The following is a 55,643-nucleotide window of genomic DNA, read 5'->3' as shown; positions in this document are numbered from 1 at the left end:
AGGCCTCGAACAGCTCCTCCGTCACGGCCGGCGACAGGCCCTCGAAGGGCTCGTCGAGGAGGAGGAGCCGCGTGTCGCCCGAGAGGGCGCGGGCCACCGCCACCATCTGCTGCTCGCCCCCGGACAGACGGGCCGCGTCGACGGTCCAGCGCTCCTTCAGACGCGGGAAGAACTCGAGGACCTTCGCCTCGTCCCAGTGGATACCGGCGCCGGTGAGCCGCCGCAGGCGGCCGAGGCCCAGATTCTCCGCGACGGTCATGCCGGCGAACAGCGCCCGCCCCTGCGGCACGTAGCCGATCCCGAGCCGGGCGATCCGGTCGGGCGACAGGCCGGCGATGTCCTGGCCGGCGAGCACGATCCGGCCGGCGGCCGGCGGCGCGGTGCCGATCAGCGTCTTGAGCAGCGTCGACTTGCCGGCGCCGTTCCGGCCGAGCAAGGCCAAGACCTCGCCCCGGCGCACCGCGAGGTTCACGCCGTTGAGGATGTGCGACTTGCCGTAGAAGGTGTCGACGCCCTCCATGGCGAGCAGCGTCTCGGCCTCGGCGGCGCTGGCGCGCGGCTTCGCGGCGATCGCCGCCGTGCCCGATCCGAGGTAGACCGCCTGCACCCGCGCGTCGTCGCGGGCATCCGCGACCGAGCCGTCGACCAGCACGGCGCCGTCGGCCATGACGGTGACGCGGTCGGCGAGGCGGAAGACGCGGTCGATGTCGTGCTCGACGAGGAGCACCGGGATGTCGGCCGACAGCGCCTTGATCAAGTCGCCGACCCGCTCGCGCTCGGCGGCCGCGAGGCCCGCGAGCGGCTCGTCGAGGAGCAGGACGCGGGGCCGCGTGGCCAGGGCGAGACCCATGTCGAGCAGTCGCTGACCGCCGTAGGACAGGCTGCCGGCCTCGGCCCGTTCGATGCCGGACAGGCCGGTCCAGCGCAGAAGCTCGGCGGTGTCGTCGGCGATCTCGCGGACGGCCAGCGCGTCCCGCCACGGACTGAAATGCGCCGCGTGCCGGGCCTGCACCGCGAGGCGGACGTTCTCCTCCACGGAGAGGCCCGGGAACAGGTTGGTGATCTGGAACGAGCGGCCGATCCCGGCCCGGGTGATGGCGTGCGGCTCCAGCCCGGCGATCTCGCGCCCGTCGAGGCGGATGCTGCCGCCGCTCGGCCGGAACATCCCGGACAGCAGGTTGAAGGCGGTGGTCTTGCCGGCGCCGTTCGGTCCGATCAGGGCGTGGAGCGTCCGGTCGGCGACCGCCAAGGACACGCCGCGCACAGCCTTCACGGGCCCGAAACTTTTCCGGATCTCGTCGGCGACCAGCACCGGGCCGTCGCCGCGCCCCTCCGCGATGAAGCGGGCCGGGACGCGGCCCGAGGCGCCGGCGCGGCGGGCCGACATGGCCGCGCCCTCGGTCGGGACGCGCCGGAACGGCTTGAGCAGCCGCGCCGCGATGCCGACGAGCCCGTCCGGCGAGAACACGATGAAGGCGACGAACAGCAGGCCGAAATACAGGAGCCAGTCGGCGGTGTAGATCGACAGGAACTCGCGGAACAGGATGTAGAACAGCGCGCCGAGCGCCGGCCCGAGGAACGAGCGCATCCCGCCGATCACCACCATGGCGAGCAGCTCGCCCGAGAAGGCGATGGAGATCGGGTCGGCCGACGTGAAGCGGTGGCTGTAGGCCGAGAGCGCGCCGGCGAGACCGGTGATCGTCGCCGAGATCACGAAGGCGGCGAGCTTGTAGCGGTTGGTGGCGTAGCCGAGGAAACCGGCGCGCTGCTCGTTCTCGCGGATCGCCACCAGCACGGTGCCCATCGGCGAGCGACGGAAGCGCCACAGGGCGATCAGAACCGCGAAGGCGATGCCGGACACGGCGGCGTAGTAGGCGCCCGGCTCCTGCAGCGAAGCCCAGCGGTGCAGGTTGCCGATGCCGTTCTCGCCGCCGGTCAGGTCTGTCCAGCGGAACGCGATGGCGTAGAGCATCGCCGTGAAGGCGAGGGTCAGGAGCGAGAAGTAGACGCCTCGCCGCCGCAGGATCAGGCCGCCGGCCATGAGCGCGGCGACGCCGGTGATCGCCAGGGCGCCGAGGAGCGGCAGCGCCATGTCGCCGGGGAACAGCCGCGTCTGGAGGATCGCCACCGCGTAGGCGCCGATCCCGAACCACGCCCCGTGGCCGAAGGAGGTGAGCCCGGTCCAGCCGACCAAGATGTTGAGGCCGAGCACCGCGAGGGCGAAGATCACCACGTCGGTGGCGGTGATCAGCGTCAGGCCGATCGCGTCCAGGGCGAAGGGCAGGACGATCAGGGCGGCGAGCGCCGCCCAGAGCTGGCGGCTCTCGCGCAGGATCAGGCCGCGCTGCGGCAGGGCGAGCGGCAGCGGCTCGGCGGTACCGGACATGGGACGCTCTCCGCTCACTCGAACCGGGCGATGTGCTCGCCGAACAGGCCGCGCGGGCGCAGCAGCAGGACGAGCACCATGAGGGCGTAGACGGCGGCCTCGGTGGCCGGCGGGTAGGCGTAGGCGGTGAGGCCCCGGACCACGCCGACGATCAGCGCGGCGAGCACCACACCCCAGAACGAGCCGAGCCCGCCGATCACCACCACCACGAAGGCGAAGGTCAGGATCTCGGCGCCCATGGCGGGCTGCACGCCCGTGACCGGCGCCATCATGGTTCCGGCCAGCGCCGCGAGCCCGACCGCGATCGTCACCACGGCGGTCATGTAGGGCCGGAGCGAGATGCCCAGCGCGGCGACCATGTCGGGGTTCTGCACGCCGGCCCGGACCACGCGACCGAAGCTCGTCCGCGTCAGGAGCAGCCACAGGCCGGCGACGCAGGCGAGAGCGACCACGAGGATCGACAGCCGGTAGCGCGAGTAGATCAGGTCGCCGATGAAGACCTGCCCGCGCAGCCAGAGCGGGATCCCGAACGGCACCGGCGCCGCCCCGAAGGCCATGCGCAGGGCCTGCTCGGCCACCATGGCGAGCCCGAAGGTGAGGAGCAGGCCGAGCGTCGGGTCGCCGCGGTAGAAGCGCCTGAGCAGGAACCGCTCGATCAGCAGGCCGAGCACGGCCACCGCGAGCGGGGAGGCGATGAGGGCGCCGCCGAATCCGATGGTCGGCGTCAGCAGCACGGTCATGTAGGCGCCGATCGCGTAGAAGGCGCCGTGAGCGAGGTTCACGATCCCGCCGAGGCTGAAGATCAGCGACAGGCCGAGCGCGATCAGCAGGTACTGCACGCCGATCAGCAGGCCGTTGAGCACCTGCTCCAGGATGAAGACGAGCTGCATGGCCGCCTCACGCCGGGAAGGTGCAGGCGTTCTCGTCGCGGGTCGTGGCGAGCACTTCCAGGCTCTCGCCGGGACCGGGCAGCGGCCCGGTCGATGTGAAGATGTCGTAGGGAGTCTTGACTTGGTCCGCCGGCAGGGCGGTGATCGCGAACATCTCCTGCATCAGCTCGTGGTCCCAGGGGCGGAAATAGCCCTCGCGAACCTTGGCGATGTCGAACTTCGCGCCCGATTCGAGGTGCTCCACAACCTTGATCGACTCGGTCGATTTCAACTCGTTCATCGACTGCGCGACGATCTTCATCGCCGTGTAGTCGCCCCAACCCTGGTTCTCCGGCGGCTTCTTGTACTTGGCCTTGAAGGCGGCCACGAATTTCTTGGCCGAGGGCGAGTCGATCTGGTGGTGCCAGATCACCGGCCAGGTGCCGAGGAAGTTGCCGGGCCCGGCGCCCCAGGCCAGCGCCGTGTCGAAGCCGAATCCGGCGACCGGGAACGGCAGGCCGAACTCGCTGTACTGCTTCAGGAAGTTGGTGATCTGCGCGCCCGCGAGGTTGCAGATCACGAGGTCCGGCTTCGCCTGGCGGAGCTTCAGCAGGAACGGCGAGAAGTCGGTGAGTTCGGTCGGGATCAGATCCTCGCCGACGAGGGTGGCGTCGTTGGCGGCGAAGTACTTCTTCGCCTGCTTCAGGAGATCGTGTCCGAAGGCGTAGTCCGCCGTGAGCGCGTAGACCTTGCGGCCCTTGATCAGGCCCCGGTCGAGCAGCGCCCGGCCGCAGGCCCGCACCATCATGGTGTTCTGCGCTTCGACGTGGAACATGAAGCGCTTGCAGTCGGAGCCGCGCAGCGCGTCCGAGTTGGCGCCGGTGTTGATGAACAGGATCTTCTCCCGCTGCGCGACCTGGCTGATGGCCAGCGCGGAGGCCGAGTTGATCTCGCCGACGAGGCACGCCACGCGGTCGCGCTGGACCATGCGCTCGGCCTTGGCCGACGCGGTCTGCGGGTTGACGCTGTCCTCCGACAGGAGCTCGACCTTGCGGCCCGCGATGCCGCCGGCCGCGTTGATCTCCTCGACCGCGAGTTGCGCCGCCTGCACGGCGAACTCGCCGAGCGGCCCGAGGAAGCCCGTCCGCGGCGTCAGGTGGCCGATCCGGATCACCTCCGACTGTCCCTGGGAGAGCGCCGGGCTCGCGAGCGCCGGCGCGAGGAGCGCTGCGCCGCCGGCGCGCAGGAGGCTGCGGCGAGAAAGGGAATCCCCGTACCGGTCCGTCATCGTTCCGCTCCCGTGCGTGTCCTCCAGCCGGGCTGTTGTGGCGGGCTCTGGCGGCCCTCACCCGAACTGTGATCACAGATCACTAGCGCGATAGTGCCAGATCCGTCTAGTGTCGGCACATGAATTCCACTTTGGCCCTCGCCGAACTGCCCCTGCTCGAGCGGCGGACCCTGTCCGACACCGTCTACGAGGCCCTGTCCGACCTTCTCGCCTCGGGGCGTCTTGCACCGGGCGACCGACTGTCACTCCGGCAGAGCGCGGCGGCTCTCGGCGTCTCGGTGATGCCGGTGCGCGAGGCGGTGAGCCGGCTCGCGGCGGACGGCGTTCTGGAGGTGGCGCCGAATCGGGTGATCCGCGTGCCGGTGATGGGCGCGGCCGCGTTCCGGGCCCTGGTCGAGACCCGCATCGCGGTCGAGGGCATCGCCGTAGCGCGGGCGGCCGAGCGGCGGACCGGGTCCGAGCTGGCGGCGATCCGGAGCGCCGAGGCGGCCTTCCGGACCGAGGCCGAGGCGGCGGAGCCCGACAGGGCGCGCGCCGTCCAGCTCAACCGCGACCTGCATTTCGCCATCTACGGCGCCTGCGGGCTGGGACCCCTGCAGGAGATCATCGCCCGGCTCTGGCTGAAGGCCGGCCCGGTGATCAACCTGGATCTGCGCGCCCACCCGGAGCGCCTGCTCCAGGGCTTCGCCCTCCGGCGGCACGCCGAGGCGGTGGCGGCCATCGAGGTCCGGGACGGCGCGGCGGCCGCGGCCGCGATCGCCGCCGACATCCGGGAAGCGGCGGAGTTCATCTTGACCCGCGGCGGGTTGCGGGACGTTCACGGAGAGGATTGATCATGGATCTGGGGATTGCCGGCCTGCGCGTCCTGGTGACCGCGGGCGCTGCCGGGATCGGTCGCGAGATCGTCGACGCCTTCGTGGACGAAGGCGCGCGCGTCTTCGCCTGCGACGTCGACGCGGAGGCCCTGGCGGCGCTGCCGGAGACGATCGGGCGCAGCCGCACCGACGTCGCCGACCGCGACGCGGTCGCCGCGATGATGGACCAGGCGGTCGAGTTCCTCGGCGGCCTCGACGTGCTCGTCAACAATGCCGGGATCGCCGGCCCGACCGGCCGTGTCGAGGAGATCGCCCCCGAGGAGTGGGACCGCTGCGTCACGGTCTGCCTGACCAGCCAGTTCAACTGCGCGCGCCTGGCGGTGCCGCACCTTCGCCAGAGCGCCAACGCCTCGATCGTCAATCTGTCCTCGGCCGCCGGCAAGTTCGGCTTCGCTCTGCGCAGCCCCTACGCGGCCGCCAAGTGGGGGGTGATCGGCTTCACGAAGTCCCTGGCGATCGAGCTCGGCGGCGCTGGTATCCGGGTGAACGCGATCCTGCCGGGTCTCGTCGCCGGGGATCGCCAGCGCCGGGTGCTCGAATCGAAGGCCCAGCAGCAGGGGACAAGCTTCGCCGACATGGAGGCGCGGGCGTTCTCGTTCGTGTCGGTGAAGGAGTACGTCACGGCGCGCCAGCTCGCCGACCAGATCCTGCTGCTCTGCTCGCCGCGCGGCCGGACGATCTCGGGGCAGGCGATCTCCATCGACGGTGACACCCGGATGCTGTCCTGAAATCGTTCCAGCGCCGAAGATGCTGCGGGCGATCAATCCTCAGAGTATTGCAAGAGCGAGCCGAGGGCGCCGCGACCGGAGTCGCGATGCCCGCGGCGGCAGCGGAAGACGGAAGCCGGACCGCCAGCGCCGGCCTCAGGATGCGAGGAAGCGACCATGAGCGACAAACGCCGGATCACGCCCGCCGACCTGCGCTCGAAGGCCTGGTTCGACAACCCGCACAACCCGGGCATGACCGCCCTCTACCTCGAGCGCTACCTCAATTACGGGCTGACGCCGGAGGAGCTGCGCTCGGGCAAGCCGCTGATCGGCATCGCCCAGACGGGATCCGACCTGTCGCCCTGTAACCGCCACCACATCGAGCTCGCCAAGCGGGTGCGCGAGGGGATCACGGCGGCCGGCGGCGTCGCCTTCGAGTTTCCCTGCCACCCGATCCAGGAGACGGGGAAGCGGCCGACCGCGTCGCTCGACCGGAACCTCGCCTACCTGTCCCTGGTCGAGGTGCTGTACGGCTACCCGCTGGACGGCGTCGTGCTGCTCACCGGTTGCGACAAGACCATGCCGGCCTGTCTGATGGCGGCGGCGACGGTCAACATCCCGGCGATCTCGCTGAATGTCGGGCCGATGCTCAACGGCTACTTCCACAAGGAGCTGACCGGCTCGGGCACGATCGTGTGGAAGGCGCGCGAGCGGCACGCGGCAGGCGACATCGACTTCCAGCAGTTCATGGACATCGTCGGGTCGTCGGCGCCGTCGACGGGCCATTGCAACACGATGGGCACGGCCTCGACGATGAACGCCCTCGCCGAGGCACTCGGTTTCGCCCTTCCCGGCTCGGCGGCGATCCCGGCGCCCTACCGCGAGCGTGGCCAAGCCGCCTACGCCACCGGGCAGCGGATCGTCGAGATGGTCTGGGAAGACCTGAAGCCCTCCGACATCCTCACCCGCGAGGCCTTCGAGAACGCCATCGTGGCCAACGCCGCGATCGGCGGCTCGACCAACGCGCCGATCCACATCAACGCCATCGCCAAGCATATCGGCGTGCCTTTGAGCTGCGACGACTGGGAACGGGTCGGGTTCGAGATCCCGCTGCTCGTGGACATGCAGCCTGCCGGCCGCTGGCTCGGCGAGGAGTATTTCCGCGCGGGCGGCCTGCCGGCGGTCTTCGCCGAGCTGATCGAGGCCGGGAAGGTCCACGAGGACGCGCTGACCTGCAACGGCCGGACCGTCGGCGAGAACTACCGCGGGCGGCACAGCTGGAACCGCGACGTGATCCGCGCCTACGGCGAGCCGCTGATGGAGCGCGCGGGCTTCCTGAACCTCAAGGGGAGCCTGTTCGACTCGGCGATCATGAAGACCTGCGTCATCTCCGAGGAGTTCGCCGCCCGCTACCTGCGCAATCCGAATGACCCGATGGCCTTCGAGGGGCGCGTGGTCGTGTTCGACGGGCCGGAGGACTACCACACCCGGATCGACGATCCGGCCCTCGACATCGACGAGAACACCATCCTGATCATGCGCGGGGCCGGTCCGATCGGCTATCCCGGCGCCGCCGAGGTGGTGAACATGCAGCCGCCCGGCGCCCTGATCCGGCGCGGCGTCACCTCCCTGCCCTGCATCGGCGACGGCCGGCAATCCGGCACCTCCGGCACGCCCGCCATCCTGAACGCCTCACCCGAGGCGGCCGCGGGGGGCGGGCTGGCGCTGTTGCAGAGCGGCGACCGAATCCGCGTCGACCTCAACCGCCGGAGCGCCGACATCCTGCTCCCGGCCGAGGAACTCGACCGCCGGCGGGCGGATCTGGCGGCGCGCGGCGGCTATCCCTATCCGGCGACCCAGACGCCCTGGCAGGAGATCTACCGCGATCAGGTCGATCAGCTCGACCAGGGCATGGTGCTGAAGGGCGCGGTGAAGTTCCAGAAGGTCGCGCAGACCTCCGGCGTGCCGCGGGACAACCACTGAGGCCCTCACCGGATCTCGCGCGGTTGGCCGGATGCGGATGCGGCGCACGGCGCGTCCTCGCCGGGTCGAGACGCGCCGCGCGCCGGGCGAGGATCGCCGCGGGCCTTCGGGGCATGCCGCTGCACAGGGCGCCGTCAGCCGGGTCGACAGCGCGACGCCGCGGCCGCTTTGCTCAGCCGTGAATTTTGAATACATTTCCCCGCGGGTGGGCGCGTCCCATCTCGGGAGGGATCGATCGTGACGGAAGCGAGGGCGGATGCCCCGGCGCCGCGTGCAGCGGCGCGCCTCGAGGCCGGTTTGCCGCGCCGGCTGGCGGAGCAACTCCAGGGTGAGGCGCGCTTCGACGCGTTCACGCGCGGGCGCTACAGCACCGACGCCTCGATCTACCAGATCATGCCCGCCGGCGTGGTGCTGCCGCGCTCCGCCGCGGACATCGCCGCGACCCTGCGCGTCGCCGCCGAGCACGGCGCCCCGGTGATCCTGAGGGGCGGCGGCACCTCGCAGAACGGCCAGCCGATCGGGTCCGGCCTCGTGGTCGACTGCTCGCGGTACTTCAACGGCGTCCTGGCCTACGACGCGGAGGCCGGCACGATCACGGTCGAGCCGGGCATGGTGCTGGAGCGCCTGAACACCCGGGTGAAGGCCGACGGCTGGTTCTTCCCGGTCGAGCCCTCGACGGCGACCCGCTGCACCATCGGCGGCATGGCGGGCAACAATTCCTGCGGGGCCCGCTCCCTGCGCTACGGCAAGATGAGCGACAACGTCCTCGCGATCGAGGCGCTGCTCCACGACGGCGAGGCCTTCGGCTTCGGCCTGACCGGCAACGCCCATTCCGGCGTGACCGGGTCGGATCGGGCCGCGGCGCTGGCCGGTCGGGTGCGCGGCCTCGCCGAGGATCACCGCGCCGAGATCGAGGCCCGCTACCCGAAGGTTCAACGTCGCGTCGGCGGCTACAACCTCGACGCGCTGATCGAGGCGCAACCGAACCTCGCGCACCTGCTCGTCGGGTCCGAGGGCACGCTGGCCGCGACCACCGCGGTGACGCTGAAGCTCTCGCGCCTGCCGACGCACCGGGTGATGGGCGTGTGCCACTTCCCGTCGTTCCGGGCCGCCATGGAGACGACGCGGCACATCGTCGGGCTGGACCCGGTGGCGGTCGAACTCGTCGACAACAACGTCCTCGTGCTCGGCGCGGACATCCCGCTGTTCCGCACGACGCTCGCCGACATCACCAAGGGCAAGCCGAACTGCCTGCTGCTCACCGAGTTCGCCGGGGACGACCTCGCGTCGCTCCGGCGCGACCTGAAGCGCCTCGACGCCTGCATGGCCGATCACGGCTTCCCGGACGCCGTCGTGGAGGTGGTCGAGCCCGCCCGGCAGAGATTGGTCTGGGAGGTCCGCGAGGCCTGCCTCAACATCATGATGTCGATGAAGGGCGACGCCAAGCCGGTCTCCTTCATCGAGGATTGCGCCGTCCCGCTGGAGCACCTCGCCGACTACACGGACGCGGTGACGGAGGTGTTCACCAAGCACGGCACACGCGGCACGTGGTACGCCCACGCCTCGGTCGGGTGCCTGCATGTCCGCCCGATCCTCGACATGAAGGAGGCCGGCGATGTCCGGCGGATGCGGGCGATCGCGGAGGAGACGTCCGAGCTGGTGCGCCGCTACAAGGGCTCGTATTCCGGCGAGCACGGCGACGGGATCTCCCGCTCGGAATTCGTGGAGCCGCTCTTCGGCGCGACCCTCACCCGCGCCTTCGAGACGGTGAAGGACGCGTTCGACCCGGATAACCGGCTCAACCCCGGCAAGATCGTGCGGGCGCCGAAGTTCGACGATCGCGGCCTGTTCCGGTTCAAGCCGGACTACGCGGTCTCGGCGCCGACGACGACTGCCCTCGACTGGTCGGACTGGGGCGGCTTCGGCTCCGCGGTGGAGATGTGCAACAACAACGGCACCTGCCGGAAGCTCGCCGGCGGCGCCATGTGCCCCTCCTACCGGGTGACGAAGGAGGAGCAGCACCTGACCCGCGGCCGGGCCAATTCCCTGCGGCTCGCCATCTCGGGCCAGCTCGGCGAGGACGCCTTCACCAGCCCGGAGATGAAGCGCACCCTCGATCTCTGCGTCTCCTGCAAGGCCTGCCGCCGCGAGTGCCCGACCGGCGTCGACATGGCCAAGATGAAGATCGAGTTCCTGCACCATTACCACGCACGCCACGGGCTGCCCCTGCGGGAGCGCCTCATCGCGACGATGCCGCTCTATGCCGGGGCCGCAGCGCGGCTGGCGCCGCTGCTCAATCTGCGGGACCGATATCCGGCCCTCGCCGCCCTCTCGGAGCGGTTCGCCGGGCTCTCGGCCAAGCGCTCGCTGCCGCGCTGGCGGCGGCCGTGGGGCGAGGAGGGCGAGCCTGCCCACGCGCAGGACGTCGTGGGCGACTTCCGCGACGTGATCCTGTTCGGCGACACCTTCAACCGGGCGTTCGAGCGGGAGAATCTCGAGGCGGCCGAGCGCGTCCTGCGGGCTGCCGGCTACCGGCTGCACCGGGTCTACCCGTCCCGCGGGCGGCGCCCCCTCTGCTGCGGCCGGACTTGGCTCTCCGCCGGCCAGACCGACCGGGCCCGTCAGGAGGCGCGCCGCACCCTCGACGCGCTGCTGCCGTTCCTCCGTGCGGGTGCGCGGGTCGTCGGCCTGGAGCCGTCCTGCCTGCTCACCTTCCGGGACGAGTTCGCGGCGCTTCTGCCCGGCGACGAGGCCGCGCTGCTGGCCAAGCAGTCCTTCCTGTTCGAGGAACTGCTGGCATCCGACCTGACGGCCGGCCGCATCGCGCTGCCGTTCGCCGACCAGCGTGGCCGGGTCGCGCACCTGCACGGCCACTGCCATCAGAAATCCTTCGGCATCATGGGCTCGGTCGAGACCATGCTTCGGGCGGTGCCGGGACTCGACCTGCGGATCATCGAGTCGAGCTGCTGCGGGATGGCGGGCGCCTTCGGCTACCGGCCGGAATCGATCGAGACGTCCTTCGCCATGGCGGAGCTGTCGCTGTTCCCGGCGCTGCGCGCCGCCGGGCCCGACGATCTCGTCGTGGCCGACGGGACGAGTTGCCGCCACCAGATCCACGACGGACTGGGCCTCCGGGCGGAACATGTGGCTCGCGTGCTGGATCGAGCCCTCGTACCTCGACACTCCATTGCCGGGCACCTACACATACACGACAGGTCGCACTGATCTGTGTGTGTCGGGGGACCATGAATAAAATCGAGCCCGGGATCGGCATCAGCCGCCGCTACCTCCACGACGAGGTCGCCGAGCGCATGCGCGAGCTGATCCGGTCCGGCGAGATGGAGCCGAAGGCGCGGATCAACGAGAGCGAGCTGACCGAGCGCTTCGGGATCTCGCGGACGCCGCTGCGCGAGGCGATCAAGATCCTGGCGACGGAAGGTCTGCTGGAGCTGCTCCCGAACCGCGGGGCCCGCGTCGCCAGCATCTCGGATGCCGAACTCGAGGAGATGATGGAGGTGATCGCCGGCCTCGAAGCCACGGCCGGGGATCTGGCCTGCCGAACGATCACCGACGCCGACATCGACGCCCTGGTGGTCGATCACGCGGCGATGGTCGAGGCCTGGCAGGCGGGGGACGAGGCCGGCTATTTCAGCCACAATCGCCGGATCCACGAGGGGATCATGGCGGCGAGCCGCAACACGATCCTCGCCAACATCTACGAGAGCCTGTCCGGCCGGATCCAGCGCTCGCGCTACTCCGCCCATCAGACGCCCGAACAATGGGCGCGGGCCGTCTCCGAGCACGAGCGGATGATCGAACTGCTGCGTGCCCGCGACGGCGCCGCGCTGGCCGTGCTCATGCGCGAGCACATCCGCGGGAAGAAATCGGTGATCGCCGCCAATTACGGGGCGGCCGAGACCGCCTGAACGTCTCGGTCGCCGGAGACCGCACCCGCGATCAGCCGGGCATCCCGGTCATCTCGAACCAGAACGACGCGCCCGGCGTGCGCGAATCGTTCGCGTAGAGGAACGGGATGTCGGGGCCGGCGCCGCGGGCGGCGAAGACCGTCCTGACCCGGGCGCTCATCTCGGCATCCTGACAGATATACATCACCGGCGCGGTCACCCGGAACGGCGGCGCGCCGCACAGGAGCATCGCCGCCAGCAGATATTGCTCGTTGTACAGCCTGCAGTTCCATGCCGCGGGGTAGTCGTCCGGGATGAAGATGTCGTGGATCTGCACGATGACACCCGGCGCGAGGCGCGGCATCACCTCGAAGAAGAACACCGTCACGTCCGAATTGGCGAAGGAGCGGTGCGACCCGTCGAAGAACAGGATGTCGCCGGCTTTCAGCTCCTCGAAGACCTTCAGGTCGCACGATTCGAGCGGGCTGCGCACGGTCCAGTCGCACAGGGCGTCGATCTCGCGCCGCGGCATCGGATCGATCGAGGTGATCCGCGTCGGCAACTTCAGCGTGTCGATCGTGTGCCGGGCGAAGCAGGTCGAGCAGCCGGACCCGATCTCGTAGAACCGCTCGGGGCGCTTCCAGGCCAGCATCGTCATCAGCGCGGCGCCGTCGAGGGCGGTGAACCACGTGTTGTTCCAGTGGGGCGACGCCCTGCCGGCCGACGGGGCGTCGTGCGGGACGCTGTGCAGCAGGTCGGCCCAAACCTCGAGCTCCGTCAGGAACCGGTCGTAGGCCGCCCGGGACCGGCCGAGCACTGCCTTGAGCTGGCCGTGCGGCGCCCGGCCCGGCGTCCAGCGCGCGGACGGAACGACGGGGTAGTAATCGTGGACCGTGTGGCTCCAGCGGAACGCCTCCCGGCTCGCCCGGAAGATGTCCACGCCCGCCCGGCGGCCCGCGCTCCTGACGACGTCCTTCAGCATGCTCTGTCCCCGGTTGCGGGCGAACAATGCCGGTTATGCAACTTACGGTCGAGTCGCGCGGAACACCTACGCAGTCCGACCTGCCCGTAGGGTTAGGGCACCATGAACGGATCGTCCCGGGCCAGGCCCGGATCCGGCCGGACCGTCGGTATCGGCACCGTCGCGGCGCCTGCCTTCAGGCGGCGCTCTGCGCCCGCAAGCCCGCCACCAGATCGGTGAACCGGTCACCCTGGACGATCACGTGGCTACGCAGCGCGTCCGCGGCGCCGGCCTCGTCGCCCGCGATGATCGCGGCGACGATCGCCTCGTGCTCGGCCAGCGATTGCGGCAGGCGCTGGCGCACGCGCAGCTGCAGCCGGCGATAGGGGGCCAAGCGGCGATGGAGCGACAGCGCCTGCTCCGCCAGGAAGGCGTTCCGGCTCGCCCGGTAGACCACCGTGTGGAACACGTAGTTCTCGGCGTAGTAGGCCTCGGTGTCCTCGGTCGCCAGGGCGGCGCGGCAGCCCTCCAGCGCGGCGCGGAGCGCGGCGGCGTCCTCCGGCACGAGGCGACGCGCCGCGAGGCGGCCGCACGCCGCCTCGATCTCCGCCATGGTCTCGAACATGGCGAGCAGCAGGTGCGGCTCGGGCGCGCTGACGATCGCCCCGCGCCGGGGCTTCGTCTGCACCAGCCCGGTGACCGCGAGCTGCAGCAGCGCCTCGCGGATCGGCGTGCGCGAGACCCCGAAGCGGGCCGCGAGCTGATTCTCGTCGAGCCGCGATCCCAGCGCGAGCTCGCCGGAGACGATCTCATCCTCGATCCGCTGCCGCAGCCGCTGCGCGTGGCTCATGCTGCCGTTCCCTCCCCCGATGAACGGGTCGCACGCCGCTCCGCCCTTGAGGCCGGCGGATGTTCGGCGCGCGCGAACATTATGCTGGAGCATTGACAAAATATACAAGCCGGTTTCCCATGCATACAACGAGGCGCCGCACTATTGCAGCGCACAAAACAACGCCGCGTTGTTTGCGGTGCGGGAGAGCTCCATGACGCCTACTCGTCGCTCGCTGATCGCGGCCACGCTCGCGGCACCGGCCATCCTGCGGTTCGGCCTCAACAGCGCCCAGGCGGCCACGACGCTGAAGCTGTCCCACCAGTTTCCCGGCGGCACCATCGACGAGGGCGATTTCCGCGACCGCATGTGCCGGAAGTTCGCCAAGATGGTCGGCGAGCGTTCGAAGGGCGCCCTGGACGTCCAGGTCTACCCGGGCTCCTCGCTGATGAAGACGAACGCCCAGTTCGGCGCCATGCGCAAGGGCGCGCTCGACATGTCGCTCTACCCGAGCCCCTACGCGGGCGGCGAGATCCCGGAGCTCAATATCGGCCTGATGCCCGCCCTGGTGACGTCCTACGCCCAGGCCGTGGCGTGGAAGGCGGCCCCGGTCGGGCGCAAGCTCACCGAGATCCTGGACGCGAAGGGGATCATCCTGGTCTCCTGGGTCTGGCAGGCCGGCGGCGTCGCGAGCCGGGAGCGCGCCCTCGTGTCGCCGGCCGACGCCAAGGGCATGAAGGTCCGCGGCGGTTCGCGCGAGATGGACATGATGATGAAGGAGGCCGGCGCGGCCACCCTCTCGATCCCGTCGAACGAGTCCTACGCGGCGATGCAGACCGGCGCCTGCGACGCGGTGATCACCTCCTCCACCAGCCTGATCTCCTTCCGCCTGGAGGAGCTGTCCAAGGCCCTGACCTCGGGGCGCGAGCGCTCCTACTGGTTCATGCTCGAGCCGATCATGATGTCGAAGATCGTGTTCTCGGGCCTGCCGAAGGAGCAGCAGGACCTGATCATGGCGGTCGGCACGGAGCTCGAGGCCTTCGGCCAGTCCGGCGCGAAGGAGGACGACACCCGGGTCGAGGAGATCTTCGCCAAGGCCGGCGCCAAGGTCGTCCAGGTCGACGAGAAGTCCCTCGGCCAGTGGCGGGATCTCGCCCGCAGCACCGCCTGGAAGGATTACGCCGCCAAGAACGCGAACTGCGCGGAACTGCTGAAGCTCGCGGAGCAGGTCGCGTGAGCCACGGCTTCGACGCGGCCACGGCCGCACCGGAGGCGCGCGGGGCCGAGGAACCGCGCCTTCCGGGCCTCCTCGGCGCCTTCGACCGGGGCATGCGCCTCCTCAACAGGGTGATCCTGGCCGTGGGCGGCCTCTGCCTGGTAGCGGCCTGCCTCGTCCTCACTCACAGCGTCGTCGTCCGCTACCTCCTGAAGGAGCCGACGGAGTGGCAGGACGAGATGGCGGTGTTCCTGATCATCGGGGCCACCTTCCTGTCGGCGGCCGGCGTGCAGGCCAAGCGCGGGCACGTGGCGATCGAGGCCCTGACCGGCCTCCTCCCGCCCGCTGCGAACCGGGTCCGGCTCCTGCTGGCCGACGTCGTCAGCCTCGCCTTCTGCCTGTTCTTCGCGTGGAAGAGCTGGTCGCTCGATCACGAAGCCTGGGTCGACGGTCAGGTCTCGCAGTCGACTTGGGGTCCTTCCCTCTGGATCCCCTACACGCTCATGTCGGTCGGCATGAGCCTGCTGTGCCTGCAGTTCGTCCTGCAGATCGCCGAGGCCCTCGCCTACGGGCCGCGGGCCGCCGGCTGGGCGCAGCCCAAGATCGGGCTCGGGGCCGACGTCAATCGCGACATGCACGGGGCGGCCGCAGTCGCGCCGCGAGGACCGGATCCGCTGGGTCAGACCGTTTCCGCGAAGGTTGAACGATGAGCACGGCCGCGATCGGCTTCCTGTACGCGGGCGCGACCCTCGGGGCGATGCTCTCGGGCATCCCCATCGCCTTCGCGCTGGGCTTCGTGGCGCTCGCCTTCATGGTGGCGTTCATGCCCGGCGCCTCCCTCGATACGGTGGCGCAGAACGTCTACGAGGAGATGGCCTCGATCACCCTGCTGTCGATCCCGCTCTTCATCCTGAAGGGCGCGGCCATCGGACGGTCCAAGGCCGGCCAGGACCTCTACACGGCCATGCATGCCTGGATGCACCGCATCCCGGGCGGCCTGGGCATCGCCAACGTCTTCGCCTGCGCGCTGTTCGCCGCCATGGCGGGCTCCAGCCCGGCCACCTGCTCGGCGATCGGCTCGGCCGGCATCCCGGAGATGCGCAAGCGCGGCTACTCGCCGGGCTTCGCGGCCGGCATCATCGCGGCGGGCGGCACGCTCGGCATCCTCCTGCCGCCCTCGATCACCATGATCCTGTACGCGGTGGCGGCCGAGCAGTCGCTCGGGCGGCTGTTCCTCGCGGGCATCGGGCCGGGGCTGCTCCTGGTCAGCCTGTTCGCCGCGTGGTCGATGGTGCGCTTCCGCTCGGAATACGCCGCCGCGAAGGAGGCCCTGGAGCACGGCGGGCCGGCCTCGCCGATCCTGGCGGACGAGCAGTACAGCATGGCGCAGCGCTTCTCGACGCTGCCGCGTGTCCTGCCCTTCGTGGTCCTGCTCACCGGCGTGATGGTGGCGCTCTACGGCGGCTACGCCACGCCGTCCGAGACCGCGGGCCTCGGCGGGCTGATGGCCCTGGCGCTGATCGCCGCGATCTACGGGGTCTGGCGCTTCCGCGACGTCACGCCGATCCTGACGGCGACGCTGCGGGAATCGACCATGCTGATGCTGATCATCGGCATGTCGCTGCTCTACGCCTACGTGATGAGCTACCTGCACATCTCGCAATCGGCCGCCGCCGCGATCGTCGCGATGCAGCTCTCGCCGTGGGTGCTTCTGGTGACCATCCTGGCGCTGGTGATCGCGCTGGGGTTCTTCCTGCCGCCGGTCTCGATCATCCTGATGACGGCGCCGATCATCCTGCCGCCGCTCAAGGCCGCCGGGTTCGACCTCGTCTGGTTCGGCGTCGTGATGACCATTACCATGGAGATGGGCCTGATCCACCCGCCGGTGGGCCTCAACATCTTCGTCATCAAGAACATCGCCCCGGACATCCCGCTCTCGGACATCATCTGGGGCACCCTGCCCTTCGTGATCCTGATGGCGGTGGCGATCCTGATCCTGTGCCTCGTGCCGGGCATCGCGATGTGGCTGCCGGACCAGCTGCTCACGACGACGCGGTAGGTCGGTTCACCCGGTACACCGGATCCTGACCGGCCGCCGAGGGACCACCGCGCGGCCTCAAAGCTCGGCTTTTAAGGCACTGTTAACCATAGCAAGACCAATCCTGTCGGCAGACTACTTCTCTTAGAGATGCTTGGCGCCGATGCCCCGCTACTTCATCGACCTGCACGACGGCGCGCAGCCGATCCACGATGAGGTCGGGTTCGACCTGGCAGCGGCGGCCCGCGCCGGCGCGCTGGCCGGCGCGCCCGGAGCCGCCTATGGCGGAGCGCGCCGCCCCGATCCCGAATCTCGGACCGAACCATGAGCCTCGCCTCCGTGCGCGCCTTCTTCGCCGAGAAGGCGCCCGACATCGCGGTGATCGTGCTGGAGACCAGCACCGCGACCGTGGCCGAGGCGGCGGAGGGCCACGGCGTCGTCCCGGCCCAGATCGCCAAGACGCTCTCCATCCGGGTCGGCGATCGGGTCGCCCTGGTGGTGACGCGCGGCGACGCGCGGCTCGACAATCGGAAGGCCAAGGCCGCCTTCGGCGGCAAGGTGCGGATGCTCGACCTCGGCGAGGTGGAGGCGCTCACCGGCCATCCGGTGGGCGGCGTCTGCCCCTTCGGGCTGTCGACACCGCTGCCCGTCTACTGTGACGTGTCGCTGCGGGCGTTCGACGAGGTGGTGCCGGCGGCCGGCAGCACCCACAGCTCGGTGCGGATCGCGCCAACGCGGATGGCCGAGCTGACCGGCGCCGCCTGGGTCGATGTCTGCGCGCTGCCGGGCTGAGCGGCGCGGTGAGCGCCGTTCCCGCTCCGCACGAGGCGCGGGAGAGGGGCAAGGCGCCACTGCCGCGACACCGAAGACGCCTTCCCTTCGGACCGTCGCAACACCCTCCGGTGCGGTTCTAGCGCCCGGTCCAGTTGGGCGGGCGCTTGCCGAGGAAGGCTTCCATGCCCTCGCGGAAGTCCTGGCTCATGTAGCACATGAGGATCAGGTCATCGCCGGGATGCGGCGCGCCCTCGGCGCCGGCCTCCTCCTCGGCGAGGCGCCGCAGCCCCTCCTTGGTCGCCTGCATGGTCAGCGGCGCGTGGTTGGCGAGCAGCTGCGCCAGGGTGTCGACCCGCTCGGTGAGCGCGGCGCGATCGTCCACCATCTCGCCGATCAGCCCGATGGCGAGCGCCTCCTCGGCCCCGACGAGCCGGGCGGTGAAGATGATGTCCTTGACCCGCGCCGGGCCGATCAGGCCGGAGAGCCGCTTGAGGTTGCCCTGGCTCAGGCAGTTGCCGAGGGTGCGGGCGATCGGGAAGCCGAAGCGCGCGTCGCGCGTGGCGATGCGCAGGTCGCAGGCCGCCGCGATGGCCGCGCCGCCGCCCGTGCAGGCCCCGGCGATCGCCGCGATGGTCGGCACGCGCAGCCGCTCCAGCGAGCCCAGCACCCGGTCCATGAAGCGCTCGTAGCCCAGCGCGTCCTCGGCCGTGCTGAAGTCGCGGAACTGGGCGATGTCGGTCCCGGCCGCGAAGGCCTTGTCGCCCGCGCCGGTGATGATCAGCGCCTTGACCGCCGGGTTCCCGGCGATCGCCTCGCAGCAGGTGATCAGCCCCTGATACATCGCGAAGGTGAGCGCGTTGCGCGCCTGCGGACGGTTGAGGACGATGCGGGCGATGCCGGCCTCGTCGGTGGTGAACAGCAGCTCGTCGGTCGCGGGCTTGGCGGTCATGCGCGGCGTCTCCGGGTGGCGGCGTCAGGCCGCGGTCTCGCGGACCACGCCCCGCGCGATCAGCGCGTCGATCTCGGCGGGCGCGTAGCCGGCCTCTGCCAGGATCGCCCGGGAATGCTCGCCGAGCAACGGGGCCGGGCCGTGGACGCGCCCCGGCGTCTCGGAGAACTTCACCGGCAGGCCGAGGGTCTTCATGCGCCCGACCCGCGGGTGATCGACCTCCACCACCATCTCGCGGGCGAGCGCCTGCGGGTCGCGGTGCATCGCGTTCACGTCGAGGACCGGCCCGGCCGGGACGCCGCCGGCCTCGAGCCGGGCGAGCCACGCGGCCGAGCTGTGGGCCCGGAAGACCGGCGCGAGGGTCGCGGCGAGTTCGTGACGGTTGGCCATCCGGTCGCGGTTCAGCGCGAAGCGCGGGTCCTCGGCGAGGTCATCGGCGCCGATGGCCTTGAGCAGGCGCAGCCAGTTGGTCTGGTTGGCCGCGCCGATCGTGATCCAGCCGTCGGCGGTCTCGAAGGCCTCGTAGGGGGCGTTGAGCGGGTGGGCCGAGCCCATCGGGCCGGGCGCGATCCCGGTCGCCATGGCGATGGCCGACTGCCAGTAGGTGTGGGTGATGCCGGCCTCGAACAGCGACGTGTCGACCGCTTGGCCCCGGCCGGTCCGGAGCCGGTTCGCGTAGGCCGCGAGGACGCCCATGGCGGCCAGGATGCCGGCGGTGATGTCGGTCACCGGCGGCCCGCACTTCATGGGCGGACGCCCGGGCCCCTCCCCGGTGACCGACATGAGGCCGCTCATGCCCTGCGCCACGAGGTCGAACCCGGCCCGGTCGGCGTAGGGACCGGTGCGGCCGAAGCCGGAGAGCGAGCAGTAGACCAGTTCGGGGAACTCGACCTTCAGGGTCTCGTAGCCGATCCCGAGGCGCTCCATGGTGCCGCCGCGGTAGTTCTCGATCAGCGCGTCCGCGCCCGTGAGCAGGCGGCGCAGGACCGCGACCCCGTCCGGATCCTTGAGGTCGAGGCTGATGCCGCGCTTTCCGCGGTTCATCATCATGTAGGCGGCGCTCTCGCCCTCGAGGGCGGGCGGGACGGTGCGACGGGTGTCGTCGCCCTCCATCTTCTCGACCTTGATCACCTCCGCGCCCATGTCGGCGAGCATCAGCCCGCAGACCGGCCCGGCCATGATGTGGGCGAGCTCGATCACCCGCATACCGGCGAGCGGACCGGAGCGCTTCATGGTCTCCGCCATCGCGCGCTACTCCCCGGCCGGCACGGCGGCCGCGGGGCCGACCGACGGCGTGGCGGGATCCACGAACTCCCGCTCGGGGTGCATGGTGAACGCCAGCACGGCGCCGAGCAGGCATAGGCCGATCGAGCCGACGAAGGGCAGCGTCCAGCTCCCGGTCATGTCGACGATGACGCCGAAGACGATCGGCGACACGATCGCCGCCACGGCCGAGCCGGTGTTCATCAGCCCGCTGGCGGTGCCGGCGTATTTCGGTGCGATGTCCATCGGCACGGACCAGATCGGACCGATCACCAGCTCGGCGAAGAAGAAGCCGGAGGACAGGAGCAGCGCCACGAGGGTCAGGTCCCGCGTCATGAACACGCCGGCGAGGCTGGCGGCGGCGCCGAGGAAGCCGATCACGATCACCGACAGCCGGGCGAGCTTCACGTTGCCGGTGCGGTGCAGGATCGAGTCGCTGAGCAGGCCGCCGACCGTGTCGCCGACGACGCCGGCGAAGAACACGCCCGAGGCGAACAGGGCCGAGTTCTTCAGGTCGAGGCTGTAGTTCTCCTTGAAGAAACTCGGGAGCCAGCCGAGGAACAGCCACAGGGTCCAGCCGTAGCAGAAATACGTGATCGAGACCGGCAGCATGCGGCGGGTCAGGGCGCCCCACGGCACGCTCTGCTTCGCGCCGACCTTCCGGGGCGGCGGCAGCGTCTCGAGCTCCGCCGCGGTGATCGCCGGATGCTCGGACGGGTCGTCGCGGAAGTACAGCCACCAGATCGCGACCCAGACGAAGCTCACCGCGCCGAGGATCACGAAGCTGGTCCGCCAGCCGAAATGGTAGATCAGGAAGGCGACGATCGGCGGCGCCACCGCGTTGCCGAGCCGCGCGAAGGCGTGGGTGATGCCCTGCGCGAAGCCGCGCCGGCCGGGCGCCGTCCAGTTCTGCATCGCGCGGGTGGCGGTCGGGAAGGTCGCGCCCTCACCGAAGCCGAGCAGGACGCGCGCCAGGAACAGGCTGACGAGCCCGCCGACCATGCCGGTCAGGATGGTCGCCGCGGCCCAGATCACCCCGCAGGCGAGCAGCGTGCGCCGGGCGCCGAACTTGTCGCCGACCGATCCGCCGATGACCTGGAAGATGGCGTAGGGGTAGGCGAAGGCCGACAGGATCAGACCGAAATCGGTCTTCGACATGCCGAAATCGCGCATGATCTCCGCGCCGGCCGTGGCGATGTTCACCCGGTCCAGGTAGGTGATGAAGTACATCACGCACAGCAGGCCGAGCACGCCGTTCGTGGCGCTGAAGCGCTTCGACATCGACCGTTCCTCCCATGGGGCGCCGCCGCTCGCGGGCGCCGGGCGCCTCGGCATCGCGGCCGGGCGCTCTCTCGTAATGCATTATTCAAACGCGTCACGAGGCGGAAGGCAACCGCCGACCTGCATCCGGCACGCGAATTTGTCTTTTGCAGTGCAACCGAAAACGGGGGCCGCCAGGGCCCCCGCTCGCGTCCGCCGTCGCGGGATGGCGGCCCGGCGCCGGTCAGGCCGTCGCGGGCCGGAGCTGTCCCGGCTCGGCCTCGGTCGCGGTACCGAGCGCCTTGCCGCGCGGCCCGACCCAGGTCCCGACCCACTTGCGCTGCCACAGGGCGAGGCAGCCGAGAACGATCGCCGTGAAGACGGCGTAGCCGACGAAGCCCAGCGAGAACGAGCCGGTATACTGCTTGGACAGGCCCATGACGTTCGGCAGGATCGCGCCGCCCAGCGCCCCGATCTCGCCGATCATCGAGCCGGCCACGGCCGTGTTGGTCGGCCAGCGCAGCGGCACCAGCTGGAACAGCGCGCCGTTGCCGGCGCCGAGCGCGGCGAAGCACAGCATGAACAGGAGCGTCGTCAGCGCCAGGGACGGCGTCGCGGTCAGCGACAGCAGGGTCGCGATCGCCGCGAGCAGCACCACCGACAGGACCGCGATGCCGCCCATCCGGTCGGCGAAGTAGCCGCCGACGATCCGGATGCCCGATCCCATGAAGGCCGCCAGCATGGTCAGGCGCCCGGCCTCGACCTTCGTCACCGCGAACTGCTCGTAGAAGAAGGTCGGCAGGAAGTTCGACAGTCCAATGAAGCCGCCGAAGGTGATGACGTAGATCAGCGAGAACGCCCAGCCGTCCTTCGTGAACAGGCAGGAGACGTGCTCCTTGAAGGACTGGTGCTCGCAATCCGGCGGCTCCTTGGCGAGCACGATCATGATCGCCAGGGGCAGCAGCATGACGATGCCCGCGAAGGCGTAGGTGGTCTGCCAGCCGTAGGCCTGGGCCAGCGGCGGGGCGAACAGCACGGCCAGCACGGTGCCGGAATTGCCGGCGCCCGCGATGCCCATCGCCAGACCCTTGTGCTCCGGCGGGAACCAGCCCGAGCCGAGGGACAGGGCGACGCCGAAGGAGGCGCCGGCGATGCCGAGCAGGACGCCCATGGCGAGCACGTCGTTGTAGGAGGAGACGAACAGGTAGCCGTAGGCCATCGCCAGCATGATCACGCTCATCTCGGTGATCGCGGCGTTCTTGCGGCCGATATACTGGGCCAGGACGCCGAGCGGGAAGCGCATCAGCGCTCCGGCGAGGATCGGCAGCGAGATCATGAAGCCGGTCTGGGCCGGCGAGAGCTTGAAGGTCTCGGTGATGAACGGGCCCATGGCTCCGTTCAAAACCCAGATGGCGAAGCAGAAATCGAAGTAGAGGAATGCCGCGAACAGCGTCGGGGGGTGACCCGACTTCATCACCGTTTTGAAGCTGGCCATAGCTGGTGCTCGTCGTAAGTGGGCGAACCGTCACGCGGTCGCTCATGCCGGGGATCCGGACTCACACCGTCCGCTGTTTGGAGCGCCGTTGCTCCGCGGCCGCAGCAGGCGCGGCTGCGTGGGCAATGCAGCAAGCGTGCCATATCGCACCCGGCACCCGATGCCGGGATCGCTCGCCACCGGTCATGCCGCGGCCAGGCCGCGCGCCACCGAGTCGCTGCCGCTCGGCGAGGCAGGTCTGCCGACGAAACGGGCGGAGTCCGAAACCCTCACGGTTCGGTGAGCAGCGCGGTCGAGTTCGTTGCTGCACGAGGGCAACACAGGCGCGGAGAAACGACCCCGAAGACCCTGTAAGTTGCCCGTCATCGACGTCGGCAACTTGGCGGTAAAGCGCGACCTTTGCTAAGCCCCGGGATGAGCTGTGCCGCGACTTCGTGCCGGCCCGCTCGCTTGCGCGTCGCGGCAAGCCCCGGCGACGCCTCCCGAGGAATTCGAACCATGTCCGCCCCGCTCCGTCGCCTTCTCCTGGCCGGCTTCACGGTCCTCGCCCTCGCCTCAACCGCGCATGCCCAGGGCCGCGGCCCGGTGGGCGAGTCCGGGATCGACGGGTTCGGCGACGACGGCCAGCTCTACCAGGACCAGAACGGCGCGCTCTACGTCCGTCGCGGCGGCCGCTATCTGCCCTATACCGGCCGCACCGACTTCGTGCGCCCCGCCCCGCCGCGCCCCGCCGCACAGGCCCCGATCGCACCGCCGCTGCCGGCGACTGCCCTGGAGACGGACGATCCGACGGTTCCGGCCCGCCCGGGCAGCGCGGCTCCGGCCGAGGGCCTGTCGCCCCTGGAGGCCGCCAAGGCCAAGGCCGTCCTCCGCGCGCCGGACAACGAGCCGATCGACTACGCCAAGGTCTACGGCCCGATCGCGGACGACGTGTTCCCGGTCCAGGCGTTCAATTACAAGAAGATGAATCCCGCGTTCCTCCGGCAGGAGATCGCCTATCACGGTCCCTACGAGCCCGGGACCATCATCGTCGACCCGCGGGCCCACCAGCTCACGCTGGTCGAGGCGAACGGCCGGGCCCGGCGCTACGGCGTCGGCGTCGGCAAGCAGGGCTTCTCGTGGTCGGGCACCGCGACGGTGAACTCGAAGCAGGCGTGGCCGGACTGGTACCCGCCGAAGGAGATGATCGCCCGCAGCCCGAAGCTCGCCAGCGAGGTCGACAAACTGCAGAGCGGCCTCGGCGTCGCCGGCGGCCTGCGCAATCCGCTCGGCGCCCGGGCCATGTACCTCTGGCAGGGCAACAAGGACACGCTGTTCCGCATCCACGGGACGCTGGAGCCCTTCTCGATCGGCAAGAGCGTGTCGTCGGGGTGCATCCGGATGATCAATCAGGACGCGATCGACCTGTTCAGCCGCGTCAACGTCGGCACGAAGGTGGTGGTGCTGAACTGAGGCCGGGCCGAGCCCGAGAACCGAGCGCCGCCGGTCGAGGACCGGCGGCCTGACGGCTCAGGTCAGCCCGCGCCGGTGCTCCCCGAGGATCCGCCGCACCGTCCCGGCCTCGGACCGGTACACCAGGGTCTCGGTCTGGATCCTGTCCGGACGGAAGCGCACGCCGCGCAGCAGTGCCCCGTCGGTGATGCCGGTGGCGGCCACGATGACGTCGCCGCTCGCGAGGTCGGTCAGGTCGTACTTCCGGTCCACGTTCTCGATGCCCATCTCGGCGGCCCGGCGGCGCCGGTCCGGGGTGTCGAGGATCAGGCGTCCCTGCATCTGGCCGCCGATGCAGCGCATCGCGGCGGCCGCCAGCACGCCCTCCGGCGCCGCGCCGGTCCCGAGATACAGGTCGATGCCGGTCTCCTCGGGACTCGCCGTGAAGATGATCCCGGCGATGTCGCCGTCCGAGATCAGGCGCACCGCCGCGCCGGCCGCCCGCACCTCGGCCACGAGCGCCGCGTGGCGCGGCCGGTCGAGGATCAGTGCGGTGATCTGCTTCGGGTCGACGCCCTTCGCCCGGGCCAGCGCCACGATGTTGTCGGTCGGGCTGGCGTCGAGATCGACGAGACCGGGCGGGTAGCCGGGCCCGATGGCGATCTTCTGCATGTAGACGTCGGGCGCGGCGAGGAGCGAGCCGCGCTCGGCCATCGCCATCACGGCGATGGCGCCGGGCATGTCCTTGGCGCAGAGGGTCGTCCCCTCGAGCGGATCGACCGCGATGTCGACCTCGGGCCCTTCACCGAGACCGAGCTGCTCGCCGATGAAGAGCATCGGCGCCTGATCGCGCTCACCCTCCCCGATTACCACGGTGCCGCGGATCGGCAGGGCGTTGAGTTCGTCGCGCATCGCGTCGACCGCCGCCTGGTCGGCCGCCTTCTCGTCGCCCTGCCCGCGCAATCGCGCGGCGGCGATGGCGGCGCGCTCCGTCACGCGGGCCAGTTCGAGGGCGAGCGTGCGCGGGACGCCGCGCGATGCCGACTTGGGGGCCTCAGCCATGGTTTCCTGCCTCTGGCCGGGTCCGATCTTGGGGTCGGATCCCGGATGGATACCGTCGGATGACGGCCGCGCAGCGTATACGCCGGTTCGCTAAGGCCCACTATCCTGCATCAAGCGGTGGGGCGTCACGCTACCGTATGCACTGTTATTCACGCTCGATCCGGATCAGCTGCGGCGGCTCCGCCAGCAGCCCGTCGGCGCCGATGGCATCGAGCGCGTCGCGGATGTTGCCCTCGGTCGCCGCGTAGGTGATCAGCACCAGCGGCACGGGCCGGCCCGAGCGGCCGCGCGGATCGGCCTCCGGCCCCTCGACGCGCCGCTGCAGGATGCTCTCCAGGGAGATGGATCGTTCGGCCATCCGCTGCGCGACGCCGGCCGCGACGCCCGGGCGGTCATGGACGGTGAGGCGGATGTAGTAGCCGCCCTCGTGACGCTGCATCTCCACGCGCTCGCTGGCGCGCATCGCCGCGGCGGGGATGCCGAAGGTCGGGCGGATCACGCCGCGCGCCACGTCGGCGATGTCGGCCACCACCGCGGAGGCCGTGGCCTCGCCGCCGGCGCCGGGCCCGATCAGCGTGAGCTCGCCCACCGCGTCCGCGTCGATCGTCACAGCGTTCGTCACACCCATGACCTGCGCGATCGCCGAGGATTTCGGCACCATGGTCGGGTGGACCCGCTGCTCGATGCCGGCCTCGGTCGCCTGCGCGACGCCGAGCAGCTTGATCCGGTAGCCGAGCTCGTCCGCCATGCGCAGATCGAGGGGCTGCACCCGGGAGATGCCCTCCACCGACACGCCGTCCGCGTCGACCGCGGTCCCGAAGGCGAGGCTCGTCAGGATGGCGAGCTTGTGCGCGGTGTCGAACCCCTCGACGTCGAAGGTCGGGTCCGCCTCGGCGTAGCCCAGCGCCTGCGCGTCCTTCAGGCACGCCTCGAAGGTCAGCCCTTCCCGCTCCATGCGGCTGAGGATGTAGTTGCAGGTGCCGTTGAGGATCCCGTAGACGCGGGAGACCGCGTTGCCCGGCAGGCCCTCGCGGAGGGTCTTGATCACCGGGATGCCGCCGGCCACCGCCGCCTCGAAGGCGAGTGCCACGCCCTTCGCCTCGGCCTGCGCGGCCAGGGCGGCCCCGTGGCGGGCCAGAAGCGCCTTGTTGGCGGTCACCACCGGCCTGCCCGCTGCGAGCGCCGCCTCGACTACCGCCTTGGCCGGTCCCTCGGCGCCGCCGATCAGCTCGACCACGCAGTCGACGGTTTCCGACCGGGCGAGCGCCACCGGATCGTCGAACCACGCGATGTCGGACAGGTCGAGGCCGCGGTCCCGGCCGCGGTCGCGCGAGGAGACCGCGGTGACGCGGATATCGAGGCCCGCCGCCGCGAAGGCGGCGCGGCGGCGCTCGACCATCCGGACCACGGACGCACCGACGGTCCCGAGTCCGGCGATCCCGAGGCGAAAGCTCACTGTCATGACCCCTTCCGTGCCCGGACGACCGCGATGGGCCGGGCGCCCGATGCGGCGCACTTCTGCAAGAATTCCGCCCGGCCCGCAAGGAATTGGCCCTGGACCGCGGCGCGTCTCACCCGGCCGTCTCCCGGTGGCGGATCGCCGTCGCCACGAGGGCGTAGAGGACGGCGGCGTTCAGCACGTGCCAGAGCGGGTGCGTGCCGGTCGGCAGCAGCGCGCAGGCGGCGCGGTCGCCGGTCCGCGCGGCGAGCGAGACCAGGAAGAGCAGGCCGGTGCCGGCGAGCCGCCGCCCGGTCCCGACGAAGCGCTCCTCCGGCCGGCGCGCCGCCGCCCAGGCGACGCCGAACAGCGCCAGGAGGGCGGGCAGGTAGTCGACCGAGCCGTTGGTGAGATGCCCGACATCGAGGTCGGTCAGCCCCTCGAGCAGGGGCGTGAGCGCGAAGCCGAGGAGGGCGAAGCCCCCGGTCGCCGCCGCGACCCGGACCGGCGCCAAGCGCAGGAACCGCGAGAGGGCCAGGGCGAGGTAGGCGTAGATGAACAGCGCGATCGGGACGACGTCCGCGAGCATCGCCCAGTAGACCGCCAGGGTGTGGAACAGGAACGAGCCGACGCCCACCGCGGCGATCAGGGCCGCCAGCCCGAGGCAGGTCCGGTCCGGCGGATCCGCCACGGCGGCGCGGCGCGCCGCGGCGGAAGCGGCCAGCAGGAAGGCCGCGTTCGACAGCGCGTTCGCGGGCTCGGCCCAGAAGTCCGGCCCGCCCCGCTCGCAGTAAGCCGATACCGGCTCGAACCAGTTCATCCGCCGACCCTACTGCCCCGTCCTTGCGCCGGGATGGCCTTGTCAGCGCGACGCGAAGCGCGGATGACGGCCGGGCGGCGACCGGAAGCGAGGCGATGCGGATCACCACCTGGAACGTCAACTCGATCAAGCAGCGGCTCCCGCACCTGCTCGGCTTCCTGGAGGAGGCGCGGCCCGACGTGGTCTGCCTGCAGGAGCTCAAGTGCCAGGACGAGTCCTTCCCGCGCGCCGACATCGAGGCGGCGGGCTACGCGGTCGAGACGCTGGGCCAGAAGGCCTATAACGGCGTGGCACTGCTGGTCCGCGCGCCGCTCGCCATGTCGGAGATCCGGCGCGGGCTGCCGGGCGACGCGGACGACGAGCAGGCCCGCTACATCGAGGCGCTGATCGCCGGCGCGGACACACGCCCGGTGCGCGTGGCGTCGATCTACCTGCCGAACGGCAACCCGGTGGACAGCCCGAAATACCCGTACAAGCTCGCCTTCATGGAGCGGCTGCGGCTCCACGCCCGCGCGCTGCTGGACGACGAGATCGCGGTGGTCCTGGCGGGCGACTACAACGTCATCCCGGAGGCGGCCGACGCGGCCGATCCGGAGGCGTGGCGCTCGGACGCCCTGTTCCTCGGGGCGACCCGGGCGGCGTTCCGGGCGATCCTCGCCGAGGGCTACACCGACGCCCTGCGCGCCTGCGACCCGCGCGACGGGCTCTACACCTTCTGGGACTATCAAGCGGGGTGCTGGCAGCGGAATGCCGGCATCCGCATCGACCACCTGCTGCTCTCGCCCCAGGCCGGCGACCGCCTGGTCTCGGCCTCGGTCCAGAAGCACCTGCGCGGGCTCGACAAGCCGTCGGACCACGTGCCGGTCACGGCCGAACTGGCGGCGGACTGAAATCCTGCCCTATGTTAGCGGGCCGGCGCCTCTTTCGACGCCGCCCCCGACAGGTATGGAGCCCCGCTTGATCGTCTACGGTACCGGCTACTCGCCCTACGTCCGCAAGGTCCTGGTCTCCCTCGCCGAGAAGGGCGTTGCCTACGAGCACAGGCCGGTGATGTTCCACGCGCCCGACGCGGATTTTCAGGCGTCGAGCCCGCTCGGGAAGATCCCGGCCCTCGAGGATGACGGGTTCCGCCTCGCCGATTCTTCGGCGATCTTCTGGTATCTGGAGCGCAAATACCCGACGCCGGCCCTCGTCCCGGCCGATGCGAAAGGTCTTGGTCGCGCCGTCTGGTTCGACAAGTTCGGCGACACGGAGCTGTTCGCCAAGCTGATCGTGCCGTTCGTCGAGCGCATCCTGAAGCCCAACATGATGAAGCGGCCGACCGACGAGGCCGCGGTCACCGCGGCGCTGGAGACAGATCTGCCGCCGCTCTTCGACTATCTGGAGAGCGAGATCGCGGGCCCGTATCTGGTCGGCGAGGCCTTCAGCGTCGCCGACATCGCCATCGCGACGGGATTCTACAACTTCCATCTGGCGAAGGCGCGGGTCGACGCGGATCGCTGGCCGAAACTCGCGGCCTATATCGACGCGACGCTGGCGCGGCCGTCCTTCCAGGCCGCCCTGGACGCCAGGAAGGGCTGAGGCCGCGCGACGATCCGCAGGCGGGCCTTCAGCGCCGCTTGCGGATCGAGCCCACGGTCTGGAGCTGCGTCTGCGCCTCGGCGCGGTCGTCCTCGCTGGCGGCCGCCCAGTTCTTTTCGTAGAGCGCGACGATCCAGTCGTCCTTGCGGCTCTCGGCGCCTTCCCGGGCGAGGGAGAGCCACATCAGGCCCCGGACGCGCTGGATCGGGATTCCGCCCAGGCCGTTGACCAGCATGTCGCCGAGCAGCGCCTGCGCCGGGTGGTGGCCCTTCTCGGCGGCGAGGTTGAACCAGCGCGCGGCCTGCCGCGGGTCGGCCTCGACGCCGGTGCCGTCGAGGTAGAGCCGGGCGAGATTGTACTGCGCGTTGGGGTCCCCGTAATAGGACGCCGCGTAGTTGAACATGTCGTAGGCGCGCTCGGGATTCGGGCGCACGTAGGTGCCCTTGATCCCCTCCAGGAAGTAGGTGCCCAGAGCCGTGAAGGCGCTGCCCAGGACCGCCGAGTTCTGCGGATCGGGCCCGTCGTCGGTGCTGGCATCGGCGATCCGCGAGAAGAACTCGAACGCCTTCAGGTCGTCGTGCGGGACGCCGTCGCCGTCGGCGTACATCCGGCCGAGCTTCCACAGCGCCAGGGCGTGGCCCTGGCCGGCCGCGTACTCGAGGGCGCGCGCGGCGCCCTGCTTGTCGCCGGCATTGTACTCGCGCATGCCGGCGCGCAGGGCGTCCTTGGCCGAGCGGTAGCTCTTGTCGGCGACCGGGACCTGCACGGGCGTGCGGACATTGGCGTCGAGGGCGCGCGAGGGCGCGGCCGGCAGCGCGAGCAGGGCCAGCGCCCACNCCCTGCTTGGCGCCGGCATTGTACTCGCGCATGCCGGCGCGCAGGGCGTCCTTGGCCGAGCGGTAGCTCTTGTCGGCGACCGGGACCTGCACGGGCGTGCGGACATTGGCGTCGAGGGCGCGCGAGGGCGCGGCCGGCAGCGCGAGCAGGGCCAGCGCCCACGCCGCGACCGCGAGCCCGCCGGCGGACCGGAACCGACCGGGATCGGCCCCGGCCGGCTTCCTGCGCCGGCTGAGGTCAGTCCTAGACGTCCGCATAGCTCTGCGTCTCCTTGGCACCTCCCGGATGGGTGACGGCGCCGTACAGGGCCGGGCCGACGCCCTGCGCGTATTTCCAGAGGTAGCCGGAGGTCGCGGTGTTCGGCCGCGCGGTCCAGGCCTTGCGCCGCTCGGCCAGCTCCGCGTCCGACAGGGCGACGCTGAGCGTGCCCTGGATCGCGTCGAGGGTGATCACGTCGCCGTCGCGCAGCAGCCCGATCGGGCCGCCGACGGCGGCCTCGGGTCCGACATGGCCGACGCAGAAGCCCCGGGTCGCGCCGGAGAAGCGCCCGTCGGTGATCAGCGCGACCTTGTCGCCCATGCCCTGACCGTAGAGGGCCGCGGTGGTCGAGAGCATCTCGCGCATGCCGGGGCCGCCGCGCGGGCCCTCGTAGCGGATGACCAGAACCTCACCTTCCTTGTAGCTGCGGGCCTGGACCGCCGCGAAGCAGGCCTCCTCGCCGTCGAACACGCGGGCCGGGCCGGTGAAAACCTGCTTCTCGGCCGGGATGCCGGCGACCTTCACGATCGCGCCCTCGGGGGCGAGGTTGCCCTTCAGGCCGACGACGCCGCCGGTCGGGGTGATCGGCTTGTTGGCCGGGAAGACCACGTCCTGGTCCGGATTCCAGGTCACCCGGTCCATGTTCTCCGCGATGGTGCGGCCGGTGACCGTCAGGCAGTCGCCGTGCATGAAGCCGTGATCGAGGAGCGTCTTCATCAGCAGGGGGATGCCGCCGACCTCGAACATGTCCTTGGCGACGTAGCGCCCGCCGGGCTTCAGGTCGGCGATGTAGGGCGTGCGCCGGAAGATCTCGGCCACGTCGAACAGCGTGAACTCGATGCCGCACTCGTGCGCGATCGCCGGCAAGTGCAGCGCCGCGTTGGTGGAGCCGCCCGAGGCCGCCACCACCGTGGCGGCGTTCTCCAGCGCCTTGCGGGTGACGATGTCGCGCGGGCGGATGCGCTTCTCCAGGAGCTCCATCACCTTCTCGCCGGCGGTGGCGCAGAACTTGTCGCGGATCTCGTAGGGGGCCGGGGCGCCGGCCGAGTACGGCAGCGCCAGGCCGATCGCCTCGGAGACGGTCGCCATGGTGTTGGCGGTGAACTGCGCGCCGCAGGCGCCGGCCGACGGGCAGGCGACCTGCTCCAGCTCGTCGAGATCCTCGAGGCTCATGTCGCCGACGGCGACCTTGCCGACCGCCTCGAACAGGTCCTGGACGGTGACCGGCTTGCCGCGGAACGAGCCGGGCAGGATCGAGCCGCCGTAGATGAAGATCGAGGGCACGTTCAGCCGGACCATCGCCATCATCATGCCGGGCAGCGACTTGTCGCAGCCCGCGAGGCCGACGAGGGCGTCGTAGGCGTGGCCGCGCATGGTCAGCTCGACCGAGTCGGCGATGACCTCGCGCGACGGCAGCGACGCCCGCATGCCGCCATGGCCCATGGCGATGCCGTCGGTGACCGTGATCGTGCAGAACTCGCGCGGCGTCCCGTTGGCGGCGGCGACGCCCTTCTTCACCGCCTGTGCCTGGCGCATCAGCGAGATGTTGCAGGGCGCGGCCTCGTTCCAGCACGAAGCGACACCGACCAGCGGCTGGTGGATCTGCTCGCGGGTCAGGCCCATGGCGTAGAGGTAGGAGCGGTGCGGGGCGCGGTCGGGCCCCTCCGTGACGTGGCGGCTCGGCAGCTTCGACTTGTCGTTCAAACGCGTCACCATGACTTCAGACCAAGCCTTCGCAGCCGACCCCGAGGGTGCGTTGAACCGCGGCGCGTCGCCGTTCGCGAGGCGCCGGGAGATCCGTCCGCGTGCTCGGGAAGTCCTCGTTTCCGAACGGTAAACCGTTGTCGAATTTGCCGTTTACCGCGGATGTTGAGGTGGGCCCGGACTATGGCGGGATCGCGGCGTTTACGGGCAGGTCTCGGGGCGGAGCGGGGATCGTTTTACGGTGTTGCGACCCCGCCACAGCCACGCTTGCGGCCATTTCGGCGGCGACGACAAGATGAAGGACAATGGCGCGCCGCTACCGAGGCGTTCCTGCGCGACGCAACTTGTCTTCGGGCAAGCCGACGATCTCCCGGCCGCGATCCGGGCGGGACGCGGCAATCCGGCACCCGGAAAGTCGCTGTATCACTATCCCTGCGCGGGACCCGCGTCGGCAATACGCCGACCGACGGGCGGAACGACATGTCGCGCCGCCGCCGCGGCGGGCCCGGCGCACCACTCTGCTTGCGCGCCGAGCTGTCCTCGATCGCGCGGAACGGCGGTGCCGGCGCGCGTCCGTGGCGGCGTCTCGGGCCTGATCGGACGGAGCCCGCCTGCCGCTCTTCTCGGCCGACGCGCCGCTCTCCGCCGACGGAGGCCGGAAATGGGGCGGCCTGCACCGGCACCCGCCCCGCCGCCGCGCGGCCGGGATCACGCGATCACAGGATGCCGTGATCCCGGCCGATTCCGTGCTCAGGCCGCTCCCGCGTGCGGCGCCGGGATCTCGGTCGAGATGGCATCCACCGTGCGCGGCATCGGGCTCCCCGATCCGTCCGCCCGCTGGATCCGCACCTGCTGATTGACCGGCTGCATGTTGCCGAACGGCGTCGAGAACGCGATCTCCGCGGCGTCGCGTCCGACGCCGATCCGCACCAGCCCGTCGAGGTCGGCTTGCCGTGTGGCGTCGAACAGCCACCAGCGGCCGTCGAGATAGGCTTCGAACACGGCGTGGAAGTCGCTCGGAACGAGCCCGTGGGCGTAGCAGCTCACGAACCGGGCCGGGATGCCGAGAGCCCGGCAGAAGGCGGCGCCGAGATGCGCGAAATCGCGACATACGCCGGCGCGCTTGAGCAGCGACTCATGCGCGGTGGTCTCGCCGTCGCTGGAGCCCGGCTGATAGGCGATGTGGTCGTGGATCCAGTTGCAGATCTGGTTCACGCGGCCATAGCCCTTGGGCAGCGCGCCGAACTCGGCCAGAGCGAACGGCGTCAGCCGGTCCGAGGACACGAACCGGCTCGGCAGCAGGAAGGGCAGGATGTCGAGGGGCAATTGCCCGATCGGCGTCTCGTTGATCGTCGCGGGATCGGCCCGATGCACCGTGAGATCGACCTCGGCATTGTACTCCAGCGCGAACTGGCCGGTCGGCACGTTGACCGCGAGATAGCGGTTCTGGTGGTCGGGCGTGGTGTAGAGGTCGCGCTTGAGGTTCGGCGTCAGGACCAGGCTCTCGGTCAGGATCTCGACGCTCTTCAGCTTCGCCACCTCCAGATTGAAGATGAAGGTGGTGTCCGACAGGATATTGTAGGACAGGCTGCAACCGAGGATGTAGCGCATCGGATCTCCTTGCCGGATGACGGCCTATCCGCCGCCCAAGCAAGGGGCGCGCCCGATCGTGGGTTCCGGATCAGGCGCGCCGCGGCAGCATCAGCACCGTGAGCGAGCGCACGCCCTGCGCGCCGTGGATCAGCACGCCCTCGATGTCGGCGGTCGCCGACGGTCCGGTGTGCAGAACCGCGTAGGCCGAGCGGCCGAATTCCGGCCGGCGATAGGCGGCCTGCACGTTGGGCACGATATCGGCGGGATCGAGCAGAACGACGAGGTGCTGCGCGAGATAGGCGACCGCGTTGACGATCAGCTGATCTTCCGTGAACAGCACCGATCCCGTCTCGGCGATGCCGAACACGGCGCGCACCACCGCCACGTCCACGTCCTCGACCTCCTGCGGGGCGCGGACGCTCCGAAGGTCCCGGTTGCCGGTCAGTTCCGGTACCGCGGAGGCAATCACCTTGGCCGCATCGAGTCGCTCGCGGACCCCCGCGAAGACATCACCGGCGCCGGGCTCCGCCACCCGGCCGCCCATCCGCTTCAGCCGCTCGCCGAACTCGGCCACATGGTCGTCGCCGATGAGGGGCGTGAACAGCGGCACCTCCGGCAGCGGGAAATCGCCGGCCGGCCGATTCCTGCGGATGCCGTCCAGGATCGCGTCGCGGGCGCTCATCGACGCGTGTCCTTCATGCGGTTCTGCTTGTACCAGGCGTGGAAGGTCTGGCGCGGTGCATCGGGCATCTCGCGCTTCTTCCCCCAGGTGTTGAGCGGATTGTAGACGGCGAAACGCGGCAGGACCTTCAGGGCGGAATCCGCCGCGCCGATCGCGGCCCGGTAGGCGGCCGGGCGCGACAGGACCGCGCCGGCGGCCTTCATCATGCCCTGCTTGAGCGCCGGGATCTGGTGCTCCTCAACCAGCACCTTGCGCCACGCGAAAATCTGCTCGTGGATGTTGATCTTCACCGGGCAGACGTTGGTGCACGAGCCGTTCATCGTCGAGGAGAACGGCAGCGTCGAGTATTTGCGCTTGTTGAAGGTCGGATCGATGATCAGCCCGATCGGCCCCGAATAGGTCGCCCCGTAGGAGAGGCCGCCCGAGCGCCGGTAGACCGGGCAGGTGTTCATGCAGGCGCCGCAGCGGATGCATTTCAGGGAGGTCCAGAACTCCTCCATGCCGAGGCGCTCGGAGCGGCCGTTGTCGACCAGCACCATGTGCATCTCGGTGCCCGCCCGCGGCGCGCGGAAATGCGAGGTGTACTGGGTGATCGGCGAGCCGAGCGCCGAGCGCGACAGCAGGCGGATGAAGACGCCGAGATGCTCGACCTTCGGGATGATCTTCTCGATGCCGATGGAGTGGATCTGCAGCGGCGGCACGTTGCCGGAGAGGTCGGCATTGCCCTCGTTGGTGCAGGTGACGACCGAGCCGGTCTCCGCGATCGCGAAGTTGCAGCCGGTCATGCCGGCATCGGCCTTCAGGATATAGGGGCGGGTCGTCTCCCGCTGGCTCTCGGCGAGATAGTGGGCGTCGTCGTTGTCCGGGTCCGTCCCGAGCGTCTTGGCGAAGACCTCGGCCACGTCCATCCGGGTTTTGTGGACCGCCGGCGCGACGACGTGGCTCGGCTCCTCGTTGTCGAGCTGCTGGATCCGCTCGCCGAGGTCGGTCTCGATCACCTCGATCCCGTTCGCCGCCATGTGGTGGCGGAAGCCGCACTCCTCGGTGAGCATCGACTTCGACTTCACCAGCGTCTTGGCGCCGTGGCTCCGCAGGATCTCCAGGACGATCCGGTTGTGATCGGCCCCGTCCTTGGCCCAGTGGACATGGACGCCGTTGGCTTTCGCGGCTGCCTCGAACTGCTCGAGATAGCGGTCGAGATGGCTCAGCGTGTGCGTCTTGATCTGCGAGGCGAGCTCGCGGAGCTCCTCCCATTCGGGAATGCCGTGGGCCGAGACGTCGCGCTTCTTGCGCAGGTCCCACAGCCGCTCATCGTGGGCAGCCTGGTGCAGCGGCGCGGCGAGGAAGCGCTCGGCGGCCTCGGACTGATTGATCGGCCGGTCGCCCCGGATCTTCGCGCCGCGCGGCTGCGGCTCCCGGGTCTGCGGCGCGCGGATCGGCTTCGAGGCGGCTTCCGCGTGCTGGAGTCGCCGGCCGTCCGGCGCCCGCTCGCTCTCGTCGTGGCCGGCCCGCACCTCGGGGTGGATGACGCCCTCGCGCTCGCGGGGGTTGAGGTCCTCGGCGCTCATGCGGCGGCTCCGTTCAGCACCTGCGCGATGTGGATGTACTTGAGCGGCAATCCCAGACGCTCGGCGCAGCCCTTCTGATGCATCAGGCAAGAGGAATCCGCCGAGACGACGTATTCGGCCCCGGCCCGGTTCTGATCGGCGACCTTGTCGTAGCCCATCTTGGCCGAGACGGCGGGCTCGAACACCGAGAAGGTGCCGCCGAAGCCGCAGCACTCGTCCGGCCGGGCGAGATCGACGAGCTCGACGCCCTTCACGAGGCGCAGCAGGTCGAGGGGCTTCGAGTAGTAGGGCTTCACCAGCTCGCTCGGCCGCGCGTGGTGGATGCCCCGCAGGGCGTTGCAGTTGGTGTGATAGGCGACCTTGTGGGGGAAGTTCGCCCAGGGCAGGTCCTCGACCTTCAGAACGTCGTGCAGGAACTCCACCAGCTCGTAGGTGCTGGCGCGGACGTGGCGGACCTCGTCGGTCTGCGGGATCGCCGTCAGGTGCTCGCGCACTTGATGAACGCAGGATCCCGACGGGGCGACGACGTAGTCGAAGCCGGAGAAGTTCTTGACGAACAGCGCCTCGGTCGCCGCGGCCTCGGCGTGGCAGCCGGTGTTGGTCATGGGCTGTCCGCAGCAGGTCTGGTCGAACGGGTACTCGACCGTGCAGCCCAGGCGCTCGAGGAGCTCCAGGGTGGCGATCCCGACCTCGGGCTCGAAGGCGTCGACGTAGCACGGCACGAACAGGCCGACCCGCATGGTCCGGCAACTCCCTGGATGGCCCGGCCCGGCGGCCTGGAACGGTTCAAGACTGACCGAGGGTCTACCGGAAGGGGCGGTCCTTGGCGAGGTTGCCCGCTGCGGCACCGTGCCCGCTGTAACCGGTGAGTTTTCCTGGGAAGCGATGCCGCGCGCTTGATTTCCGACGCCTCAGAGTCGAAGGACGTCTGGAAGCGTTCCGAAGAGATCATCACCATGGAAGAACTGCTCGCCCGCGTCACCACCCGCACCGGGCTCGACGCCGCGACCGCTCAGACCGCCATCGGGCACATCCTGGCCTTCCTGCAGAAGGAGGGGCCCGCGGCCGAGGTCGGCCAGCTGCTGGCGGCCCTGCCGGGCTCCGAGGCGCTGATCGCCGAGTCGAACGCCGGCGAGAGCGGCGGCGGCGGCCTGATGGGCATGCTCGGCGGCATGATGGGCGGCGGCGGTGTCATGGCGCTCGGCCAGAAGCTGATGGCCGCCGGCGTGCCGATGGGTCAGATGCAGCCCCTCGGCCAGGAGCTGTTCGCCTTCGGCCGCGAGAAGGTCGGCGAGGACGCGATGGGTCCGATCATCGGCTCGATCCCGGGGCTCAACCAGTTCGTCTGACCGCGGGCCGGTGTGCGCGGCCGCACTGCATTCGGGTGACGCCTGGACGAAAGTAAAAAAGAGGTTGCGGAGCGAAAGCTTGACGGAACCTGTCCACGCGATCCCCGTTATTGGGGATGTGGCCCGGATCGACGCCTTCGGCAGTGTCCGGCACCGCACTCAAGCAGGCCGGCCATGCCCGTCTTCGAAGCCAAGAATCTGGACAGCGAGTTCGAAGGGCAGTCCCTGCTGGCTGCCATCCTGCACCCGACCCGCGCGGCGCAGACCCGGGCCCTGCGGCACGGGCGCCGGCGGGCGGAGCGCGCCGCGGCCCTCGCCGATCCGATGACGATCGAGCCGCGCTTCCCGATCGCGCCGGGCGAGCTGGCGCCGACCGGGATCACGGGCCGCTGAGACGCGCCGCTCTCGCCTACCAGGCCTGCGCCGTGACGAGACCCTGACGGGTCACCACCACCCATTCACGCCCGTGGCGCTCGACGCCCTCGACGCGGCCGACGCCCGGGATGACGTCGCCCGGAGCGACCTCGACGAGGCGGCGCCGGCGGTTCTCCAGGATCGCGGTGCCCTCGTAGACATCCCGCAGGGCCCAGCCCTCGATCACCGGCGGCTTGTCGGCCGCGGCCGGCTTCGGCTTGGGCTCGCTGACCTTGGCGTCCGCGACCTTGACCTCGGGCTTCGCCTCGACGGCGCGGGCGGGCTCCCCGATGCTCCCGGTCTGGGTCGGCTCCGCCTTGGCGGCGGCCGGAGCCGCGGCCGCGCGGCGGTCGAGCTGCGCCGCGAGGCCGCTGAGGCGGGTGTTGTGGTCGCGCTCCGCCTGATCGAGCCGCTCGCCGAGGGCCGTGATCTTTCCGTTCAGAGCCTTGTCGACCTGCGCCAGGCGCTCGCCGAGGGCGGTGCTGCGGCTCGCCGCCTCCTTCCGCGCCACGTCGGTGGAGGCGCGCAGCTCGGCGAGCACGCGGTGGAGCTGCGCGATGTCGGCCGCGAGGCGCACGGTCTCGGTGCGGCCGGCATCGAGCGTCGTCTCGAGGGCCGCGAGCGCGTCGGGCCGGACCGAGTTGGGGCGGGTGAGCGCCATCACGCCCCCGCCCAGGAGGACGCCGAGCGCCAGGGTCGCCCCCGGGACCGCGAACCGCTTCGGATCGAGGCGCGACAGCGCGGCCAGCGAGAACGTCCGGCCGGCGGGCGAGGCCGCGGTCTCGGCCGCGGCGGCCGCGGCGTCGGTCCTGCCGGTCACCGCGGCCTTGAGCAGGTCGGCCGGCGAGATGCCCTGGGACATGCTCTGGGAAACGCCCTGCTTGGCTTCGATCTTCGTCATCGCCCCGAACTCCGCACGCCGCGTCGCGCTGCAAGCGTTCGTTAAGGACGTTTGTTTACGAAACCCTTACCGTACGCCCGTCGCTCAGGCCGCGAGCCCCCGCTTCTTCAGGAGCGGCTCGATGCTCGGCATCCGCCCGCGGAAGGCCGTGTAGGCCTCGCGCGGGTCGCGCAGGTTGCCGGCCCCGTACACGAAGGTCCGCAGCCGCTTCGCCGTCTCCGGATCGAAGATGTCGCCGGCCTCGCGGAACGCGTCGAAGGCGTCCGCGTCCAGCACCTCAGACCAGAGGTAGCTGTAGTAACCGGCGGCGTAGCCGTCCCCCGAGAAGATGTGGGCGAAGTGCGGCGTCCGGTGCCGCATGCCGATCTCGGCCGGCATGCTGATCCGCCGCAGCGCCTCGGCCTCGAAAGCGGGCACGTCGAGGCCGCCCTCGCCCTCCGCCGAGAGGTGCAGCGTCATGTCGACGATTGCCGAGGACGTGTACTCCACCGTGGCGAAACCCTGGTTGAAGGTCCGCGCGGCGAGCAGCTTCTTGAGCAGGGCGTCGGGCATCGGCTCGCCGGTGCGGTGGTGGCGCGCGTGGGCGCGCAGCACCTCCGGCTGCTCGAGCCAGTGCTCGTAGAGCTGCGAGGGCAGCTCTACGAAGTCCCGCGACACGGCCGTCCCGGACAGGAGCGGGTAGGTCACGTCCGAGAGCAGGCCGTGCAGGGCGTGGCCGAACTCGTGAAACAGCGTGCGCGCGTCGTCGAAGGACAGCAGCGTGGCCTCGCCGTCGGGCGCCTTGGCGAAGTTCATGACGTTGACGATGATCGGCGTGACCGTCCCGTTCAGGCGCTCCTGCGAGCGGAACGCGCTCATCCAGGCACCGGACCGCTTCGAGGCGCGGGCGAAGTAGTCGCCCAGGAACAGGCCGACCTCGGACCCGTCGGGATTGCCGACCCGCCAGACCCGGACGTCGGGATGGTAGCGCGGCACGTCGGCGAGTTCCGTGAAGGTCAGGCCGAACAGACGCGAGGCCGTGTCGAACGCCGCCTGGATCATCCGCTCCAGGGGCAGGTAAGCCTTGATCTCGCTCTCGTCGAGGTCATGCTCGGCGCGCCGCACCTTCTCGGCGTAGTGCCGCCAATCGTGCGCCTGGAGGGCGAAATTGTGCCCCTCAGCCTGGATCGTGGCCTGGAGGCGGTCGCGCTCCTCGGCCGCCCGCGCCCGGGCCGGGGTCCACACGTCCCGCAGCAGGCCGGTCGCCGCGTCAGGGCTCGCCGCCATCGTGTCGTCGAGGGCGAAATGCGCGAAGCTCTCGAAGCCGAGGAGCCGCGCCCGCTCGGCGCGCAGGCGAATGATCTCCGCGATGATCGCGCGGTTGTCGGTCGCGCCGCCGTTCTCGCCGCGCCGCGTCCAGGCCGCGTAGGCGCGCTCGCGCAGGTCGCGCCGGGTCGAGCAGACCAGGAACGGCTCGATCAGCGAGCGGGACAGGGTGATGATGTGCCCGTCGAGGCCGCGCTCCTTCGCGGCGCTCTCGGCCGCGGCCCGCAGGAACGGCGGCAGCCCGGCCAGGTCCTCCTCGCCCTGCAGCGGCAGGACGAAGCTGCTCTCGTCGGCCAGGAGATTCTGGCTGAACGTCGTCCCGAGTTCCGACATGCGCGCGGCGATCTCGGCGATCCGGGCCTTGTCGGCGGACCCGAGATCGGCCCCCGACCGCCGGAAGCGGATCCGATACCGGTCGAGGACCCGGCGCTCCTCCGCATCCAGTCTCTCGGCGTCGATCGCCGAGATCCGGGCCCAGAGCTCGGGGTTGAGGTAGATGGCGCTGCCGTGACGCGCGAGCTTCGGGCCGATCTCCCGCTCGATGGCCTGCAGCTCCGGATTCGTGTGGCTGCCGGTCAAGTTGTAGAACACGCCGGCGACGCGCTCGAGGGCGAGGCCGGCCCGCTCCATCGCCGCGACGGTGTTGTCGAAGGTGGCCGGCGCGGTCTGGTCCGCGATGGCGCGGATCTCGGAATCGTGCACGGCGAGCGCGGCGTCGAACGCGGGTCCGTAGTGCTCCGGCCGGATCCGCTCGAAGGGTGGCAGGCCGTGCGGGGTGTTCCACTGCCCTTCGCGGAAGGGATTGTCCGGCGACAGGCTCGGGAGCCCGGCATCAGCTGCGTCCGACATACAGTCCTCGAATCGACATCCGCGCGGCCGCGCGTTCGCTCGCGCTGCCGGTGCGCCGACATGGGGTGTGCCGGCGCGATCCGGAAGACAGTGGCCCGATCGGCGCGGCCGTCAACCGGGTCCGGGCGATCCGAATGACGTCTCGCCCGTTGTAGAGGCCAACGCCCACGCTTCGAGGCACCATGCCGGGACGCTGCCTGTCGACCCTCCGACCCGCGATGCTGCTCGCGGGCGGCGCCCTCGCCGCGGGGCTCGCCGTCCCGGCGGCACCGGTCCGCGCCGTCGAGGCGCCGACGGCCACGGTGCCNCCACGGTGCCGACGCCCCCGCCCCTGCCGCCGGAGCGTCCGGAGGCGCTGAAGCCGCCCGCCGCGGAGCCGGCTCCGCCGACACCGCCCGCGCGCCCGCCGGAACTGAAGCCGGCACCCGTGGAGCCGACCAAGGAGCCGGTCCGGGAGCCGCCGAAGGATCCCGGCCGCGAGAAACCTTCGGGCGCCGCGCAGGATGCAGGGAGGGACACCGGCAAGGACACCGGCAAGGACACCGGCAAGGACACAGGGAAAGAGGGTGCCAAGCCCGAGTTGCCGTCGCCGCCTCCGGCACCGCCCGAGCGGCCGCCGGAGCTGTCGGGCGCGGCCGCCCTGGCGCTCAAGGTGACGCCTCCGGACGATACCGCCTGCCGGACGCGCCTGAAGCGCCTCGGCGTCGATTTCGAGCCGCTTCCGCCGATCTCCGAAGGCCAGTGCACCGCACCGTTGCCGCTCAAGGTGACGAAGTTCGCCGACGGGGTGGCGCTCCCGCAGGGCGCCACGCTGACCTGCCGGACTGCCGAGGCGCTGGCACGCTGGGTCACGGAGGTGCAGGTCGAGGCCGACCGGACGCTGAAGCATTCGCTGACCGCGCTCGAACTCGGCGGATCCTACGTCTGCCGGGGGCAGAACCACGATGTCGACGCCAAGCTCAGCGAGCACGCCTTCGCCAACGCCGCCGACATCATGGGCTTCGCGTTCGCGGGGCGCGCGAGCATTCCCGTGAAGGCCATGCCGGAGGGGTCGGAGGAGGCACAGTTCCTCGGCGCGGTGCGCGCCAAGGCGTGCGGCTTCTTCCGCACGGTCCTCGGGCCGGGCTCGAACGCCGCCCACGCCAACCACTTCCACCTCGACGAGCGCGAGCGGAACGCCGGCCATCGCCTGTGCCAGTAGAACAGTGTGGAACGTTCCCGCAGGTCCGGCATTTCTCGGCTCTGGAGCGCGTCCGCTCCCCGGAACGACGACGGCGATGACCCCGAAACCTTGGCGGCCGATCTGCGCGGCACTCCTGGCCAGTTGTCTGGCCGCGCACGGCGCGGCGGCGCGCAGCGGCAAGGCTCAGAAGGCCGAGAAGGCTCCGCCGGCACTCACCGCCGAGACGGTGAACGCGGCGACCCTGGACCTGCCGGGCGCCGGCAAGACCGAGGGTGCGAAGCCTGACGCGAAGAAGCGGCGGTCCAAGTCGTCGGAGGAGAGGCCCGACCCGCTGATCGTCAAGGCTCAGGTGCTGCTCGACCGGGCGCATTTCTATCCCGGCGCGATCGATGGCCGGAACGGCGACAATTACCGGCACGCGCTGTCGGCCTTCGCGGTGGCGCAGGGTTTGCCCGCCAGCGAGGACCTGACGCCCGAGGTCTGGGACAAGCTCCAGGCGACCAGCGACAAGCCGGCCGTCACGGATTACACGCTCACCGAGGCCGACGCCGCCGGCCCCTACGTCGAGCGGATCCCGCCCAAGATGGAGGCGCAGGCCGAGCTCAAGACGCTGGGTTACACCAACCCGCGCGAGATGCTGGCCGAGCGCTTCCACATGAGCCGCGACCTCGTCAGCGCGCTCAATCCCGGCAAGCCCCTCGACAAGGCCGGCACGACGATCGCGGTCGCGGCGGTCGACCCGATGGGCACGGACAAGCCGAAGGGGAAGGACCTGCCCCAGGAGCCGAAGGTCGAGCGCATCGAGGTCGACAAGACGAGCCGCGACGTCCGCGCCTACGGCGCCGACGGCAAGCTCGTGGCCTACTATCCGGCGTCGATCGGAAGTGCGGAGAAGCCGGCCCCGAGCGGCGAGACCAAGGTGAAGGGCGTCGCGTTCGACCCCGACTACACCTACAACCCGAAATACGCGTTCAAGGGCGTGAAGGCGCAGCACAAATTCACCATCCAGTCGGGCCCCAACAACCCGGTCGGACTGGTCTGGATCGACTTGGCGATCCCCAGCTACGGGATCCACGGGACGCCCGAGCCCGAGAAGGTCGGGAAGACCGAGTCCCACGGCTGCATCCGCCTGACGAACTGGAATGCCCGCGACCTCGCCGCGCATGTGACACGGGGTGCCAAGGTCAGTTTCAAGGACGACTGAGCGGGCGCCCGCGGATGCACCGGCTGCCCTCGCGAAGCCGTCAGCACAAAAATGTATCATCGGTTAACATAGCGCCCGGTCTGGGTGACGGAACGGGCCGGGAATGCTTGACACATTGCGCATTACGGGCGACGCCTCAGGTTGTCTCGCGGGCTGACCCTCGGGCCGCGTTCACCCGTCCGGACGCTGCTCACGCGGTGCGCAAGGCTTGACCAGCCGCATGGCAAGATCCCCGGCGACGGGGGCATTCGAAGGGAAGACGGCCCGGCGTGATTGCTGACCCCAACGACGACGTCCTCAACGGCGTCCGTGTTCTCGTCGTCGAGGACGAGGCCGCGATCTCGATGCTGCTGGAGGACATGCTGCTCGATTTCGGCTGTGCCGTTGTCGGGCCGGCCGCGCGTCTGTCCTCGGCGCTCGAGATGGCGTCGCAGGAGGCGTTCGAGGTCGCCATTCTCGACGTGAACGTGGCGGGGGAGCCGATCTACCCGGTGGCCGAGGCGATCGCGAAGCGCGACCTGCCGCTGGTGTTCTCGACCGGCTACGGCGGCGCCGGCATCCGCGAGCCGTTCCGCGACAGGCCGGTCGTGCAGAAGCCGTTCAGCCAGGCCGACCTGAAGCGCACGCTGATCGGGGCGATCCGCGCAGCCCGCGCCTGAGGCCGGCAGAACGCGCGCCCACGGGATCCCCCCGTCGGTCACAGCCCCTCGATGGTGAAGGCCCGCTCGACATGCGCGGGCCAGCCGCGGGATCCGACGAACACGGCATCGGCCCGGAAGGTCGCCCCGGCGCACCAAGCATTCCGCCCGATCCAGGCGCGGACCGCGCGGGAGAAGCGCCGCCTCTTGGCGGCGTCGATCGCCTCACGCGCGTCGTCGCGCTTGGCCCGAGCCTTCACCTCCACGAAGACGACGGTGTTCCAGCGCTGGACGACGAGGTCGATCTCGCCGCCGGCGACGCTGACGCGCCGCCCGATCGGCCAGTATCCCTTGAGCATCAGCGCGGCGAGCGCCAGCCACTCGGCCCGGTGGCCGAGCCGATAGGCGGCCCGGCGCCGGCCAGCCCGGTCCGGCGAAGCGCCGTTCATTTCTGGTCCCGCGCCAGCGCCAGCGCCCGCGCGTAGACGAGGCGGCGCGGCTGCCCGGTCTCGTCGGAAACGAGGCTGGCGGCATCCTTGATCGAGTGCCGCTCCAGCGCTGCGAGGATCAGGGCGTCGAGGGCGGCATCCGTATCCGCGCTGCGCTCCGGCGCCGTCGCCGCACCGATGATCACCACGATCTCCCCCTTCGGCGGTCCCTCCTGGGCGAAGCGCGCGCTCAGGCTGCCCAACGTATCGCGCCGGATGGTTTCGTAGAGCTTGGTGAGTTCGCGGGTCACGGCGGCCGGCCGGTCCGGGCCCAGCACCGCGGCGGAATCCGCCAGCATGTCGGGCAGGCGATGGGGCGACTCGAACAGGACCAGGGTGCCGGGAACCTGGACCAGCGCCTCCAGGCGGTTGCGCCGCGCTCCGGCCTTCTGCGGCAGGAAGCCCTCGAAGAAGAAGCGGTCGGTCGGCAGGCCGGCCGCGACCAGCGCGGTCATGACCGCGGACGGCCCCGGGACGGGCGTGATGGCGATCCCGGCCTCGATCGCGGCCTGGACCAGCTTGTAGCCGGGATCCGAGACCAGTGGCGTCCCGGCATCCGAGACCAGCGCCAGGGCCTCGCCGGCGGTGAGCCGCGCCACCATCCGCTCGCGCACCGCGTCGTTGGAATGCTCGTGATAGGCGAGCAGCGGCGTCGTGATCCCGTAATGCGCCAGCAGGTTCCGGGTGACGCGGGTGTCCTCGGCCAGGACCGCGTCGGCCGCCGCCAGGGTCGCCAGCGCCCGGATGGTGATGTCGCGCAGGTTCCCGATCGGCGTCGCCACGATGTGCAGGCCGGGCGACAGGGGCTCGGTCTCGCTCGCGAGGCCGAAGGCCGTGAAGGTCGTGCTGCGCGGTCGGTCGGGGGCGAGCTTCTGGGACGGAGCTCGGGTCGGGGCGGCGGGCCCCGGGTCGTCGAATCTGCGGGTCATCACCGGCGATCTTGCCACACTGGTCGCCTCTCGTCGCGGCGAGGCCGCGTGGCCGGGGGGCAAGTCCCCGCCGCCGCGTTTACATTTCAGATTCTGCCGGTCAGGCTGCAGAGCCTGCCCGAAGGAGTACGCGCCATGGCGCGCCCGACAAGCGCGCGGGACCGTCTCGTGCGTGTCACCGCCCAGACCGCCGCGCTCTGCGCGATCCTGCTCTCGCTCGGCGGTTGCGTCGGCAGCGACCTCGCGCGACGCGCGACCGGGCCGCAGGCCGAGCTGTCACCGCCGGCCGCGGTGCCGGATGCGCCGNTAGATCAGCCCGGCCCGGCGGTGGAGCGGCTGGCGCGGGTGATCGGCGGGCCCGGCGCCACCGCCGACGCGCTGTTCATCCCCGAGACCGCGGACGCGATGCCCGCCGTGGCGGCCGCGCTGACGAAGGCGGGCTTCTCGCCGGCCCGGGTGCGCCCCCTCGGCACCGCCCTCTGGAACGAGCCGTCGCTGTTCGCGCTGCCGGCCCTGCAGGGCGGCCGCTTCGCCGCGCCGGACCGCGTCGGCTTCTCGAACTTCAGCGCGCGCTACCAGGCCCGGTTCGGCGCCGTCCCGCCGCGGGTGGCCTCGCTCGCCTACGACGCGGTGCTGCTCGCCGCGGCCCTGTCGCGGCGCTACGGCTCGCAGCGCTTCGCCGAGACCACCCTGACCAACGGTCTGGGCTTCGCCGGCGTCGACGGGACGTTCCGGTTCCGGCCCGACGGTCAGAGCGAGCGGTCCCTCGCGGTCTACGAGATCCGCAACAACGCCGCGACGCCCGTCAGCCCGGCGCCCCGGGTCCTCGCGAAGCCCGCGATCTGATCAGGCGGCGAGCTCGGCGACCAGGGCGTTCAGCACCGGCGCGCCCCGCGCCGTGGCGGCGATGCGGCCGCCGGGCAGGCGCGCCAGCAGGCCATCGCCGATCAGCATGCCGATCCGGTTGCCGTTCAGCGGCCGGCCCTTGAGCGCCGCGTAGCGGTCGGGATCGATCCCCTCGCGCAGGCGCAGGCCCATCACCAGGAACTCGTCGGCCTGGTCGGCGGACGAGAGGCTCTCGGTCTCGACGATCCCGTGGCCCCCGGCCTCGACGCGGGCGAGCCATGCCTCGGGAGACCGCTCCGTGACGGTCCCGATCCGGCCGCCGGGCGTCACGAGCCGCCCGTGGGCGCCCGGACCGATCCCGGCATACTCGCCGTAGCGCCAGTAGAGCAGGTTGTGCCGCGATTCCGCGCCGGGCCGCGCGTGGTTCGAGATCTCGTAGGCCGGGAGGCCGGCCTTGGCGCAGAGATCCTGGGTGACGTCGTAGAGGGCGCGGCCGACCTCGTCGTCCGGCGTAACCAGCTTGCCGGCGGCGGCGAGCCCGTGGAACGGCGTCCCGGGCTCGATGGTCAACTGGTAGAGCGAGAGGTGCTCCGCGGCCCGCGCGAGCGCGTCGCTCAGCTCCGCCCGCCACAGGTCCGGCGTCTGCCCGGGCCGGGCGTAGATCAGGTCGAAGGAGGTCCGCGCGAAGGCGGACTGCGCCAGGGCGATGGCGTCCAGGGCCTGCGCCGTGTCGTGCAGGCGCCCGAGGGTCTTCAGCGCGGCGTCGTCGAGGGCCTGGATGCCGAGCGACACCCGGTTGACCCCGGCGGCACGGTAGCCGTGGAACCGGCCGGCCTCGACGCTCGACGGGTTGGCCTCGAGGGTGACTTCCGCGTCCGGCGCGACCGCCCAGTGGGCCGCGACCGCGTCGAGCAGGCCGGCCACGGTCGCGGGCCGCATCAGCGAGGGCGTGCCCCCGCCGAGGAAGATGCTGGTCACGGTCCGGCCCGGCGTGCGGGCGGCGCTGTGGGCGATCTCGGCTCGGAAAGCCGCCAGGAAGCGCGGCTCGTCCACGCCCGCACGGCGGACGTGGCTGTTGAAGTCGCAGTACGGGCACTTCGCGGCGCAGAAGGGCCAGTGCAGGTAGATCCCGAAGCCCGCGTCGCGGGTCGGATGGTCCGGGCCGGTCGATGACATTATGGCGGGCATGTGAGCGCCCGCGCGCCGTTTGGCAATCAGGCGCCGGGCGCGAGGCAGGCGCGGCTCAGCTCGACGAAGGCCCGCGCCCGGTGCGACAGGCCCCGCCCCTTCTGCCAGTCGACCCCGTGCTTCTCCTCGGCGCTCATCTCGCCGAAGGTGCGTTCGTGGCCGTCGGGCCGGAAGATCGGATCGTAGCCGAAGCCCGCGGAGCCTTTCGCGGCGACGAGGTCGCCGAACACCCGCCCCTCGAACAGCTCGGTGTGCCCGTCCGGCCAAGCCAGCACGAGGGCGGACACGAAGTGCGCCCGGCGCTCGGCGGCGCCGCGCCGGTCGAGTTCGGCGAAGATCCGCGCCATCGCGCCGGTGAAGTCCTTGGCCGGCCCGGCCCAGCGGGCCGAGAAGATGCCCGGCGCGCCGTCGAGGGCGTCGACGCACAGGCCGGAATCGTCCGCGAAGGCCGGCAGCCCGGTCGCGTCGGCCGCCGCCCGCGCCTTGATCGCCGCGTTCTCGGCGAACATCGTGCCGGTCTCGTCGGGCTCGGGCAGGCCGAGCTCGCCCGCCGACACCGCCTCGATCCCGAAGGGCGCGAGCAGGTCGCGCATCTCGGCGAGCTTGCCGGCATTGTGCGTGGCGATCACCACCTTGCCGGTGAGACGGCGGCTCACGCGATGGCCTCCTTCTGCAGGGCGACCAGCCGCTCGGTGCCGGCGCGGGCGAGGCCGAGGAGTTCGATGAGCTGCTCCTGCGTGAAGGGCTCCATCTCGGCGGTGCCCTGCACCTCGACGATGCCGCCCCGCCCGGTGAGCACGAAGTTGGCGTCGGTCTCGGCCGCCGAATCCTCGGCGTAGTCGAGGTCGAGGACCGGCAAGCCCTTGTACAGGCCGCACGAGACGGCGGCGACGTGGTCGCGCAGCGGGTCGACGGAGATGATCGAGCGGGTCCGCATCCAGGCGAAGCAATCGTGCAGCGCCACCCAGGCGCCCGTGATCGCGGCGGTGCGGGTGCCGCCGTCGGCCTGGATCACGTCGCAATCGATCGTGATCTGGCGCTCGCCCATGGCCGGGAGGTTGGTGACGGCGCGCAGCGACCGGCCGATCAGCCGCTGGATCTCCTGGGTCCGCCCCGACGGCTTCCCGGAACCGACCTCGCGGCGGGTGCGTTCGTGCGTCGCACGCGGCAGCATGGCGTACTCGGCCGTGACCCAGCCCTTGCCGGAACCGCGCAGCCAAGGGGGGGCGCGCTCTTCCAGCGAGGCGGTGCAGAGCACCCGGGTGTTGCCGAAGCTGACGAGGCAGGAGCCCTCGGCGTAGCGCGAGACCGCGCGCTCCAGGCTCACGGGCCGCAACTCGTCGGCGGCACGCTTGGAAGGCCGCATCGCGGGCCCCTTCTGTCGAGAGTGTCGAGGGCCGGGCTCTTAGGCCGCTGCGCCACCGCGGGCAAGCATCGCCGTACGGATTGATCCGCGCGGGACGGTTGGACATGATCGGACCACAGGATGACCCCGTGACAAACCCCAGTCCCAACTTCTCGAACGGCCAAGCGATGCAGGCGCTCGCCGCCCTCAACGAGCGTGCCCGGGAGATCTTCCGGCAGATCGTCGAGAGCTACCTCACGACCGGCGAGCCGGTCGGCTCACGGAATCTCGCGCGCATCCTCCCGATGGCGCTGTCGCCGGCCTCGATCCGCAACGTCATGGCGGATCTGGAGCATTCCGGCCTGATCTTCGCGCCGCACACGTCCGCCGGCCGCCTGCCCACCGAACTCGGCCTGCGCTTCTTCGTGGACGCGATGCTCGAACTCGGCGACGTCAGCCAGGACGAGCAGGCGCGCATCGAGGCGCAGATGCGCGCCGCCGCCTCGGGCCACACCTTCGACTCGGCCCTGGCCGAGGCGTCGACCATGCTGTCGGGCGTCTCCCGGGGCGCCGGGGTCGTCCTGACTACCAAGGCCAACGTCAACCTGAAGCACATCGAGTTCGTGCGCCTCGATCCGGCGCGCGCCCTCGTCATCCTCGTCTCGGATGACGGCTCCGTGGAGAACCGCCTCGTGGACCTGCCGGCGGGCCTGCCGGCGGGCGCGCTCCAGGAGGCGACCAACTTCCTGAACGCGCGGCTGCAGGGCCGCACCCTGGGCACGCTGCGCGCCGAGATCGAGGCCGGCCGCAAGGCGATGAAGCGGGAACTCGACGCGATCACCGAGCGCCTCGTCGATGCCGGGCTGGCCACCCCGGTCGGCCCGACGGAGGCGCGCCAGCTGATCGTGCGCGGTCAGGCCAACCTGCTCGACGACCTGCGCGCAGTCGAGGACCTCGAACGCATCCGCCTGCTGTTCAACGACCTGGAGACCCAGAAGGACGTGATCGATCTCCTGTCCCGCGCCGAGGGCGGCGAGGGCGTGCGGATCTTCATCGGGTCGGAGAACAAGCTGTTCTCGCTGTCGGGGTCCTCGCTGATCGCGGCGCCGTTCCGCGACGGCTCGCAGAAGATCGTGGGTGTCGTCGGGGTGATCGGTCCGACCCGGCTCAACTACGCGCGGATCGTGCCGATGGTCGATTACACGGCGCGCGTGGTGTCGAAGCTCCTGGACGGCGGACGCTAGAGCGCGCCGGGCAGAGGATCCGCCCGGCGCGCCGACCTTGTCGGGACGGCCCGCTCAGGCCGGGATCACGTCCACGATCTCGTAGGTGTCGGGATCGATGATCACGATGTCGTCGCGCACCAGGATGAAGTCGTAGCCCTCGTATTCCGGCACCAGCTCGATGATCGCCGGCGGGAGCCGGTGCAGGCTGACCGAGCGCGGGATCGCCGTGCCCACCGCGAGACCGAAGGCCACGTCCCGGAGCGGCGAGACGCCCAGACGCGTGATCGAGCTGCGGAACTCGGTCCGCTGGCGGGTGTCGAGGCGGCCGACTGCCCCGCGGACGGCACCGCGGTCGCGGGCGCCGGCACGGCCACCCCGCTCGCCGGCCGGACCGCGACCGCCGCGCTCGGGGACCGCCGGCGCCGCCACCACCGGGTCCGGCGCCTCCGCCGCCCGGTCCGCCCTGCGCGAACGCCGTTGCCGCTCCGGCCACGACGATGGCCGCCGCGACCGTGTCTCTCAGAATCCGCTTCATGGCTTCTCCTCCAGCCGTCGTCGGCGCGCCGCCGACGCCCACGCCGGCCCGCAACGGGGCCTCGGGGTGAACCGTTCCCGCCCGCGGCACTGTGCACTCGCGGCCGATGACACCCGCCCGCGCTGTCCTCGGCTAAGTCGGATCACGGTCTTGCGATCGGGCGCGTCACCTGTAACGTCGCGCCGCACCAAGAAGAGACCGGTTGCGGCCGGCATCGAGATTGATACACGGAGACGCCATGTCCGCCTCTCGAGACGATACGATCGGTATCGCACCGAGCGCCCTCGACGATGCCGCGGACCGGAAGCGCCGGATCTGGGCGATCGTCGGATCGTCCTCGGGCAATCTCGTCGAGTGGTACGACTTCTACTGCTACGCGTTCTTCGCGCTCTACTTCGCGCCGGCCTTCTTCCCGAAGGGCGATTCCACCAGCCAGCTCCTGCAGACCGCCGGCATCTTCGCGGTGGGCTTCTTCATGCGGCCGATCGGCGGCTGGCTGTTCGGGCGCATCGCCGACCGGGTCGGCCGCCGGACCTCGATGGTCATCTCGGTGCTGATGATGTGCTTCGGCTCGCTGCTGATCGGCATCCTGCCGACCTACGAGCATGTCGGCACGCTGGCCCCCGTGCTCCTGCTCCTCGCCCGCATGCTCCAGGGCCTGTCCGTCGGCGGCGAGTACGGCACCTCGGCGACCTACATGAGCGAGGTGGCGATCAAGGGGAAGCGCGGCTTCTTCGCGTCGTTCCAGTACGTGACGCTGATCGGCGGCCAGCTCCTCGCCTCGCTGGTCCTGGTGCTGCTGCAGACGGTGATGACCGGTCCGGAACTCACCGCCTGGGGCTGGCGCATCCCGTTCTTCATCGGCGCCGCGCTGGCGGTCGTCGCGCTCTATCTCCGGCGCTCGCTGGCCGAGACGAAGGGCAGCAGCGACAAGGAATCCGCCGGCACATTCTCGGCGCTGGCCAAGCACTGGCGGGCGTTCCTGGTGGTCGTCGCCTACACGGCCGGCGGCTCGCTGAGCTTCTACACCTTCACGACGTACATGCAGAAGTACCTGGTCAACACCGCCGGCATGCCGAAGACCTCGGCGTCGCAGACGATGACGGTGGTGCTGTTCGTCTACATGATCATCCAGCCGATCTTCGGCGCGCTCTCCGACAAGATCGGCCGCAAGGCCAACATGCTGCTCTACAGCGGCCTCGGCACGCTCATGGTGGTGCCGCTCATGACGGCGCTCGGCACCAACAAGGACCCCTACCTCGCCTTCGCGCTGATCACCCTCGGGCTCGCGGTGGTGTCGTTCTACACGGGCATCAGCGGCATCGTGAAAGCGGAGCTGTTCCCCACCAACGTCCGCGCCCTCGGTGTCGGCCTGTCCTACGCGGTCGCCAACGCCACCTTCGGCGGCACCGCCGAGTTCGTCGCCCTGTGGTTCAAGGACAACGGCATGGAGAGCACGTTCTTCTGGTACGTGACCGTCCTGATGGCGATCGCCTTCGTGGCCTCGCTGATCATGCCGAACCCCAAGGTCCACGGCTATCTCGACGGCGCCGGCACCGTCGAGGAGGCGCTGGGGAAGAAGCCGCGCCTCGCCCACGCCTGATCGACCCGCCCGGCTGGACCGGGCGGGACTTTCACGCTGATATGACGCCCGCCGGGCGCGCCAGACGCCCGCGGGAGGACGCCATGTTCAGGAACGCCGCCAGGGCGCTGGCCCTGCTCTGTCTCGCGACCGCATCGCCGTCCGGGGCGGCCGAACCGTCTCCCGCCGACGCGCCGTTCAGGCCGACGCAGCCCGCGGGCTACCTCTTCGTCGGCGGTCGTTACGCCACCGCCGCCGGCAAGACGACGGCGTCCGGCCAGATGTTCGTCGAGTACCGCGTTCCGGAGCGGGTGACGCAGCCCTACCCGATCGTCCTGGTGCACGGCACCGCGCAGACCGGGACCAACTTCCTCGGCACGCCCGACGGGCGCCCGGGCTGGGCCGACCGCTTCGCCGCGCAGGGCTTCGCGGTCTACGTCGTCGACCAGGTCGGTCGCGGCCGCTCGGGCGGCGACCCGGACACCTACGGTCCCTACGCCCGCCTGCCCGTCGAGGATCTGGAGACGGTGTTCACCGGGCAGGAGCGCTCCGCGCTCTACCCGCAGGCGAAGCTCCACACGCAGTGGCCGGGCGGACCGGGGATCCGCGGCAACGCCGCCTTCGACCAGTTCTACCTCTCACAGGTGCCCTACATCGCGAGCGCCCTGAGGAGCGAGGAGCTGGTCGACCCCGCGCTGATCGCCCTGCTGGAGAAGATCGGCCCCGCGATCCTCCTGACGCACTCGCAGGCGGGCGTCTTCGGCTGGGCGGTCTCCGACCAGCGGCCCGACCTCGTGAAGGCGCACGTCGCCGTCGAGCCGAACGGGCCGACCTTCTACGACATCCGCTTCAAGGGCGGCGCCGACTGGTACGAGCGCGTCGGCGAGGCCCGGGCGCGGCCCTACGGCATCACCCGGGTGCCGCTGCACTTCGAGCCGCCGGTGAGCGGCCCGGCCGACCTGACGGTCGTGCAGGCCGAGACAGCCGCCGCGCCCGACAGGATCCGCTGCTGGCTCCAGGCCGAGCCCGCGCGCCGCTTGCCGAACCTCGCCCAAGTGCCGGCGGTGATCGTGACCGCCGAGGCCTCGTTCCGGGCCACCATGGACGATTGCACGGCGGCCTTCCTGGCCCAGGCGGGCGCGAAGCCGGATCGGCTGGCGCTCGCCGAGCACGGCATCCGCGGCAACGGCCACATGATGATGCTGGAATCGAACAGCGATGCCGTGGCGGACGCGATCGTCGGCTGGATCCGGGGCCGGGTCCAGGGCCAAGTCCAGGGGCAAGTCCAGGGCCAAGTCGGGGCGCCGGCCCGGCCTTAACCCGCCGCTTACCGTGTCGCGGCGAGGGTGCCCCCGTCATCCGACGAGGGACTGCATGACCGACATGACGGACACCGTGGGCGTCGCGGGCGACCGCATCCGCTCGATCATCGAGCGCGTGGAACGGCTGGAGGAGGAGATCAAGGACCTGATGGAGGCCAAGAAGGAGGTCTTCGCCGAAGCCAAGGGCGAGGGTCTCGACGTCAAGGTGCTCAAGGAGATCCTGAAGATCCGCAAGCAGGACAAGGACGAGCGCGACGAGCAGGAGACGCTCCTCGACGTCTACCTGCGCGCCATGGACGCGCCGTCGCCGGCGCCGATCGCCGCGGCGGCGTGATCCGCTCGACCGGGTGCGGCGCCGGGCGCCGCACCTCTCCGCCGTGACGATGCCTAGGCCGCGAGATAGGCGGCGATGTTGCGCCGGATCCGCTCCAGGGGCTCCTCCGCCGGGTCGGGCAGGACGAACCGCGCGCCGGTGATCGTCTCGTAGGCGCGGATGTAGACCGCGGCGGTCTCGAGCACGACCTCGGCGGGGATCTCCGGGATCGGGTCCTCGTAGGGGTCGCAGCGGGCCACGACCCAGTTGCGTACGAAGTCCTTGTCGAAGCTCTCCGGGGCCGATCCCGCGGCGAAGCGCTCGGGATAGCTCTGCGCGAACCAGTACCGGCTGCTGTCCGGCGTGTGAATCTCGTCGGCGAGGACGATCCGGCCCTCGGGATCGGTGCCGAACTCGTACTTCGTGTCGGCCAGGATGAGGCCGCGCTCCGCCGCCAGAGCGGCCCCGCGCGCGAACAGTGCCAGGGCCGCCTCCGACACGGTCCGCCACTGCGCCCGCGTCAGCAGCCCGCGCTCGAGGATCTCCGCCTCGGTGAGCGGCTCGTCGTGGCCGCCGTCGAACGCCTTGGTGGTCGGCGTGATGATCGCCTCCGGCAGGCGCTGGTTCGGCCGCATCCCGTCGGGGAAGTGGTGGCCGTACATGTTCCGCTCGCCCGCACGGTAGCGCGTCAGGATCGAGGTCGACGTGGTGCCCGCGAGGTAGCCGCGCACCACCACCTCCACGGGCAGGATCTCCAGGCGCCGGCCGACCACCACGTTGGGATCGGGATAGGCGATGACGTGGTTGGGGCAGAGGTCGGCGGTCTTCTCGAACCAGTAGCGGGCGGTCTGGGTGAGGACCTGGCCCTTGAACGGGATCGCCGCGAGCGCCCGGTCGAAGGCGCTGATCCGGTCCGAGGTGATCAGGATCCGCCGGCCGTCGGGGAGGTCGTAATTGTCCCGGACCTTGCCGCGGTAGTGGCAGGGCAGCTCGGGCAGGGTCGCGTCGCGCAGGACCTGATGCGCGTGCGGGGCGAGATCTGCCGTGTTCATCGGGCTTTCCGTCAGGCTGAACGGCGACCGCGCCGCCGGACTTCTGTGCGCGGACGGGCCGGGAAATTCCAGTCCCGGCCTGCGGAAGGGCGCGCGGCGTCCGGATCCGCCCTGGTCGGACCCGGCCGGAACCCTACACTTGGGTGGGGATCAACGACGGTGGACGACCGGCCGCGCGGCGCCGAACGCTTCTGCCGGACGGCCGAGGCGCGATGATCGAGACACCCCAACCGTTGGGCAGAGACCCGTTCCTGCGCCGGATCGAGACCGTGGCCCTGTTCCGGCTGACCGAGGCGGAGCGCGCCGCGCTCGTGGCGCTCCCGATGCAGGTCGCCCCGTTCGAGGCCAACCAGGACATCATCCGGGAAGGCGACCGCCCGTCCCGGAGTTTCGCGATGCTCAGCGGCATCGCCTGCACCTACAAGTCGACGCGCGCGGGCAAGCGGCAGGTGATGAGCTACCACGTCCCCGGGGACGTGCCGGATTTCCAGAGCTTGTTCCTGGAGGTGCTCGACATCAACATCGCGACGGTGAGCCCCTGCCGCCTCGGCTTCGTCCAGCACGACGCGGTCCGGGCGATGCTGCGGGCGCACCCGCGCCTCAGCGAGGTGTTCTGGCGCGCGACGCTGATCGACGCCGCCCTGGTCCGGGAGTGGATGCTCAACACCGGCCGCCGGGAAGCGTATGCCCGGATGGCTCACCTGTTCTGTGAGCTGGTGACCCGCCTCGGCGCCGTCGGGCTGGCACCGGATCGGACCTGCGACCTGCCGATGACGCAGCCCGAACTCGCCGACGCCCTCGGGATCACGTCGATCCACGTCAACCGGACGATTCGCGAACTCAAGTCCGCCGGCCTGATCACGCTGCAGGGTCGCCGCCTCACGGTCCACGACTGGGCCGGGCTGCGGGAAGCGGCGGAATTCGATCCGACCTACCTGCACCTGCGCGACGCGGAGACGCGCTGAGGAAGCCCATGGATCGTCGATATTGGGTGGGTCTCAGTCGCCGGCTCGAAGATCCGCGGATCCGGCGCTCAGCGAGAAGATGGTGCCCAGGGACGGAGTCGAACCGCCGACACTGCGATTTTCAGTCGCATGCTCTACCAACTGAGCTACCTGGGCGTCGTCCGCGCCGGTGTCGGCCTCGGACGTCGCGGGGTATAGTGAGTGCTTCGCGGCCTGTCCAGCCTCGCGTGACGCCGA

Annotated in this window: 51 protein-coding genes and 1 tRNA gene (1 of these 52 running past the window's edge); 24 read left to right on the top strand and 28 right to left on the bottom strand. The window is 70.8% G+C overall.

Annotated features, from left to right (window positions below):
• The 3 genes in view from MMR14E_RS24425 to MMR14E_RS24415 are tightly spaced (at most 14 nt apart) and all read right to left on the bottom strand, a layout consistent with a single transcriptional unit that may run on beyond the window.
• On the bottom strand, positions 1 to 2,386 hold the 5' portion of the coding sequence (locus MMR14E_RS24425) for a branched-chain amino acid ABC transporter ATP-binding protein/permease (protein ID WP_331317865.1). It extends 173 nt beyond the left edge of the window; 2,386 of the gene's 2,559 nt are visible here — the first part of the coding sequence; its start codon is at positions 2,384 to 2,386; the stop codon falls past the left edge of the window.
• A 14-nt stretch (positions 2,387 to 2,400) separates the two neighbouring features.
• Positions 2,401 to 3,276 carry a branched-chain amino acid ABC transporter permease gene (locus MMR14E_RS24420; protein WP_056528459.1) on the bottom strand — a complete coding sequence of 292 codons (876 nt, stop codon included), beginning with the start codon at positions 3,274 to 3,276 and terminating at the stop codon, positions 2,401 to 2,403.
• Between the two features lie 7 nt (positions 3,277 to 3,283).
• Entirely contained in the window at positions 3,284 to 4,543 is a 1,260-nt protein-coding gene (locus MMR14E_RS24415) for an ABC transporter substrate-binding protein (protein WP_331317864.1), read from the bottom strand.
• A 119-nt stretch (positions 4,544 to 4,662) separates the two neighbouring features.
• Here MMR14E_RS24415 and MMR14E_RS24410 point away from each other — a divergent pair, with 119 nt between their 5' ends.
• The 5 genes from MMR14E_RS24410 (at position 4,663) to MMR14E_RS24390 (ending at position 12,034) form a co-directional block, all read left to right on the top strand.
• Complete coding sequence (locus MMR14E_RS24410; RefSeq protein WP_331317863.1) at positions 4,663 to 5,376, top strand: GntR family transcriptional regulator; 714 nt, start codon at positions 4,663 to 4,665, stop codon at positions 5,374 to 5,376.
• A gap of 2 nt (positions 5,377 to 5,378) precedes the next feature.
• The gene (locus MMR14E_RS24405; protein WP_331317862.1) at positions 5,379 to 6,146 is read left to right on the top strand and encodes an SDR family oxidoreductase; all 768 of its coding nucleotides are present in this window, start codon (positions 5,379 to 5,381) and stop codon (positions 6,144 to 6,146) included.
• Positions 6,147 to 6,302: 156 nt separating this feature from the next.
• Positions 6,303 to 8,108, top strand: a complete 1,806-nt coding sequence (locus tag MMR14E_RS24400; protein WP_331317860.1) for an IlvD/Edd family dehydratase — start codon at positions 6,303 to 6,305, stop codon at positions 8,106 to 8,108.
• 237 nt (positions 8,109 to 8,345) lie between these two features.
• Entirely contained in the window at positions 8,346 to 11,333 is a 2,988-nt protein-coding gene (locus tag MMR14E_RS24395) for an FAD-binding and (Fe-S)-binding domain-containing protein (protein ID WP_331317859.1), read from the top strand.
• Between the two features lie 20 nt (positions 11,334 to 11,353).
• On the top strand, positions 11,354 to 12,034 hold the full coding sequence (locus tag MMR14E_RS24390; protein ID WP_331317857.1) for a GntR family transcriptional regulator: 681 nt from the start codon (positions 11,354 to 11,356) through the stop codon (positions 12,032 to 12,034).
• A gap of 31 nt (positions 12,035 to 12,065) precedes the next feature.
• On the opposite strand, the gene MMR14E_RS24385 is transcribed toward MMR14E_RS24390, so the two are convergent.
• Positions 12,066 to 12,995, bottom strand: coding sequence for a class I SAM-dependent methyltransferase (locus MMR14E_RS24385; RefSeq protein WP_331317855.1), 930 nt, complete (start codon positions 12,993 to 12,995; stop codon positions 12,066 to 12,068).
• A gap of 175 nt (positions 12,996 to 13,170) precedes the next feature.
• On the bottom strand, positions 13,171 to 13,824 hold the full coding sequence (locus tag MMR14E_RS24380) for a GntR family transcriptional regulator (protein ID WP_331317853.1): 654 nt from the start codon (positions 13,822 to 13,824) through the stop codon (positions 13,171 to 13,173).
• Positions 13,825 to 14,017: 193 nt separating this feature from the next.
• On the opposite strand from MMR14E_RS24380, the gene dctP reads away from it, so the two are divergent.
• The 5 genes from dctP (at position 14,018) to MMR14E_RS24355 (ending at position 17,849) form a co-directional block, all read left to right on the top strand.
• Positions 14,018 to 15,040 (top strand): TRAP transporter substrate-binding protein DctP, encoded by a 1,023-nt coding sequence (dctP, locus tag MMR14E_RS24375; RefSeq protein ID WP_331317851.1) that lies wholly within the window; start codon positions 14,018 to 14,020, stop codon positions 15,038 to 15,040.
• Positions 15,037 to 15,729: a TRAP transporter small permease gene (locus tag MMR14E_RS24370; RefSeq protein ID WP_331317849.1), complete on the top strand. Its 693-nt coding sequence runs from the start codon at positions 15,037 to 15,039 to the stop codon at positions 15,727 to 15,729. Before dctP ends, MMR14E_RS24370 begins: the two co-directional genes overlap by 4 nt.
• Entirely contained in the window at positions 15,726 to 17,078 is a 1,353-nt protein-coding gene (locus tag MMR14E_RS24365; RefSeq protein WP_331317847.1) for a TRAP transporter large permease, read from the top strand. Before MMR14E_RS24370 ends, MMR14E_RS24365 begins: the two co-directional genes overlap by 4 nt.
• Positions 17,079 to 17,220: 142 nt before the next feature.
• Positions 17,221 to 17,385, top strand: a complete 165-nt coding sequence (locus tag MMR14E_RS24360) for a DUF6894 family protein (RefSeq protein ID WP_331318679.1) — start codon at positions 17,221 to 17,223, stop codon at positions 17,383 to 17,385.
• Positions 17,382 to 17,849, top strand: coding sequence for a YbaK/EbsC family protein (locus MMR14E_RS24355; RefSeq protein WP_331317845.1), 468 nt, complete (start codon positions 17,382 to 17,384; stop codon positions 17,847 to 17,849). The genes MMR14E_RS24360 and MMR14E_RS24355 overlap by 4 nt, the downstream gene beginning before the upstream one ends.
• 118 nt (positions 17,850 to 17,967) lie before the next feature.
• Here the strand turns inward: MMR14E_RS24355 and MMR14E_RS24350 are convergent, their stop codons facing one another.
• The 4 genes from MMR14E_RS24350 to MMR14E_RS24335 form a co-directional block, all read right to left on the bottom strand.
• Positions 17,968 to 18,780: an enoyl-CoA hydratase/isomerase family protein gene (locus MMR14E_RS24350; RefSeq protein WP_331317843.1), complete on the bottom strand. Its 813-nt coding sequence runs from the start codon at positions 18,778 to 18,780 to the stop codon at positions 17,968 to 17,970.
• 24 nt (positions 18,781 to 18,804) lie between these two features.
• A complete protein-coding gene (locus MMR14E_RS24345; protein WP_331317841.1) occupies positions 18,805 to 20,025 on the bottom strand; it encodes a CoA transferase in 1,221 nt (406 codons plus the stop codon).
• Positions 20,026 to 20,031: 6 nt separating this feature from the next.
• On the bottom strand, positions 20,032 to 21,324 hold the full coding sequence (locus tag MMR14E_RS24340) for an MFS transporter (protein ID WP_331317839.1): 1,293 nt from the start codon (positions 21,322 to 21,324) through the stop codon (positions 20,032 to 20,034).
• Positions 21,325 to 21,547: 223 nt separating this feature from the next.
• On the bottom strand, positions 21,548 to 22,798 hold the full coding sequence (locus MMR14E_RS24335) for a nitrate/nitrite transporter (protein WP_331317837.1): 1,251 nt from the start codon (positions 22,796 to 22,798) through the stop codon (positions 21,548 to 21,550).
• 498 nt (positions 22,799 to 23,296) lie between these two features.
• Here MMR14E_RS24335 and MMR14E_RS24330 point away from each other — a divergent pair, with 498 nt between their 5' ends.
• Positions 23,297 to 24,250 carry a L,D-transpeptidase gene (locus MMR14E_RS24330; protein ID WP_331317835.1) on the top strand — a complete coding sequence of 318 codons (954 nt, stop codon included), beginning with the start codon at positions 23,297 to 23,299 and terminating at the stop codon, positions 24,248 to 24,250.
• A 57-nt stretch (positions 24,251 to 24,307) separates the two neighbouring features.
• On the opposite strand, the gene glpX is transcribed toward MMR14E_RS24330, so the two are convergent.
• From glpX to MMR14E_RS24315, 3 genes are all read right to left on the bottom strand, one after another.
• Positions 24,308 to 25,291 carry a class II fructose-bisphosphatase gene (gene glpX, locus MMR14E_RS24325; RefSeq protein ID WP_331317833.1) on the bottom strand — a complete coding sequence of 328 codons (984 nt, stop codon included), beginning with the start codon at positions 25,289 to 25,291 and terminating at the stop codon, positions 24,308 to 24,310.
• A 145-nt stretch (positions 25,292 to 25,436) separates the two neighbouring features.
• Positions 25,437 to 26,753, bottom strand: a complete 1,317-nt coding sequence (locus MMR14E_RS24320; protein ID WP_331317831.1) for a homoserine dehydrogenase — start codon at positions 26,751 to 26,753, stop codon at positions 25,437 to 25,439.
• Positions 26,754 to 26,862: 109 nt separating this feature from the next.
• Positions 26,863 to 27,549, bottom strand: a complete 687-nt coding sequence (locus MMR14E_RS24315; RefSeq protein WP_331317830.1) for a ceramidase domain-containing protein — start codon at positions 27,547 to 27,549, stop codon at positions 26,863 to 26,865.
• Positions 27,550 to 27,644: 95 nt separating this feature from the next.
• On the opposite strand from MMR14E_RS24315, the gene xth reads away from it, so the two are divergent.
• Both xth and MMR14E_RS24305 read left to right on the top strand, forming a co-directional pair.
• On the top strand, positions 27,645 to 28,439 hold the full coding sequence (xth, locus tag MMR14E_RS24310; RefSeq protein ID WP_331317828.1) for an exodeoxyribonuclease III: 795 nt from the start codon (positions 27,645 to 27,647) through the stop codon (positions 28,437 to 28,439).
• A 67-nt stretch (positions 28,440 to 28,506) separates the two neighbouring features.
• Positions 28,507 to 29,130, top strand: a complete 624-nt coding sequence (locus MMR14E_RS24305; RefSeq protein ID WP_331317827.1) for a glutathione S-transferase family protein — start codon at positions 28,507 to 28,509, stop codon at positions 29,128 to 29,130.
• 28 nt (positions 29,131 to 29,158) lie between these two features.
• Here the strand turns inward: MMR14E_RS24305 and MMR14E_RS24300 are convergent, their stop codons facing one another.
• The 6 genes from MMR14E_RS24300 to MMR14E_RS24275 all read right to left on the bottom strand — a co-directional run bounded on the left by MMR14E_RS24300 (position 29,159) and on the right by MMR14E_RS24275 (position 36,512).
• Positions 29,159 to 29,986, bottom strand: a complete 828-nt coding sequence (locus MMR14E_RS24300) for a tetratricopeptide repeat protein (protein ID WP_331317825.1) — start codon at positions 29,984 to 29,986, stop codon at positions 29,159 to 29,161.
• A gap of 224 nt (positions 29,987 to 30,210) precedes the next feature.
• Positions 30,211 to 31,941, bottom strand: coding sequence for a dihydroxy-acid dehydratase (gene ilvD / locus MMR14E_RS24295; protein ID WP_331317823.1), 1,731 nt, complete (start codon positions 31,939 to 31,941; stop codon positions 30,211 to 30,213).
• 738 nt (positions 31,942 to 32,679) lie between these two features.
• On the bottom strand, positions 32,680 to 33,540 hold the full coding sequence (locus tag MMR14E_RS24290; protein ID WP_331317822.1) for a transglutaminase family protein: 861 nt from the start codon (positions 33,538 to 33,540) through the stop codon (positions 32,680 to 32,682).
• A 70-nt stretch (positions 33,541 to 33,610) separates the two neighbouring features.
• Positions 33,611 to 34,204 (bottom strand): LutC/YkgG family protein, encoded by a 594-nt coding sequence (locus tag MMR14E_RS24285; RefSeq protein ID WP_331317821.1) that lies wholly within the window; start codon positions 34,202 to 34,204, stop codon positions 33,611 to 33,613.
• Positions 34,201 to 35,772 (bottom strand): lactate utilization protein B, encoded by a 1,572-nt coding sequence (locus MMR14E_RS24280; RefSeq protein ID WP_331317819.1) that lies wholly within the window; start codon positions 35,770 to 35,772, stop codon positions 34,201 to 34,203. The genes MMR14E_RS24285 and MMR14E_RS24280 overlap by 4 nt, the downstream gene beginning before the upstream one ends.
• Positions 35,769 to 36,512, bottom strand: a complete 744-nt coding sequence (locus MMR14E_RS24275) for a (Fe-S)-binding protein (RefSeq protein ID WP_331317817.1) — start codon at positions 36,510 to 36,512, stop codon at positions 35,769 to 35,771. Before MMR14E_RS24275 ends, MMR14E_RS24280 begins: the two co-directional genes overlap by 4 nt.
• A 216-nt stretch (positions 36,513 to 36,728) precedes the next feature.
• On the opposite strand from MMR14E_RS24275, the gene MMR14E_RS24270 reads away from it, so the two are divergent.
• Both MMR14E_RS24270 and MMR14E_RS24265 read left to right on the top strand, forming a co-directional pair.
• Positions 36,729 to 37,121: a DUF2267 domain-containing protein gene (locus MMR14E_RS24270; protein WP_012319882.1), complete on the top strand. Its 393-nt coding sequence runs from the start codon at positions 36,729 to 36,731 to the stop codon at positions 37,119 to 37,121.
• A gap of 174 nt (positions 37,122 to 37,295) precedes the next feature.
• Positions 37,296 to 37,514 carry a hypothetical protein gene (locus MMR14E_RS24265; protein ID WP_331317815.1) on the top strand — a complete coding sequence of 73 codons (219 nt, stop codon included), beginning with the start codon at positions 37,296 to 37,298 and terminating at the stop codon, positions 37,512 to 37,514.
• Between the two features lie 16 nt (positions 37,515 to 37,530).
• Here the strand turns inward: MMR14E_RS24265 and MMR14E_RS24260 are convergent, their stop codons facing one another.
• Together MMR14E_RS24260 and MMR14E_RS24255 are read right to left on the bottom strand one after the other, a co-directional pair.
• Positions 37,531 to 38,436 carry a hypothetical protein gene (locus MMR14E_RS24260; RefSeq protein ID WP_331317813.1) on the bottom strand — a complete coding sequence of 302 codons (906 nt, stop codon included), beginning with the start codon at positions 38,434 to 38,436 and terminating at the stop codon, positions 37,531 to 37,533.
• A gap of 84 nt (positions 38,437 to 38,520) precedes the next feature.
• Complete coding sequence (locus tag MMR14E_RS24255) at positions 38,521 to 40,590, bottom strand: M3 family metallopeptidase (protein ID WP_331317812.1); 2,070 nt, start codon at positions 40,588 to 40,590, stop codon at positions 38,521 to 38,523.
• Positions 40,591 to 40,903: 313 nt separating this feature from the next.
• Between MMR14E_RS24255 and MMR14E_RS24250 the strand changes: the two genes are divergently transcribed.
• The 3 genes from MMR14E_RS24250 to MMR14E_RS24240 all read left to right on the top strand — a co-directional run bounded on the left by MMR14E_RS24250 (position 40,904) and on the right by MMR14E_RS24240 (position 43,636).
• The gene (locus MMR14E_RS24250) at positions 40,904 to 41,791 is read left to right on the top strand and encodes an extensin family protein (protein ID WP_331317810.1); all 888 of its coding nucleotides are present in this window, start codon (positions 40,904 to 40,906) and stop codon (positions 41,789 to 41,791) included.
• A 76-nt stretch (positions 41,792 to 41,867) separates the two neighbouring features.
• Positions 41,868 to 42,977, top strand: a complete 1,110-nt coding sequence (locus MMR14E_RS24245; protein ID WP_331317809.1) for a L,D-transpeptidase — start codon at positions 41,868 to 41,870, stop codon at positions 42,975 to 42,977.
• 269 nt (positions 42,978 to 43,246) lie between these two features.
• A complete protein-coding gene (locus MMR14E_RS24240; RefSeq protein ID WP_273558644.1) occupies positions 43,247 to 43,636 on the top strand; it encodes a response regulator in 390 nt (129 codons plus the stop codon).
• A 38-nt stretch (positions 43,637 to 43,674) separates the two neighbouring features.
• Here MMR14E_RS24240 and MMR14E_RS24235 read toward each other — a convergent pair whose 3' ends face one another.
• A complete protein-coding gene (locus MMR14E_RS24235; RefSeq protein WP_331317808.1) occupies positions 43,675 to 44,064 on the bottom strand; it encodes a YraN family protein in 390 nt (129 codons plus the stop codon).
• Positions 44,061 to 45,032 (bottom strand): 16S rRNA (cytidine(1402)-2'-O)-methyltransferase, encoded by a 972-nt coding sequence (rsmI, locus tag MMR14E_RS24230; protein ID WP_331317806.1) that lies wholly within the window; start codon positions 45,030 to 45,032, stop codon positions 44,061 to 44,063. The genes MMR14E_RS24235 and rsmI overlap by 4 nt, the downstream gene beginning before the upstream one ends.
• A 135-nt stretch (positions 45,033 to 45,167) precedes the next feature.
• Here rsmI and MMR14E_RS24225 point away from each other — a divergent pair, with 135 nt between their 5' ends.
• Positions 45,168 to 45,878, top strand: a complete 711-nt coding sequence (locus MMR14E_RS24225) for an ABC transporter substrate-binding protein (RefSeq protein WP_419539412.1) — start codon at positions 45,168 to 45,170, stop codon at positions 45,876 to 45,878.
• Here the strand turns inward: MMR14E_RS24225 and hemW are convergent, their stop codons facing one another.
• Genes hemW through rph form a run of 3 tightly spaced genes read right to left on the bottom strand, consistent with a single transcriptional unit; the run spans position 45,879 to position 48,432 of the window.
• On the bottom strand, positions 45,879 to 47,054 hold the full coding sequence (hemW, locus tag MMR14E_RS24220) for a radical SAM family heme chaperone HemW (RefSeq protein WP_331317804.1): 1,176 nt from the start codon (positions 47,052 to 47,054) through the stop codon (positions 45,879 to 45,881).
• 38 nt (positions 47,055 to 47,092) lie between these two features.
• Entirely contained in the window at positions 47,093 to 47,722 is a 630-nt protein-coding gene (gene rdgB / locus MMR14E_RS24215) for an RdgB/HAM1 family non-canonical purine NTP pyrophosphatase (protein WP_331317802.1), read from the bottom strand.
• Complete coding sequence (rph, locus tag MMR14E_RS24210) at positions 47,719 to 48,432, bottom strand: ribonuclease PH (RefSeq protein ID WP_331317800.1); 714 nt, start codon at positions 48,430 to 48,432, stop codon at positions 47,719 to 47,721. The genes rdgB and rph overlap by 4 nt, the downstream gene beginning before the upstream one ends.
• Before the next feature lie 167 nt (positions 48,433 to 48,599).
• Here rph and hrcA point away from each other — a divergent pair, with 167 nt between their 5' ends.
• A complete protein-coding gene (hrcA, locus tag MMR14E_RS24205) occupies positions 48,600 to 49,655 on the top strand; it encodes a heat-inducible transcriptional repressor HrcA (RefSeq protein WP_020091867.1) in 1,056 nt (351 codons plus the stop codon).
• Between the two features lie 54 nt (positions 49,656 to 49,709).
• Here the strand turns inward: hrcA and MMR14E_RS24200 are convergent, their stop codons facing one another.
• Positions 49,710 to 50,066, bottom strand: a complete 357-nt coding sequence (locus MMR14E_RS24200) for a DUF1236 domain-containing protein (RefSeq protein WP_331317798.1) — start codon at positions 50,064 to 50,066, stop codon at positions 49,710 to 49,712.
• A gap of 344 nt (positions 50,067 to 50,410) precedes the next feature.
• Between MMR14E_RS24200 and MMR14E_RS24195 the strand changes: the two genes are divergently transcribed.
• The 3 genes from MMR14E_RS24195 to MMR14E_RS24185 all read left to right on the top strand — a co-directional run bounded on the left by MMR14E_RS24195 (position 50,411) and on the right by MMR14E_RS24185 (position 53,410).
• A complete protein-coding gene (locus tag MMR14E_RS24195) occupies positions 50,411 to 51,775 on the top strand; it encodes an MFS family transporter (protein ID WP_331317796.1) in 1,365 nt (454 codons plus the stop codon).
• A gap of 83 nt (positions 51,776 to 51,858) precedes the next feature.
• On the top strand, positions 51,859 to 53,073 hold the full coding sequence (locus tag MMR14E_RS24190) for an alpha/beta hydrolase (RefSeq protein ID WP_331317794.1): 1,215 nt from the start codon (positions 51,859 to 51,861) through the stop codon (positions 53,071 to 53,073).
• 55 nt (positions 53,074 to 53,128) lie between these two features.
• Positions 53,129 to 53,410: a DUF2312 domain-containing protein gene (locus MMR14E_RS24185; RefSeq protein ID WP_020091862.1), complete on the top strand. Its 282-nt coding sequence runs from the start codon at positions 53,129 to 53,131 to the stop codon at positions 53,408 to 53,410.
• A gap of 53 nt (positions 53,411 to 53,463) precedes the next feature.
• Here MMR14E_RS24185 and MMR14E_RS24180 read toward each other — a convergent pair whose 3' ends face one another.
• The gene (locus MMR14E_RS24180) at positions 53,464 to 54,441 is read right to left on the bottom strand and encodes a phosphoribosylaminoimidazolesuccinocarboxamide synthase (protein WP_331317792.1); all 978 of its coding nucleotides are present in this window, start codon (positions 54,439 to 54,441) and stop codon (positions 53,464 to 53,466) included.
• 212 nt (positions 54,442 to 54,653) lie between these two features.
• On the opposite strand from MMR14E_RS24180, the gene MMR14E_RS24175 reads away from it, so the two are divergent.
• On the top strand, positions 54,654 to 55,406 hold the full coding sequence (locus tag MMR14E_RS24175; protein WP_331317791.1) for a Crp/Fnr family transcriptional regulator: 753 nt from the start codon (positions 54,654 to 54,656) through the stop codon (positions 55,404 to 55,406).
• An 80-nt stretch (positions 55,407 to 55,486) separates the two neighbouring features.
• On the opposite strand, the gene MMR14E_RS24170 is transcribed toward MMR14E_RS24175, so the two are convergent.
• Positions 55,487 to 55,562 (bottom strand) — tRNA-Phe (locus tag MMR14E_RS24170).
• Positions 55,563 to 55,643: the final 81 nt, after the last annotated feature.

Origin of the sequence: Methylobacterium mesophilicum (genome assembly GCF_036441335.1) — a bacterium.
In the GTDB taxonomy this organism is placed as follows: Bacteria; Pseudomonadota; Alphaproteobacteria; order Rhizobiales; family Beijerinckiaceae; genus Methylobacterium; species Methylobacterium mesophilicum_B.
The sequence above is the reverse complement of the archived record's forward strand: the minus strand, read 5'-3'. Positions and strand labels throughout refer to the sequence as shown.

Coding starts and splice junctions, on each gene's coding strand:
- dctP (WP_331317851.1), top strand. CDS start 14,018: ATGACGCCTACTCGTCGCTCGCTGATCGCGGCCACGCTCGCGGCACCG.
- MMR14E_RS24175 (WP_331317791.1), top strand. CDS start 54,654: ATGATCGAGACACCCCAACCGTTGGGCAGAGACCCGTTCCTGCGCCGG.
- MMR14E_RS24245 (WP_331317809.1), top strand. CDS start 41,868: ATGACCCCGAAACCTTGGCGGCCGATCTGCGCGGCACTCCTGGCCAGT.
- MMR14E_RS24315 (WP_331317830.1), bottom strand. CDS start 27,549: ATGAACTGGTTCGAGCCGGTATCGGCTTACTGCGAGCGGGGCGGGCCG.
- rph (WP_331317800.1), bottom strand. CDS start 48,432: ATGCGGCCTTCCAAGCGTGCCGCCGACGAGTTGCGGCCCGTGAGCCTG.
- rsmI (WP_331317806.1), bottom strand. CDS start 45,032: ATGACCCGCAGATTCGACGACCCGGGGCCCGCCGCCCCGACCCGAGCT.
- MMR14E_RS24410 (WP_331317863.1), top strand. CDS start 4,663: ATGAATTCCACTTTGGCCCTCGCCGAACTGCCCCTGCTCGAGCGGCGG.
- xth (WP_331317828.1), top strand. CDS start 27,645: ATGCGGATCACCACCTGGAACGTCAACTCGATCAAGCAGCGGCTCCCG.
- MMR14E_RS24340 (WP_331317839.1), bottom strand. CDS start 21,324: ATGTCGAAGCGCTTCAGCGCCACGAACGGCGTGCTCGGCCTGCTGTGC.
- MMR14E_RS24260 (WP_331317813.1), bottom strand. CDS start 38,436: ATGACGAAGATCGAAGCCAAGCAGGGCGTTTCCCAGAGCATGTCCCAG.
- MMR14E_RS24235 (WP_331317808.1), bottom strand. CDS start 44,064: ATGAACGGCGCTTCGCCGGACCGGGCTGGCCGGCGCCGGGCCGCCTAT.
- hrcA (WP_020091867.1), top strand. CDS start 48,600: ATGCAGGCGCTCGCCGCCCTCAACGAGCGTGCCCGGGAGATCTTCCGG.
- MMR14E_RS24270 (WP_012319882.1), top strand. CDS start 36,729: ATGGAAGAACTGCTCGCCCGCGTCACCACCCGCACCGGGCTCGACGCC.
- ilvD (WP_331317823.1), bottom strand. CDS start 31,941: ATGGTGACGCGTTTGAACGACAAGTCGAAGCTGCCGAGCCGCCACGTC.
- MMR14E_RS24405 (WP_331317862.1), top strand. CDS start 5,379: ATGGATCTGGGGATTGCCGGCCTGCGCGTCCTGGTGACCGCGGGCGCT.
- MMR14E_RS24290 (WP_331317822.1), bottom strand. CDS start 33,540: ATGCGCTACATCCTCGGTTGCAGCCTGTCCTACAATATCCTGTCGGAC.
- MMR14E_RS24265 (WP_331317815.1), top strand. CDS start 37,296: ATGCCCGTCTTCGAAGCCAAGAATCTGGACAGCGAGTTCGAAGGGCAG.
- MMR14E_RS24180 (WP_331317792.1), bottom strand. CDS start 54,441: ATGAACACGGCAGATCTCGCCCCGCACGCGCATCAGGTCCTGCGCGAC.
- MMR14E_RS24330 (WP_331317835.1), top strand. CDS start 23,297: ATGTCCGCCCCGCTCCGTCGCCTTCTCCTGGCCGGCTTCACGGTCCTC.
- MMR14E_RS24420 (WP_056528459.1), bottom strand. CDS start 3,276: ATGCAGCTCGTCTTCATCCTGGAGCAGGTGCTCAACGGCCTGCTGATC.
- MMR14E_RS24400 (WP_331317860.1), top strand. CDS start 6,303: ATGAGCGACAAACGCCGGATCACGCCCGCCGACCTGCGCTCGAAGGCC.
- MMR14E_RS24360 (WP_331318679.1), top strand. CDS start 17,221: ATGCCCCGCTACTTCATCGACCTGCACGACGGCGCGCAGCCGATCCAC.
- MMR14E_RS24350 (WP_331317843.1), bottom strand. CDS start 18,780: ATGACCGCCAAGCCCGCGACCGACGAGCTGCTGTTCACCACCGACGAG.
- MMR14E_RS24385 (WP_331317855.1), bottom strand. CDS start 12,995: ATGCTGAAGGACGTCGTCAGGAGCGCGGGCCGCCGGGCGGGCGTGGAC.
- MMR14E_RS24285 (WP_331317821.1), bottom strand. CDS start 34,204: ATGAGCGCCCGCGACGCGATCCTGGACGGCATCCGCAGGAATCGGCCG.
- MMR14E_RS24345 (WP_331317841.1), bottom strand. CDS start 20,025: ATGGCGGAGACCATGAAGCGCTCCGGTCCGCTCGCCGGTATGCGGGTG.
- MMR14E_RS24380 (WP_331317853.1), bottom strand. CDS start 13,824: ATGAGCCACGCGCAGCGGCTGCGGCAGCGGATCGAGGATGAGATCGTC.
- MMR14E_RS24275 (WP_331317817.1), bottom strand. CDS start 36,512: ATGCGGGTCGGCCTGTTCGTGCCGTGCTACGTCGACGCCTTCGAGCCC.
- MMR14E_RS24390 (WP_331317857.1), top strand. CDS start 11,354: ATGAATAAAATCGAGCCCGGGATCGGCATCAGCCGCCGCTACCTCCAC.
- MMR14E_RS24320 (WP_331317831.1), bottom strand. CDS start 26,753: ATGACAGTGAGCTTTCGCCTCGGGATCGCCGGACTCGGGACCGTCGGT.
- hemW (WP_331317804.1), bottom strand. CDS start 47,054: ATGTCATCGACCGGCCCGGACCATCCGACCCGCGACGCGGGCTTCGGG.
- MMR14E_RS24355 (WP_331317845.1), top strand. CDS start 17,382: ATGAGCCTCGCCTCCGTGCGCGCCTTCTTCGCCGAGAAGGCGCCCGAC.
- MMR14E_RS24280 (WP_331317819.1), bottom strand. CDS start 35,772: ATGAGCGCCGAGGACCTCAACCCCCGCGAGCGCGAGGGCGTCATCCAC.
- MMR14E_RS24415 (WP_331317864.1), bottom strand. CDS start 4,543: ATGACGGACCGGTACGGGGATTCCCTTTCTCGCCGCAGCCTCCTGCGC.
- glpX (WP_331317833.1), bottom strand. CDS start 25,291: ATGGCTGAGGCCCCCAAGTCGGCATCGCGCGGCGTCCCGCGCACGCTC.
- MMR14E_RS24255 (WP_331317812.1), bottom strand. CDS start 40,590: ATGTCGGACGCAGCTGATGCCGGGCTCCCGAGCCTGTCGCCGGACAAT.
- MMR14E_RS24185 (WP_020091862.1), top strand. CDS start 53,129: ATGACCGACATGACGGACACCGTGGGCGTCGCGGGCGACCGCATCCGC.
- MMR14E_RS24335 (WP_331317837.1), bottom strand. CDS start 22,798: ATGGCCAGCTTCAAAACGGTGATGAAGTCGGGTCACCCCCCGACGCTG.
- MMR14E_RS24190 (WP_331317794.1), top strand. CDS start 51,859: ATGTTCAGGAACGCCGCCAGGGCGCTGGCCCTGCTCTGTCTCGCGACC.
- MMR14E_RS24195 (WP_331317796.1), top strand. CDS start 50,411: ATGTCCGCCTCTCGAGACGATACGATCGGTATCGCACCGAGCGCCCTC.
- MMR14E_RS24365 (WP_331317847.1), top strand. CDS start 15,726: ATGAGCACGGCCGCGATCGGCTTCCTGTACGCGGGCGCGACCCTCGGG.